The organism is Mycobacterium sp. PO1, assembly GCF_017312405.1.
Taxonomy (GTDB): Bacteria; Actinomycetota; Actinomycetes; order Mycobacteriales; family Mycobacteriaceae; genus Mycobacterium.
The window spans coordinates 1-57,671 of the sequence record NZ_BLTG01000023.1; the positions used below are offsets into that span (position 1 = coordinate 1).

Genomic DNA, 57,671 nt, shown 5'->3' on the forward strand with positions numbered 1-57,671 from the left:
ATCACCTTCAACGCCGCATAGCCTCGTGCTGAGCGCGGTGGTCAGCCCACCGTGGCGTCGAGCCAGTCCAACGTGACCGCGTTCGACAGGGTCAGATTCCCGAGTTGGCAGTGTGTATCGGCGCCTTCGGCGCCGGTGAACATCCGCCTCGTCACCGGACCGGATGCCTGGTCGGCGAATACCTCGTACTGCCGCAGAGGCTCGCCTCCCTCCCCCGATCCCACCAACGCCAAAGCGGGACACGCGATCAAGGCGGGGTCGACGGTGAACTGTCGCAGATACTCGAAGGTGCCGAGGAATGTCGTCTGGCCGAATCGCCGGATCAGCGACCGCGACATCTCCTTGATGGTCGGGGGCATCTCCTCATCGGGGATCTCGTCGATGTCGTCGAGACTGAAATCCTCCTCGGGGGTGAACACCTCAGCGGGGTCCCCACCCATCCCGGCGACAAACGACACCATGTAGGCACGCAGATCGATCACCGGCGAATTGGCCACCAGCGCACGCACCCGGGTGTCGTGCGCGGCAGCTCTCGTCGCGAAGTAACCACCGAAACTGATGCCCAGCAGGGCCAATCGGTCCGGGTCGACGCCGGGACGTTCGATGATCTGGTCGAGCCACGCCGAGACCCAGGACTCGGTGTCGGGCACGAAATGCGTCGCGGGCTCGGTGCGGGCAGTGTCCATCTGGCCGGGGCCACAGATCTGCAGCACCCGCCAGCCGCGCTGCAGTGCCGACAACCCGATCTGAAAGTAGGTTTCCTCGAGGGTGCCGTCGAACCCGCTCGTGGCGACCAGCGTCGGTCCCGCTGGTGCGGCACCCGGCGGGACGAACCAGTACCCCGGCAGGCGTTGGCCACGCCAGGACAGCCACATCTCCTCCACCCCCACCGGCCCCAGTGCGGCCAGGAATGCGGCCCGGCTCGCGAGACCCAGCTCGACATGGCGATCGGCGCCGAAGGGCGAAAAGTACTCGGCTGCACGGAAACTGTTCGAGGCGTGCAGATAACGTTCCCGGGCGCTGAGGTGATGGCCGGCTGACGCCCGCTGATCGGCATCAGCGCGTTGCCGCTCGGCGAGCGCCGCGAACTCCTCGGACCACGCCTGCGGTCCGGCTTCTCGAATACGTGCCGCCACCGCCAGCGTTTCGCCGATCGAGGCGCCGCCATAGCAGGCGGACCCCAGCTGGCGCAGGAGTTGGAAATCGAGCTCAGGATCGTCGAAGCCGGTGACACGCGTACTGCTGCGAACGGTGGTATCGGTCACGCGATCTCCTCCCGCGGAAACTATTCGCCGGTGCCCCGCACCGCCTGGGCGGCCGCCCGAATCTGAGGTGTCACCAGCATCACCTGGCCCAGCACGCCGTTGATGAAGCCGGGTGACTCATCGGTCGAGAGTTGTTTTGCCAGTTCGACCGCCTCGTCGACCGCGACGGGCTCGGGCACATCCACGCCGTGGAGCAGCTCCCACACCGCCACGCGCAGAATGGCGCGGTCGACGGCGGGCAGCCGGTCCAGCGTCCACCCCTGCAGGTGCGTCGCGATGAGGTCGTCGATGTGGGCGGCATGCTCGGTCACGCCCCGGGCGACGGTCACCGTGTAGGGATTCAACAGCGCCACGTCGGCCTGATGGTGGGACAGCGCATTACGGGCGTCGGCCACTTCGGCCGCGGTGATGCCGCGGGCTTCGGCCTCGAACAGCAGATCGACGGCCCGCTTACGGGCCTGGTGCCGCCCGCGATCACCCCTGCGGTCAGCCATCCCGTCGCTCCGCTACGCTCCGCTCGCCCAGGTCAGCCATCCCGTCGCTTCGCTTCGCTCCGCTCGCCCAGGTGTCAGGCATTGACCCTTCCCAGGTAGCTGCCGTCGCGCGAATCCACCTTCAGCTTGTCACCGGTGTTGATGAACAACGGAACCTGGATCTCGGCACCGGTCTCGACGGTCGCCGGCTTGGTTCCCGCGCTGGACCGGTCACCCTGCAGCCCCGGCTCGGTGTGGGTGACCTCCAGCTCGACCGTCACCGGCAGTTCCAGGTACAGCGGCGCACCGTCGTGGAACGCGATCTGCACCGGCATGCTCTCCAGCAGGAAGTCGGCCAGACGGCCGACGAGTGAATCCGGCAACGGATGCTGCTCGAAATCCTCGGAATCCATGAACACGAAGTCCGAGCCGTCCCGGTAGAGGAAGGTGGCATCGCGGCGGTCCACGGTTGCGGTCTCGACCTTCACCCCCGCGTTGTAGGTCTTGTCGACGACCTTGCCGGACAGCACGTTCTTCAGCTTGGTCCGCACGAAGGCCGGGCCCTTGCCGGGCTTGACGTGCTGGAACTCGACGATCTGCCACAGTTGGCCGTCGATCTGCAGGACGAGCCCGTTCTTGAAGTCGGCGGTCGTTGCCACGGTGGGTTGTACTCCTAGCTTCTAGAGGACGACCAGGTCCTTGGAAAACCTGGTGAGTAGTTCGGGGCTGTCTCCGGTGACCGCCAGCGTGTCCTCGATGCGGACTCCACCACGGTCGGGCAGGTAGACACCGGGCTCGACGGTCACCGCGGAGCCAGCAAGCAGTGTACCGGCGGCCGCCCCGTTGATTCCCGGCGCTTCGTGGATCTGCAGACCCACGCCGTGACCGAGGCCGTGGCCGAAGTTCTCGGCGTATCCCGCCTCGGCGATGACCTGGCGCGATGCGGCGTCGACATCCTTGAGCGCCACCCCCGGGGCCAGAGCTTCCCGGCCGGCGCGCTGAGCGGTGGCCACCAACTCGTAGATGTCGCGCTGCCAGTCGGCGATCGGTGACAACACGAACGTGCGGGTCATGTCCGAGTGGTAGCCGGCAACCAGAGCACCGAAGTCGATCTTGACGAAGTCACCGGCAGCCAGCACAGAATCGGTGGGCCGGTGATGGGGAACGGCGGAATTCGCTCCCGACGCGACGATCGTCTCGAACGACGCGCCGTCGGCACCGTGCACCAGCATCAGCGCCTCGAGGTCGTTGCGGACCTCCTTCTCGCTGCGGCCCGGACGCAACCCGCCTTTTTGCACCAGGTCCGTCAGCGCGGCATCGGCGGCCTCACAGGCCAGCCGCAGCAACGCCAGCTCGCCGGAATCCTTCACCTCGCGCAGCCCTTCGACGGTGCCGGCCGCCCGGACCAGTTCGCAGCGCTCCCCTGCCTCGCGCGTGAACGTGGCGAACGCGTCGACGGTCACCACGTGGCTTTCGAAGCCGAGTCGGCGCACTCCCATGGCAGCGGCCCGCCCGACCAGATGCGGGTTGCAGGCACGCTCGATCACCACCTCGGCGTCAGGTGCCTGATGCGCGGCCTGGGTGCGGTAGCGGCCGTCGGTGGCCAGCACCGGCGTTTCGTGTTCGGCGAGCACCAGCAGGGCCGCGTTGGAGCCGGTGAATCCGGACAGATAACGCACGTTGATCAGGTCCGATACCAGCATGGCATCAAGTTCGGCGTCCACCAGACGTTGCCGTAACCGGTCACGGCGCTGGGAAATCGTCACAGCGCACGACGCTACTCGCTAAGGTGAGGCCCCATGAGCAAGTGGCTGCTGCGCGGACTGATGTTCGCCGCCCTGATGGTGATCGTCCGGTTACTCCAGGGAGCGATGATCAACGTGTGGGAGACCCGGGCGACGATGATCAGCGCGATCCTGGTCGCCGCGTACGCGGTTGTCGCCCTGCTGTGGGGTTACGTCGACGGCCGCTCGGACGCCAAGAAGAACCCCGACCCGGAACGCCGGGCCGACCTGGCGATGACGTGGCTGTTGGCCGGTCTGTTCGCCGGTGTGGTCAGCGGAGCGGTGGCCTGGTTCATCGGGCTGTTCTACAACAACCTCTACGTCGAGGGCCTGCTCAACGAGCTGACCACCTTCGCGGCGTTCACCGCGCTGCTGGTCTTCCTCAGCGCGATCGTCGGGGTGGGCCTGGGTCACTGGCTCGTCGACCGCAAGGCGCCGCCGATGGAACGTCGCCGCGAGGACGACGACCGGGCCGACACCGATGTGTTCGCCGCGGTGCGCGATGACCGCGACGACAACCACACCACCGCGCAGAGTGGCGCGGAGGCCGAGCCGCACACCTCCCCGATCGCGGTGGCCGAGGACGATCAGACCAGGCGCGACAACTGAGCTGACCAGCTACCCGCGAGCCACCTCGGCATACGCCGCCGCCAGCAGCGACGGGTCCGGCCCCTCCAGCCGGCCGGGTTTGGCCAACCCGTCGAGCACCACGAAGCGCAGCACCCCGGCCCGGGTCTTCTTGTCCCCGAGCATCGCCTCGAGCAGCTGCGGCAGCGCGTCGGCGTCGTAGGTCACCGGAAGCCCCAACGCCTCCAGGATCGAACGGTGCCGCTGGGCGGTCTCGTCGTCGAGTCTGCCGGCCAGTCTGCCCAGTTCGGCAGCGAACACCAGCCCTACCGCCACGGCGGCGCCATGGCGCCACTGGTAGCGCTCACGACGCTCGATGGCGTGTGCCAGCGTGTGCCCGTAGTTGAGGATCTCCCGGAGCTGCGACTCCTTCTCGTCCGCGGCGACCACGTCGGCCTTCACCGCGACGGCACGCCGGATCAGCTCCGGCAGCACCGCGCCGGTCGGGTCGAGGGCCGCATCGGGATCGGCCTCGATCATGTCCAGGATCACCGGGTCGGCGATGAAACCGGCCTTCACGACCTCGGCCATGCCGGCGATGATCTCGTTGTGCGGCAGCGTCTCCAGCGTGGCCAGGTCGATCAGCACGGCAGCCGGCTGATGGAATGCCCCCACGAGGTTCTTGCCCGCGTCGGTGTTGATACCGGTCTTGCCGCCCACCGCGGCGTCGACCATGCCCAGCAGCGTGGTCGGGATGTGCACGATGTCGACTCCGCGCAGCCACGTCGCAGCGGCGAACCCGGCCACGTCGGTCGCGGCTCCGCCGCCGAGGCTGACCACGGCGTCCTTGCGGCCCAGTCCGATGCGGCCGAGTACCTCCCAGATGAAACCGACCACGGGCAGCTCCTTGCCCGCTTCGGCGTCGGGGATCTCGATGCGGTGCGCGTCGATGCCCCTCTCGGCGAGGTGGGCACGGATCGCCTCGGCGGTCTGCGCGAGGACGGGCTGGTGCAGGATCGCCACTTTGTGCCGGCCCTCCAGGATGCGGGCCAGGTCGCCGAGCAGACCGGTACCGATGATCACCGGGTAAGGCGGGTCGGTGCGGACGTCCACCGTCACCGGTTCCGTCACGGGCTGTCCTTTCGTGAGCAGGAGGAGGAGGAGCCGCGGCCCTTCTTGGCGGCCACCGCGGCCGGACTGGGCGGCGCTTCGGTGGACGGGGCGGCGGTCAGCGACCACGGAGCGCGGCGCCACGCCGGGCGCCGACGGCGCCGGTCCGTCCGCGACGCGGAATTCTCCAGGCGGTTCACGATGTGACGCACGACGGCACCGGGATTGCGGTGGTTGGTGTTCACCCGCATCGTGGCCACCTGCCGATACAACGGAACCCGTTGGCTCATCAGTGCTTTGAACTTCTCCCCGCGGTCGCCGCCGGCCAGCAAGGGGCGCACCGTCGAGCCACCGGTGCGGCGCACCCCCTCCGCCGCGTTGATCTCGAGGTAGACCACCGTGTGACCGGCCAGCGCTTCGCGGACCCCCGGGGTGGTGACGGCCCCGCCGCCGAGCGACAGGATCCCGTCGTGGTTGGCCAGCGCATCGCGGATCACGCATTCCTCGATGCGGCGAAACTCCGCCTCACCGTCGGTGCCGAAGATGTCGGCGATCGTGCGGCCGGTGGCTTTCTCGATGGCGGCGTCGGTGTCGAGCATCTCCAGACCGAGCGTCTTGGCCAAGCGCCGCCCGATCGTGGACTTGCCCGAACCGGGCAGGCCGACCAGCACGGCTTTCGGAGCCATCAGCCCGAGGCCCGCGCCGCATCGGCGCCGGCAGGCTCACGGGCGGCCACGGAGCGCAGGTAGCTGTCGATGTTGGCCCGGGTCTCGCTGAGCGAGTCACCACCGAACTTCTCCAGCGCGGCGCGTGCCAGCACCAGGGCAACCATCGTCTCGACGACGACGCCGGCGGCGGGCACCGCACAGACGTCGGAACGTTGATGGATCGCGACGGCCTCCTCGCCGGTGGACATGTCCACCGTCGCCAAGGCGCGTGGCACCGTCGAGATGGGCTTCATCGCGGCGCGCACCCGCACCGGTTGGCCGTTGGTCATGCCGCCCTCGAGACCGCCGGCGCGGTTGGTCGAGCGGGTGACGCCGTCGGAGCCGGGATAGATCTCGTCGTGGGCGACGCTGCCTCGCCGGCGTGCCGTCTCGAATCCGTCGCCGATCTCGACACCTTTGATGGCCTGGATGCCCATGACCGCTCCGGCCAGCTGACTGTCGAGGCGGTTGTCGCCACTGGTGAAAGAACCCAGTCCGACCGGGAGTCCGTGCGCGACGACCTCGACCACACCGCCGAGCGTGTCGCCGTCCCGCTTGGCGGCTTCGATCTCGGCGATCATTCGTTCCTCGGCGGCCTTGTCGAAGGCCCGCACCGGGCTGGCGTCAACCGCCGCGAGATCCGCGGCCCGCGGCGGTGGGCCGTCATAGGGGTCGGACGCGCCGATGGAGATGACGTGCGACACCACCTCGACCCCCAGCGCCTCACGCAGGAACGCCCGGGCAACGGTGCCGGCAGCCACCCGGGCGGCCGTCTCGCGGGCGCTGGCGCGCTCGAGAACCGGGCGGGCGTCGTCGAAGCCGTACTTCAGCATGCCCGCATAGTCGGCATGACCGGGGCGGGGGCGGGTCAGCGGCGCATTACGGGCCGCGCTGTCGGCCAGCAGCGTCGGATCCACCGGGTCCGGCGCCATCACCGACTCCCACTTCGGCCACTCGGTGTTGCCGATCTCGATCGCGATCGGGCCACCGAGGGTCACGCCGTGCCGGACACCGGCGAGCATCGTGACCTGGTCCTGTTCGAATTTCATCCGGGCACCACGGCCGTAGCCGAGTCGACGGCGGGCCAGCTGGTCCGCGATCTCGTCGGAGGTCACATGAACGCCGGCGACCATGCCTTCGACCATGGCCACCAACGCACGGCCGTGGGATTCGCCTGCAGTCGTCCATCGCAACACGTGTCCCATTTTCGCACGACGACCACACCGGACCCACGCGCGGATCAGAGCACGCGATACACCCGGTAGTCGACGCGATCCGGAAGAAGGGCGTTGTAGGCAACGGCGGTGACCCCGGTGAGCCATTCGTAGCGCTCGTCGGACGTCTCGAAGCGGGGGGTCGTCCGTACATAGGTCTGCGCGAACGGCAACGCCTCGCCGTCGGCGAGCCGTGCCAGGCCGTCGGACGGCACTGCGATGACGCCGCGCGCCTCGAGATGGATCAACACCCCGTCGTGGGTCGCGATGGTCGCGCGTACGTCGGCGCGGCCGATACCGTCCGCACCGAGGGTCACCCAGTCACCGCCCCCGGGCCGCAGCACACCGCGCAGCCGGGGACCATCGACCGCCCCGCCGGTGGTGACGAAAGTCATCCTGGTTCCGACTGGGGTGGGGATGAACTGAACGGGTTCCAGGTCGACCCGCATGTCGAACAGATGCTCGACCGGCAGGGCCGAGAGGAGTGGCAGCCCGTCGGCCACGATCTGAGTATAGTCAGACATACTTAGATGATGCGCTCGGCCACCGGGAGTGGCAAGTACCTCAGGGCAACACGAGCCAGAGCACCGCGGCCGCGCTGATACACATCGAAACACCGTGGGGCACTGTCGCGTCCGAACGTGTCGCGAGCAGCACCGCCGCCCAGCCCATGGTCAGTGCCGCAGCCAAGAGCGCGGCGAGCGCCCACGCGTCGGGACCGAGGGCTCCGGTCGACGCACCCACCCCGATGGCCAGCTTGACGTCTCCGGCGCCCATCGCAGCCGGCGCGATCAGATGCACGGCGGCGTACGCCGCGAACAGTGCGGCAGCCCCGAGCGTCGCACCCCTCCCGTAGCCGGCGATCGCCGCGCCGGCGAGGACGATCGCGGCACCGGGAAGGGTGAGCACGTTGGGCAGTCGCCGCTGCCGGATGTCGAACGCGCTCAACGTGATCAGCCACGCAGACAGGGCGAGGGCAACCAGCACTCCCCCGGTCGACCCCATCCGCTCAGGCTAAGTCACACGCCGGGCGGTGCGACGCACCTTTTCCCGGCCGGGCACCGGTCCAGCTCGGCGTCCCCCGCCGGCCGCCGGTCAGTCCGGCGTCCCCGCCGGCCACCGGTCAGTCCGGCGCGCGTAAGGCCGCCCGCATGGCATCGCGGGGGGCCACACACCCGGTGAACTGCTCGACCTGACTGAAGGCCTGGTTCAGCAGCATCTCCAGCCCGCTGACCACCCCACCTCCCCGCGCCGCCACTTCAGCCGCGAGCGGGGTGGGCCACGGGTCGTAGATCGCGTCGAGAAGCCACGGCGTCGCCGACAGGATCGGCGCGTAACGCGCCACCGCGTCCGCGGGCACCGTGTTCACCACGACATCGACGCCGGCCACCTCGTCGGCCAGACGTGCGCCGGTGACATCGCAGAACCGCGCCTCCACGCCGCATCGGCGCGCCAGGTCGACCAACGGCGCGGCCTTCTCCGCGTTGCGGGCGGTCACGGTGATCCGTCGGGCGCCGAGCTCGAGAAGGCCGACCACCACCGCCGGGGCCGTTCCGCCGGAGCCGACCACCATGCACCGCTCAGCGGTCCGCACTCCGGCCAGCGCGCCACGCACCCCGTCGACGTCGGTGTTGTCGGCACGCCACCCACCCGAGAAGCGGACCAGCGTGTTGGCCGATCCCACCAGCTGGGCCCGCTCGGTGGCCTCGCTGGCGAACCGCAACGCCGCGAACTTGCCCGGCATGGTCACCGACACCCCGACCCACTCCGGGCCGAACCCGCCCACCACGGCAGGCAGCTGCTCACCCGTGCACTCGATGCGGTCATATGTCCAGTCGTCGAGGCCCAGCGCCCGGTAGGCCGCCAGGTGCAACTGCGGGGACCGCGAGTGGGCGATCGGAGAACCGAGCACCGCGGCCCGCCGGGCGCCGCCGGGGCCGCTCATCGGTGCGGTCGGCTCGTCATCGACAACTGCTCGCGCGGCGGCGTGGTGGGGCGCAACGGCTCATCGCGCCGAATCGAGCACACCGTTTCGCCTCGCCAGCTCGATGTTGGCCAGGTGCTGCTCGTACTCGCGGGTGAACAGCGTGGTGCCCTGCATGTCGATCGTCACGAAGTACAGCCAGTCTCCCGGCGCGGGCGCCTCGGCGGCAGCCAGTGCCGGCAGGCCCGGCGAACAGATCGGGGTGGCCGGCAGGCCGGGGCGCAGGTAGGTGTTCCACGGCGTCTCCTGCGAGCGGTCCCCGTCGGTAGTGGCCACCTCGATGCGGTCCAGCGCGTAGTTCACCGTGGAATCGAACTCCAACGTGCGCTGCTCCGCCAGCCGGTTGTAGATCACCCTGGCCACCTTGGCGAAGTCCTCCGGGGTGGACTCGCGCTGAACCAGCGAGGCGACGGTCAGCACCTGGTAAGGGGTCATGTTGAGCGACGTCGCCGTGTTGAGCAGGCCGTTCTGCTCGTACACCTCGCTGCCGGCGGCGATCAGCGCGCCGAGCATGTCCCGGGGCTGAGCCGACGGGTCGACGTTCCACGTGCCCGGGGCGATGAGACCCTCCAGTCGCCGGTGGTCGGGGCCCATCGCCAGCACGGGTGCTACCGCCCACTGGGGCACCGCGAGCGCCTCGGGCGGCAGCGCGGCAGCGGCGTTGCGCAGGTCGTCGACCGACACGCAGCGACGTTCGCCATCGAGATCCACACACGACGCATCGGCGATCAGTGTCAGGATTCCGTCGGTCACGGCGTTCGTCTTGACGTCGCGCACGTCGTCGAGTTGGCGGCCTTCCGGGATCACCAGCCTGCCCACCCGGTTCGCGGGATCGGCGAGGCGCTCGACCGCATCGGCGGCCGGGATCTCGGTGCGGACCTTGTAGAAGCCGGGCTGGATTGCCGAGATGGCGGAGTTGCCGTCGGCGGCCGTGACGAACGCCGACACCGTCGCGACCACGTTGCTGTCGCGCAGAGTCTGGGCGATCACCGTCGTGGAGTCGCCTTCGTGAACCTGGATGACGACGTCGTTGACGCCGTCACCGGCGTAGTCGTCGGCCGAGCCGCCGAACAGAGAGTGCCAGAGCTGCGAACCCAGGAACACCGCACCGATGGCGACCACGATCAGCACGCCCACCGCGAGCACCGCGGCGGTCCGGCGCCTGCGCCGGTAGCGGGCGGCCCGGGCACGCTCTCGGCGGGTCATCCGGTTTCGCGGCGGTCCCACCGCCAGCGGTTCGGCGCGGTCGCTGGCCCAATCGTCAGTCATCGGTGACCTCTCCGTGCGCGGCTGCTGCCGCTCGCCTCTGGTCCAGCCAGTTCTGCAGAATCCCCACTGCCGCCGCCTGATCGATCACCGAGCGCTGACCGCGGGCGCGGACCCCAGCTTCACGCAATGATCGTTGCGCAGTCAACGTGGTGAACCGTTCGTCGGCCATCCACACCGGCACCGGCGCGATGCGGCCGGACAGCTCATCGGCCACCTCGATCGCGTCCCGGGCCGAGGAGCCCGCTCGATCGGCCAGCGTGCGGGGCAGCCCGACGATGACCTCGACGACCTGATATTCGTCGACTAGCGCGGCCAGCCGGCGCAGATGAGCCCCCGAACGCCGATCCCGCCGCACCGTCTCCACCGGGGTGGCCAGGACCGCGCCCGGATCGCTGACCGCGACACCGATGCGGACGGTGCCGACGTCGACGCCGAGGCGGCGCCCCGGTCCAGGGTCAGGGCAGTGCGGATCACCCGGCCGGTCAGGCACCCGGTCAGGGTCGTTCGTCGCGGCCACCCCTGCTAGCCCCGGCCGATCTCCGCGCGTACCGCCGCCAATGCTGCGTCGATACCCGCCGCCCCCTTACCGGATCCCTGTGCCAGATCTGCTTTCCCCCCACCGCGGCCGTTGACCGCGGCCCCGAGCTGTTTGACCAGATCGTCGGCCCGCAACCCGAGGTCCTGGGCGGCCGGATTCACCGCCACCACGTACGGCACCGCGTCGTTGTCGCCCTCGGCGATGAGCGCGACGACCGCCGGCCCGCTACCGAGCTTGCCGCGGATGTCGCCCACCAACGACCTCAGGTCACCGCCGGACATGCCACCGGCCATGCGCTGGGCCACGACACGGACCTCACCGATCTGCTCGGCACCCGCTGCCGCGTTGCCCGCCGCAGCGCGCGCGTTCGCCATCCGCAGCCGGTCGAGTTCCTTCTCGGCGGCGCGCAGCCGTTCGACGAGCGTGGCGACGCGGCCGGGCACCTCCTCGGAGGGCACCTTCAGCGACGAAGCCAATCCGGCCATCAGCGCGCGCTCCTTGGCCAGATGGCGGAAGGAATCCATCCCCACGTACGCCTCGACCCGGCGCACGCCCGAACCCACCGACGATTCGCCGAGGATGGTCACGGGCCCGATCTGCGCCGAGCTGCCCACGTGGGTACCGCCGCAGAGCTCCAGCGAGAAGGGTCCGCCGATCTCGACGACCCGCACCTCGTCGGGGTAGGCCTCGCCGAAGAGCGCCATCGCGCCCATCGCCTTGGCTCGCTCGAGTTCGGTGGTGAAGCTGTGCACCTCGTAATCGGCCTCGACCGCCTCGTTGGTGACCTGCTCGATGTCCGTGCGCTGGTCCTCGGTCAGCGCGCCCTGCCAGTTGAAGTCGAAGCGCAGATAACCTGGGCGGTTGAGCGAGCCGGCCTGAACTGCGTTGGGACCCAACACCTGACGCAGCGCGGCGTGCACCATGTGGGTGCCCGAGTGGCCTTGGGTGGCGCCGTGGCGCCAGCGCGGATCGACGGCGGCGACGATGGTGTCCCCCTCGACGAACTCGCCGGATTCCACCACGACGCGGTGCGCCCACAATGTCTTGGCGATCTTCTGCACGTCGGTCACCGCGGCCTTGGCGGTCCCGGAGGAACCGGTGCCTGAAATGGTCCCCTCGTCGGCGATCTGGCCGCCGGACTCGGCGTAGAACGGGCTGCGGTCGATCACCAGCTCCACCCGCTCGCCGGCGCCGTCGCGGCCCGTATGAGCCACCACCGGCACCCGCTTGCCATCCACGAAGATGCCGAGAATCGTTGCCTCGGTAGTCAATTCGTCGAACCCGGTGAACTCGGTGGGGGCGGTGTCGACGAGTTCGCGGTACGCCGACAGGTCGGTGTGGGCCTGTTTGCGGGCCGCGGCGTCGGCCTTGGCGCGGCGGCGCTGCTCAGCCATCAGGCTGCGGAAGCCCTCCTCGTCGACGCTCAGGTCGGCCTCGGCCGCCATCTCGAGGGTCAGTTCGATCGGGAAGCCGTAGGTGTCGTGCAACGTGAAGGCGTCACTGCCGGAAAGCTTGTCCGCCCCGGAGGCCTTCGTGCTGCGGGCCGCCTCGTCGAACAGTCGCGAACCGGAGGCCAGAGTGCGGTTGAACGCGGTTTCCTCCGCGACGGCGATGCGCTGGATCCGGTCGAAGTCGCTGACGAGTTCCGGATACGACGGGCCCATCGCGTCGCGCACGGTGACCATCAGGTCTGCCATGACGGGCTGATCGACACCGAGCAGTTTGGCCGCCCGGATGATGCGCCGCAGCAGGCGACGCAGCACGTATCCGCGGCCCTCGTTGCCGGGGCTGACGCCGTCGCCGATGATGATCGCCGCGGTACGGGTGTGGTCGGCGATGATCCGGTAGCGGACGTCGTCATCGTGATTTCCCTGGCCGTACCCGCGCGGGGCGATACCTGCCACCAGATCGATGACGGGGCGCAGCAGGTCGGTTTCGTAGACGTTGTCGACACCCTGCAGCAGGCAGGCCACCCGCTCGACCCCCATGCCGGTGTCGATGTTCTGCCGGGGCAGCGGGCCGAGGATCTCGAAGTCGGTCTTCGACGTGCCCTCCCCGCGCTCGTTCTGCATGAACACGAGGTTCCAGATCTCGATGTAGCGGTCCTCGTTGGCCTCCGGACCACCCTCGATGCCGTAGTCGGGGCCCCGGTCGTAATAGATCTCCGACGACGGACCGCACGGGCCGGGAATGCCCATCGACCAGTAGTTGTCGGCCATCCCGCGGCGCTGGATCCGTTCGGCGGGCAGACCGGCGATGTCGCGCCACAGCTGCGCGGCCTCATCGTCGTCGAGATACACGGTGGCCCACAACCGCTCGGGGTCGAATCCGTAGCCACCCTGCTCGACCGGGTTCGTCAGCAGCGTCCACGCCAGTTCGATCGCCCCGGCCTTGAAGTAGTCGCCGAACGAGAAGTTACCGGCCATCTGGAAGAACGTGTTGTGCCGCGTGGTGATGCCGACCTCGTCGATGTCCGGGGTCCGGATGCACTTCTGCACGCTGGTGGCCCGGGCCCACGGCGGGGTGCGCTGCCCGAGGAAGTACGGCACGAACTGGACCATGCCGGCGTTGACGAACAGCAGGTTGGGATCGTCGAGGATCACCGAAGCACTGGGCACCTCGGTGTGGCCCGCCTGCACGAAATGATCGAGGAAACGCTTCCTGATCTCGTGTGTCTGCACGTCCTGCCGTCCTCTAATCCTCAAGTCACCTGCGATTACTCGACCGCACCACAGTACCGGTCGCCCTCGTCAGCCCGGCAGGAAGCTCAACCGCACGTGGCGCTGGGCGTTGTCCCTGTTCAGATCGACCAACACGATGCTCTGCCAGGTTCCCAGCAACGGTTCCCCGTCGCTGACCGGAACCGTCACCGACGGGGACACCAGGCCGGGCAGGACATGATCCGCGCCGTGGCCGGGCGACCCGTGGGTGTGGCGGTAGCGATCGTCGCGTGGCAGCAGCCGCTCCAGCGTGTCGACCAGGTCGTCGTCGGAACCGGCACCGGTTTCGATGATGGCCACCCCCGCCGTGGCGTGCGGCACGAACACGTTGCAGAGTCCATCGGAACCATGTGAGGCGCAGAAGTCGCGCACCGGTGACGTCAGGTCGACGATCCGTCGACGCGAGGTGCCGACGTCGAGCATTTCGGTGTTCATCTTCTCGAGCCTACGAGCTCACCGCAGGTCGGCGGTGAGCCTGTTCAGCACGTTCTCATAGGTGATCCATCCGGACAGCCGCGCCGGTTCACCATCGACGACCGGCAGTCCTGCGGCGCCGTGACCGCTGAGCGCCTCGATGACGTCGGGAAGTTTCGCGTCGACGGCGAGGGTGGGCAGCCGCTGGATGAGCGAGTCGATGTGCTGCGGTGGGCTGCCGCCCTCGATGGCCGCCACTGCGTCCTCGGCGGTGACGCAGCCCAGGTACCGGCCGTCCGAGGCCAACACCGGCAGCAGCGGGACCGAGGCGCCGGTGATCAACTCCGCGGCCTCGTGCAGCCGCATGTGCTCGTGCAGAACGCGGTCCGGTGGCGCCGCCACGTCGGCCGCGGTCAGGTTGTCGCTGGCGTGTCGGTCGATGTCGACGCCGCGACGCCACAACTTCTGCGTGTAGATGGTCTGCCGCGAGAGCAGGTGACTGGTCCCCGCGGCCAGCGCGATCGCGATCATCAACGGCAGGATGATGGAGTACTGCCCGGTCAGCTCGAAGAGGATGACCACCGCGGTGATCGAGGCGCGCGTCGCCCCGGCCAGGGCGGCACCCATCCCGACCAGCCCGTAGGCGCCGGCCGCCTCGGTGGACTCGGGCCAGCCCAGGTGTGCCAGCGCACCGAAGGCACTACCGGCCATCGCACCGATGAACAGCGTGGGCGCAAACACTCCGCCGGACCCGCCGATACCGATGGTCAGGCTGGTCGCGAGCATCTTGGCGACCATCAGCAGCAGCAGGAAGCCGACCACGTATCGGCCTTCGATGGCGTTCTGCAAGACCGGGTAACCGACCCCGTACATCTCCGGCAGCGCCAGCAGCAGCAAGCCCAGAAGCAGTCCGCCCGCCGCGGGGCGGGCCCATTCCGGCCCGCGCCAGAGCCAGTCGCAGAAATCCTCGACCAGGTACAGCACCCGCGAGAACGCGACGCCCACCGCGCCGACCAGGACACCGAGCGCCGCATAGAGCAGGTACTCGGCGGGGCTGTGCACACTGAACGAGGGCAGCGTCAGAAACAGTTCGTTGCCCAGGATCGCCCGCGCGACGATGGACGCGGTCACGCTGGAGAGCACCACCGCACCGAACGACTGCGCGGCGAAGTCGCGCAGGATCAACTCCATCGCGAAGAACGGCCCGGCCAGCGGGGTGTTGAAGGTGGCCGAGATGCCGCCCGCGGCGCCGCAGGCCAACAGCAACCGCACCCGGGCGGTGTCCAGCCGCAGCCACTGGGCCACACCCGACCCGACCGCCGAGCCGATCTGCACGATCGGCCCCTCGCGGCCGACCGAGCCACCGCCGCCGATGCACAGCGCCGAGGCCAGCGATTTGACCAACGCGACCTTCGGGGCGATCCGACCGCCGCGCATCGACACCGCGTACATGACTTCGGGAACGCCGTGGCCGCGGGCCTCCGGGGCGAACCGGTGCACGAGCGGGCCGTAGATCAGTCCGGCCACCGCGGGCACCACCACCAGGAAGCCGACGCCGAGCCACGGGAGGTGTTCGCTGGCCACCCGGCCCAGTCCGGCGTAGTCCTGATGTCCGGTGAACAGCCAGGTGAATCCGTTGATCAGCGATCGAAACGCCACCGCCCCCAACCCGGTACACACACCCACCACGACGGCGAGGGGCACCAGCGACGAGGATCGCTCACGCAACCAATGGCCCAGCTCATTGCGCAGGGACATTGTTGCAGTATGCAACAGTTGCTGCCGGTGCGCTAATCGCGTGACGATCGCCACGTGACCGACAACGCCGGCGATTCCTCCGATGCCATCACCGACGCCTTGCTGAGCGCATCGCGACTCCTCGTGGCGATCTCGGCCCGCTCGATCGCCGATGTCGACGACACCCTCACCTTCCCCCAGTTCCGCACGCTGGTGATCCTGCGCACCCGCGGACCGGTGAACCTGGCGACCCTGGCGGGACTGCTCGACGTGACGCCGTCCACCGCGGGCCGGATGGTGGACCGCCTCGTCGAAGCGGGTCTCATCGACCGCAGACCGCATCCGGAGTCGCGCCGGGAACTGATCGCCGAGTTGTCAGCCCGCGGTCGCGACACGGTCGACGCTGTGACCGCCAAGCGGCGCGCGGAGATCGCCGCCATCGTCGCGACGATGCCGCGGGCCGAGCGCCACGGACTGGTACGGGCGTTGTCCGCCTTCACCGAGGCCGGCGGTGAGCTGCCGGTCGGCGCGGCCGAAGAAGACCATCTGCGCTAGGGCACCTGGTGGCGACTCATTCCGCACGTGCCGAATCGGCTTGGCCGCCAGCCGCTTCGCGATACTCAGCACGGTATCTGCGGCGCTGCGCCGACGATGTGCGGCTGCGCAGCAGGCCGCCCCGGCGCCGGAAGACCACCACCAGCAGTCCGATGCCGAGCGCCAGACCCAGCGCGCCGAAGCTTCCGGCCGTGACGGCACCCTCCGACATGCCCTCACCGGCCATGGTGAGGAAGATGCCGAGTCCGGCGCTGCCCGCCAGGAAGAGCACCAGCCCGACGAGCACCGCGGAATAGCTTTGGAGAAACGCACGATCATCCGTCATCGCGATCCGCTTACCCGCCACCGGGCACCCGAAACCGGTCCATGGGCCGGTTTCGCGGGGTACACCCCGACAGCGGTCGCGAGCAGGCGCCACGCGGTTGACGCGCGCGTTTATTGCCTTGTCACGCCGGGTATTTCTGACCGCAGCCCGCACCGCCAGCCCTGGAGAACACCATGACCGTCACCGGAATCATCAGCGCCATCTTCATCGGCATCGTCGTCGGCGCCCTCGGCCGGCTCCTGCTGCCCGGAAAGCAGAAAATCGGGATCCTGGTGACCATCCTCGTCGGAATCGTGTCGGCGTTGATCGGGACCGCCTTGGCCGGCGCCATCGGCATCCCGACCGCCACGTCGGGGGTGGATTGGCTCGAGCTGCTCGTCCAGGTCATCGTCGCGGCCCTCGGTGTCGGCCTGGTCGCGGCGCTGATGGGACGCGGGCGGTCGAAAGTCTCGCGCTAGCGACTGAGTGCCCCTGACGTGGTCCCGGCCGGAACCCCGACCGGCCGGGATCACCTTGGGCACAGATGTTTCAGCGGCGCCTACGGATGATGGCGCGCAGCTTGTCCACCCGGGTGGCGATCTCCCGCTCACCACCGTGGGTGGTGGGCCGGTAGTAGTCGACACCGACCAGCTCGTCCGGCGGATACTGTTGCGACACAACGCCGTCGGGATCGTCGTGCGCGTACTTGTAGCCGATCGCATTGCCGAGCTTCGAGGCGCCGGAGTAGTGCCCGTCGCGCAGATGGGCCGGCACGAGCCCTGCTTTGCCTGCACGGACGTCGGCCATCGCCGCGCCCAGCGCTGTGGTCACGGCGTTGGACTTGGGCGCGGTGGCCAGGTGGACGGTGGCATGAGCCAGCGTCAGCTGCGCTTCGGGCATGCCGATCAGTTGAACTGTCTGTGCTGCGGCCACGGCCGTCTGCAGTGCCGACGGGTCGGCCATCCCGATGTCCTCGCTGGCCAGAATCATCAACCTGCGAGCCAGAAAGCGCGGGTCCTCCCCCGCCACGAGCATGCGCGCCAGATAATGCAGGGCGGCGTCGACATCCGAGCCGCGAACCGACTTGATGAACGCACTGATCACGTCGTAGTGCTGATCGCCGTCGCGGTCGTATCGGACCGCGGCCCGGTCCAGCGACTGTTCGACGACCTCGACGCCGATCTCCTGACCGGACTCTGCCGCCACCTCCAGCGCGGTCAGGGCCCGGCGCGCGTCGCCGGCAGACAACTGCACCAGCAACTCCACGGCAGCATCGGTGACCGTCACCGTGCCGCCCAGACCTCGCTCGTCGTCGATCGCGCGTCGCAGCACCGTGGCGATGTCGGCCGCGGTCAGTGGCTGCAGCTGCAGGATCAGTGAGCGCGACAGCAGCGGGGCCACCACGGAGAACGACGGATTCTCGGTGGTAGCCGCCACCAGCAGGACCACGCGGTTCTCCACCGCGGCCAGCAGCGCGTCCTGCTGAGTCTTCGAGAAACGGTGCACCTCGTCGATGAACAGCACGGTCTGTTCACCGCGGATGGCGGCGCTTCTCGCGCTTTCGATGACCGCGCGGACCTCTTTGACGCCCGCCGACAGCGCCGACAACGCCTCGAAGCGGCGGCCGGTGGCCTGGGAGATCAGCGAAGCCAGCGTGGTCTTGCCGGTCCCCGGAGGTCCGTAGAGGATCACCGACGCCGCGCCCGAGCCCTCGACCAGTCGCCGCAGCGGCGAGTTGGGTTTGAGCAGGTGCGCCTGGCCGACCACCTCGTCGAGCGAGGCCGGCCGCATGCGCACGGCCAGCGGTGCCGACGCGGCAGCCGCGGCACCGGTCACCGGCTCAGCGGGGACGTCGAACAGGCTCTCGGACACGCTCCCTGCTTACCACTGCGTCATGACGCGGGTTGGGTCACGAAGTCGATCAGTTCCTCCACCCGCCCGATCAGCTCGGGTTCGAGGTCGGTCCAGTCACGGACCCGCCCGCGGATCCGCTGCCACGCGGCGGCGATGTCGGCTTGGTCACGGTGTGCCCACCCCAGAGCGGCGCAGATTCCGTGCTTCCAGTCCTGTGATCGCGGGATCGTCGGCCAGGTCTGCAGGCCGAGCCGTGCGGGCTTGACCGCCTGCCATATGTCGATGAACGGGTGGCCGACGATCAGGGTGTGCTCTCCGCCCGGGCCGTGGCGTACCGCCTGCATCACCTGATCGGCGATTCGGGCCTCTTTGGACCCGCCGACCAGATGGTCCACCAGCACGCCGAGTCGACGCCCCGGGCCGGGGCGGAAATCGTCGACGATCGCGGCGAGGTCATCGATGCCGCCGAGATACTCGACGACGACGCCCTCGATGCGCAGATCGTCACCCCAGACCTGTTCGACGAGCTCGGCGTCGTGCCGACCTTCCACATAGATTCGGCTGGCCAGCGCCACTTTGGCCCGGGCGCCGGCGACAGCGACCGACCCCGAGGCGGTGCGCGTCGGCGCCGCCGGGCCCGCCTTGCGCGGCGCGGTCAGGATCACCGGCTTGCCGTCGATCAGATACCCGGGCCCGATCGGAAATGGTTTGGTACGCCCGTTCCGGTCTTCCAGACGCATCCGGCCGTACTCGACGTGCACGACGGCGCCGACGAACCCGCTCTGCGCGTCCTCGACGACCATGCCGATCTCGATCGGCACCTCGGTGGAGCGGGGTTTGCGGTGCGGATTGTGGGCGAGAATGTCGGCACCATAGCGATCAGCCACCGAGTGATCGTAGGGACGGCGTCCAGCGGGCGCGAGTACGCCCGCTCCGGCGTGTCGCCCGTCGATGGGCGCACACGCCGGACGACCGGGTCAGTCGACTTGTTGCGACTGGCCGTCGACGGGGGCGCCGACTTCGGCCAGCTTGGCGGGGTCGGAGGTGATCTCGTCGATGACGGTGTGGATGAACCGCATCTTCTCGAGAACCTTGGGCGGCAACACGAACGGATACAGGTCGTCCTTGCCCATCGACCGGTTCACCATGTTCAGCGACCACGCCAACGGCAGCCACATCTCGATGATCGTGTCGAAGCCGCTGGGCCCCAGCACCCGGCGATCGAAGGTGGCGGTGGCCGGGGCCAGGCCGAACGCCGCACCGGTGTCGAGGGTGTCCCGGATGTGCAGATAGTGGGCGAATGTCTCGGCCCAGTCCTCGGCGGGATGCATGGTGGCGTAGGACGAGACGTAGTCGTCCTCCCAGCCGGGGGGTGCGCCCTCGCTGTAGTGCCGGTCGAGTGCGTCCTGATAATCCAGGTTCGGGTCCCCGAAGAGCTCGTTGAACCGGGCGAGATAGTCCGGCGACGTGCCGATCAGCCGATAGAAGTAGTAGTGCCCGATCTCGTGGCGGAAATGACCGAGCAGGGTGCGGTACGGCTCGTCCATCGACACGCGCAACTGCTCGCGATGCACGTCGTCGCCTTCGGCGAGATCGAGGGTGATCTGACCGCTGTCGTGGCCGGTGAACACCTTCTCGAACTGGCTCGACAGCAGGTCGAATGCCAACCCGTAGTCGGGATCGACGTCGCGCCCGACGATCGGCAGCTTCAGCTCGTGCAGTTCGGCGATCAGGCGGCGTTTGGCCCGTTCGGCGCCCGCGAATGCGGCCAGCGCCACCGTGTCGGCGTCGTTGGGTCGCGTCCGGGTCAGGGCGCAGGACACACAGAGTTTGGCGATCGGCCCCTTCTCCACCAGCCAGTTGCATTCGGCCAGATGCAGATTCGCACACAGCTGGTAGTGGCTCTCGTCGACCGCGCCGGCGTGCTCGCTCTCCTCGGGTGGGGCGATGACCAACAGCGCCATGTCGTCCAGGGAGAAGCCCAACGAGCTGCCGCAGTTCAGGCACACCGAGTTCTCGAACGCCAACCGCTGACCGCAGTTGGGGCAGGTGAAATCACGCACGCAGCACCTCCCCCTGGTGCGGAGCCACGTCGACGGAGACGTCGATGACGCTGCTCTCGGAGTCGGTATAGATGATGCCGCGCAGCGGCGGGACGTCGGCGTAGTCACGACCGAATCCCACTGTGACGTAGCGCTCATCGACCATCTGGTCGTTGGTGGGATCCAGTCCCAGCCACGCGTTCTGAGGCGTCCACACGGCTGCCCATGCGTGCGTTGCGTCGATCCCGACCATGCGTTCCTTCCCGGGGGGCGGATCGGTGGCCAGATACCCCGAGACGTAGCTGGCCGCCAGACCGTTGGCGCGCAGGCAGGCGATCGCCAGCCTCGCGAAGTCCTGGCATACCCCTTCGCGGGCCGCCATAACCTCGCTCACTTGGGTCGACACCGTGGTGGACCCCGACCGGTAGGTGAAGTCTCGGTAGATACGTGACGTCAGGTCCTGCAGCACGTCGATCAGCGGCCGCCCCTCGGTGAAACTCGGTGCCGCATAGTCGCGTACTTCGTCGGTGATTTCCGGCGGCTGCAGGTCCAGCGTGAACTCGGTCGCCAACGCGCCGTCGGTGCCGACGGGTCGCGCGATCTCCCATGGCGCGCGCGCCGACGGCCCCTGGTAGAGGTCAGCCGGCGGGGGGTCGACCTCGACGACAGAGCGGCTGGTGATGCTCAGCCTGCGGTGCCGCTCGGTGACGTGGAAATACGAGCTGAGGTTGCCGTACGCGTCCCGGCTGGTCGAACTGTCGGCGGCTTCGGGATCGATGACGAGTTCGTGGACGAGGCAGCGTTGTCGCGCCGAGTCGCGCGGAGTGAGGAATCCGCGGCCATAAGAGCTGGTGACCACGTCGGAGTAGCGGTAGACGGTGCGGTGGGTGACCTGATAGCACCGGCTGGCCCCCGAGGCGGTCGGCCCGTCCGGGAACGCGGTCACGGCATCACCCGCCGCGCATCGGGGCCCCACAGCGGTTGCATGCCGCCCGGCAGCGACAGATGGGTGGCGGTGATCACGCCCGAGAGCTCGCGGAGGTCGGTGTTCATGCCGCGCAGCAACCCGGCGAGCTCCTCGCGTCGCCCGTCGCCGGTGACCTCCTCCAGCTCGGCAGGTTCGATGCGGCGCAAGCGGGTGGCCACCTCGTCGACCATGCGTTCGGGGCGCGACGATCCCGAGGCTCCCGGCAGAGCCCTCAGATCGGTGCGCAGCCGATCCAGCTGGTACACCAGCGAGCGCGGGTTCTCCGCATCGAACAACACCAGCTCGGCCACGCCCGCCACACTAACCTTGCCCGGGTTTCGCCGGCGGTAGGTCACCAGGGACTCGCACGCCACCAGCGTGGACTCGGTGATCGTCTGCTCGGCCTCGGGATTTCGCGCGGTGGCCAGGGTCGCCCGCAGCAGCGCCGTGAGCCACTGGCCGCGCTCGATGCGTTTGCCGATGTCCATCATGATCCAGCCGGTATCGCGCACCATGGACTCCGAGACGACGCCCGACAGTGCCAGCATCCCGGCCAGCGTGAGCGTGTTCGTCGACGACAGGAACGACTCGCCCTCCGCCTTGGAGTCCGGCGGCGTCTCCGGGGAGTGCAGCAGGGCGCGCTCGAGCGCCGAGAGCACCATCCAAGTGTCGTTGGACATCTGGTCGCGCACAGCGCGCGCCGCGAGGCTCAATCGTTCGACGGACTGTGCCAGCGATCCGGGACGACGTCGGTCGGCGGTCAACGCCCACAGCGTGGTGGGCGCGGTGGCCACCAACTCGTGGTAATCGCCGCCGGCGACGGTGTCGGTTCCGGTGATGGTGCCCAGCGCGGTGAGCAGGACGGGCACGCACTCGCTGCCGTCCATGGCCTGGCGGTAGCGGTACTCGTGATAGCGCTCGCGGGTCACGGTCAGCAACCGGGCGGTGTTCTCGGCCCGTTCGGCGTATCGCCCGATCCAGAACAGGTCGGAGAGCACACGCGGCGAGCTGATCTCCGGGGTGGGCCGGGAGGTCAGCATCGCCGGCAACCGGACGGCCTCGGCCGCGCTCGGTTCGGCGGGGAGGGCGGCGGGGATGATCTCAGCCGTCACCCGGGTCGGCGTGCGCACCCAGATGTCTTTGGCGGCAATGGTGTTGAGGCGGTAGGCCGCGGTGCCGGGGGCCAGCAGGTATCCCAGGCCGCCGATCATCGGGGCGTAGCCGCTGCGCTGGGAGACGGTGAACAGCCGCATTCCGACGCTCGAGGAGGACATGCCCGTCGGCAGGTAATCCGAGGGGGCGGAGGAGAACTGCGGGAGCTCCTGGCCCACCCACTGCCAGGGGGTCGCCTCGATGCGTGCGGCGAGCGACTCTCGCTGTGCCGCCGACAGGTCCGGTCCGACGATCGGCTCGCCACCGGTGACGGGCTTGATCAGCAGGCTCGACAGGTTCGCCAGCAGGTGCGAGCGCTCGAGGTCGGCACCGCCCCAGTACATCGGCGCGGTCGCCAGCAGCGGCGTCTCGCCGAGCAGCGTCTCGGCGAGCTCGGGCAGGAATCGCAGCACACCGGGGCTTTCCAGCACGCCGCTGCCCAGCGAGTTGACCACCGTCACCGCGCCGCGGCGCAGCACCTCCACCAGGCCCACGACACCGAGCCGGGAATCGGCGCGCAGATCCAACGGATCGGTGTAGCCGGCGTCGACGCGCCGCAGCACGACGTCGACGCGCTGCAGTGTGCCCATCGAGCGCATCCACAGCTTGCCGTCGCGGACCACCAGATCAGCGCTCTCCACCAGCGGCAGACCCAACAGGCTGGCGAGATAGGCCTGGTCGAAAGCGGTTTCGGAGTGGATGCCGGGGCTCAGCACCACGACGACGGGTTCTTCGGCCGTCTCCGGCGCCGCCTCGATCAGCGCCAGGCGCAGCGCTTGCGCCCACGGGGAGGCGGGCCGGGGGCCGATCTCCTCGTAGAGGTCGGGGATGGCGTGCGCGACCACCCGCCGGTCGGCCAGGGCGTAACCGGCGCCGGAGGGGGCCTGCGTCCAGTCAGCGTTGACCAGGAAGTCACCCGATGAACTGCGACTGACGTCGCAGCCGTGCAGGAACAGCTGGTGGCGTCCGGGCACCTCGATACCGCGCGCCGCGCGCAGATAGCCGGGGTGGGCGAACAGCAACTGCGGGGGAAGCACTCCGCTGGTCAGCGACCGGCGGTCTCCGTAGAGATCGGTCAGCACCGCGTCCAGCAGGCGGGAGCGCTGCACGAGCCCGGCTTCGAGAGTGTTCCAGTCGCTCTCCGAGATCACCAGCGGCAGCGCGTCGAGTTGCCAGGGTCCGGGCACGGCACCGCCGTCGCCGTTGGTGATCGCGTCGCCGAGGTGGTCGGTCTGGATGTAGGTGATGCCGTCGTTGTCGACCAGGCTGCGGACCGCGGCGCGCAACCGGTCCAGCCCGCCGCGGCCGCGGTCGCGGACGCAGTCGGCCACCTCCTGCCAGGCGGGGCGCACATCGCCGTTCTCGTCGGTGAACTCGTCGTAGCCCGCGTCGCCCGGCCCGGTGGCGGGCTGCAGGTCGAACAGCGCCGGCTGCGCCCGCACGGTGTCGTACGGCACCAGCGGGTTGTCGAAGTCTGTCCGCCCGACCCCGCTCGGAGATGTCGGACGGCCTACCGGGAGCGCCATTACTGCAGCACGGTACGCACTCGCCGCAGATCCAGGATCCCCGGCGCGCCCACATCGGTGGATTGGCGGGCCTGCTTCTCCCTGAGCTCGGCGAGGTCGACCTTGCCGGGGGTGAAACCGGTGGCCTCGAAGCGTCGCCCACGCCGTGATTCGGCCTCGACGGCGTTGACCGGCGGGCTGTCGTAGGCGCGTCCGCCCGGATGCGACACGTGGTAGGTGCACCCGCCCCGGGACACCCCGGTGGCGGCGTCGATCAGCTCGAATCGCAGGGGCCCGTCGACGGTGATGGTCGGATGCAGCGCGCTGGGCGGTTGCCAGGCCCGATAGCGCACACCGCCGACCTGGACGTCGGGGTTGTCGGTGGCCAGCAGCGGAATCGGGTGGCCGTTGACGGTGACGAGGTAGCGCTGCCGATCGGCGCCGATGAGCCGGACCTGCAGGCGTTCGACCGACGAGTCGACGTAGCGGGCGGTGCCGCCGGCGGTGGACTCCTCCCCCAGCACGTTCCAGGGCTCGATCGCTCCGCGCAGTTCGATCTCGACGCCACCGAACACGGCGGTGCCGATACGCGGGAACCGGAATTCGGTGAACGGGTCCAGCCAGCTGGTGTCGAAGTTGATCCCGTAGGCCCGCAGATCGGCGGCCACCTCGGCGATGTCCTGGATCAGGAAGTGCGGCAACAGGTACCGGCCGTGCAGGTTGGCGCCGTGGCGGATCAACGGGGCCCGCAGCGGCTGGTCCCAGAACCATGCCACCAGCGAGCGCACGAGCAGGGACTGGACCATCGCCATCTGGTAGTGCGGGGGCATCTCGAAGCCCCTCAGCTCCAGCAGGCCGAGCCGGCCGCGTGCGGAGTCCGGACTGTAGAGCTTGTCGATGCAGAACTCCGCGCGGTGGGTGTTGCCGGTGATGTCGGTGAGGAGGTGGCGGAGGGCCCTGTCCACGATCCACGGAGCGGAGCTTGCGGAGCGACCATGTTCGGCAGCGGAGCTTGCGGAGCGACCATGTTCCGCAGCGGAGCTTGCGGAGCGACCATGTTCCGGAGCGGAGCTTGCGGAGCGACCATGTTCCAGCGCCGACTGCTCGGCGTGCCCGCCGGAATGCGAGGTCAGCCGCGCGATCTCGGCGAAGGCGATCTCGAGTTCGTACAGCGAATCCGGGCGGCCCTCGTCGACGCGAGGGGCCTGCGACGTGGTTCCGATGAAGCGTCCGGCGAAGAGATAGGACAGCGACGGATGTCGCTGCCAGTAGGTGAGCAGCGAGACCAGCAGGTCGGGACGGCGCAGCAGCGGCGAGTCCGCGGGTGTGATTCCGCCGAGGGTGATGTGGTTTCCGCCGCCGGTTCCGCCGTGGGTGCCGTCGACCTCGAAGGACTCGGTCGACAACCTCGCCTGGCGGGCCTGCTCGTAGAGCGTCTTGAGCTGTTCACGCTGTTCGGCGAAGCTCGCGGTCGGCGCGACGTTGACCTCGATCACCCCCGGGTCGGGTGTGATCGTCATCGATGCCAGCCGCGGGTCGGTGGGCGGTCCGTATCCCTCGATGACGACGGGACAGCGGGTTGCGGCCGCCGCGGCTTCGATGCGGCCGATCAGGTCGACGAAGTGCTCGACGTCGTCGGTGGGCGGCAGGAAGACATACAGCAACCCGTCACGGACCTCGGCGACCAACGCGGTGGTCGGGGTCCACTCGGCGTCGTCGTCGATGTCCTCGACCACCGCGTCGGCGGTGGCCGCTCCCCCGCGGCCTGATCGCCACGTGGTTCGTGAGTGCATCGGGTCGGCGTCGAAGGAGGGCCGCGGCGGTTTCCAGCTGATCGAGTTCAACGGCAGCCGCAAGCCGGCCGGTGAGTCGCCTTCCAACAGCACGATGCGGCCGCGGCGCAGCGTCCAATCCGCACTGGCCCACCCGGTGTCGTCGTCGCGGCGGTGCAGGGGCAGGACATGGGCGGTGGGCTGGTCGACCGGGCTCTCGAGCCGGGCCAGCAGCCGGGCGCGGGCCGCGGCGCTGTCGGATTCGAGGTCATCGGCCGGGTCGACGGACAGCCCGGCCGGTTGCCGCACCGCCGCGGCGAGGCGGCTCAGCGGGTCCTCGAAGGCCGGGCGGACCTGGGCGGCGGGGAGCCCCAGCGTGCCGGCGACCGCAGTCAGCAGGGCGCGGGCCGCGTCGTCGGAGGCCGGTGTGGCGGCGACCGCCTCCTCGGGCCAGGGGTCGGCGAGCAGTGCGTCCTCTGTCCACAACGGCTCGCCGTCGGTGCGCCAGAGCAGACCGATCTGCCACCGCGGCAACGGCTCGCCCGGATACCACTTGCCCTGGCTGCGCTGGATCAGCCCGTTGGGCGCCCACACGTTCTTCAGGCGGGCGGCCAGCGCCGAGGCGCGCTGACGCTTGTGCGGGCCGTCGGCGTCGGTGGTCCATTCCGGATCCACCTGGTTGTCGATGGACACGAACGTCGGCTCCCCGCCCACGGTCAGCCGCACATCACCGGTTCGGAGCCGATTGTCGACGACCTCACCGAGCGCGTTGATCGCCGCCCAGGACTCCTCGGTGTAGGGCAGCGTCACCCGCGGGTCCTCGTGCACGCGGGTGACGAGATTGCTGAACTCGAGGGTGGTCTCGGCCTTGCCGGTGGCGCCGGTGATGGGGGCCGCCGACTCCGGGTGCGGGGTCGCGGCCAGCGGGATGTGTCCTTCGCCGGCGAACAGGCCCGACGTCGGATCCAGACCGATCCATCCGGCGCCGGGAATGTAGACCTCGGTCCAGGCGTGCAGATCGGTGAAGTCGGCGGTCGGCCCCGACGGGCCGTCGAGCGCCTCCACATCGGACGTCAGCTGCACCAGATAGCCGGATACGAAGCGGGCCGCCAGACCCATCTGACGCAGGATCGACACCAACAGCCAGGCCGAATCGCGGCACGAACCGATTCCGCTGCGCAGCGTGAAATCGGGCGTCTGCACGCCGGGTTCCATCCGCACGCTGTAGGCGACGTCGGCGTTGACCGCGCGGTTGAGCGCGACCAGGAAGTCGATGGTGCGGGTCCCCGGGGCGACCGAGAAATTCTTGACCCACGCCGCGGCGAGTTCACCCGGGCCGGATCCTTCGGCGACGTCGTCGACCGGCTTCAGGTACGGCTTGAGGTCGTTGGCCAGCGCTTTGGGATAGGTGAAGCCGATCTGCTCGGCATATTCCTCGATGAAGAAGTCGAACGGGTTGATCACCTTCAGATCTGCGATCAGGCCGACCGTGATGGTCAATGCGCGGGCCCGGGTCGGAAAGACCAGCCGGGCGAGGAAGTTCCCGAAGGCGTCCTGTTGCCAGTTCACGAAGTGGTCGGCGGGCTCCACCTGCATCGAGTAGGCCTCGATCGGAGTGCGCGAATGCGGCGCGGGCCGGAGCCGGACCACATGCGGATAGATCTCGACGAGGCGGTCGAACGCGTAGCTGGTGCGATGCTCCAGGGCCACCTTGATACCCATAACCGGCAATCCCACCACACCGGTCCCCCAACCGCAGATCGCGTCGGCGGCGCGTCGGTGTCGACGACCGCTCGTCCAGACGGGACCCCATCCCATCCGGCTGTGACCGTGACATGCACCGCAGGTGAACTGCGTTGGCGTCAAATATGGACAGCACCCCGAGGCTGTTATAGATTCACATTGACTTGCTGGTTTTTCCCGTTCAATTGCTGATAACTGGGAGCATTTGTGAAATTTGCACAGACTGCGGGCGATCTCCCGTGGATGTGAAAACCCGCAGGGAGCGCATCGAGCAGCAGGTCCGCACGGCGCGGGAGATCAACTACGCCGAGCTGGCCGCCGAGTTCGACGTCTCCGAGATGACGATCCGCCGCGACGTGGAAGCACTCGAATCGCTCGGCGTCGTCCGCCGCGTGGTCGGCGGCGCCATCGCCGTGCAGGGCAAGGACACCGAACCGTCGTTCGCCACCCGCATGGCCGATGCCGCCCAGGAGAAGAACCACATCGCCGACGTCGTCGCGGAACTGATCGGGCGCAAGGAGACGCTGATCCTCGACTCCGGCAGCACCGCACTGGCAGTGGCCAACTCGCTAAAGGGCCGCGGACTGGGGCTGACGGTCGTGACGCCCAGCGTCCTCGCAGCGCTCGCCCTGGTGGATGAGCCCGATACGACCGTGGTGCTCACCGGCGGCGAACTGCGGGCGGGCGAACTGAGCCTGATCGGCGCCGGGGCCGAAGACACGCTGGCCAACTACAACTGCGACACCTTCGTCATGGGCGTTGCCGGCATCGACGGCGACCGCGGCATCTCCGACTACCACCAGGCCGAGAGCCGGGTCAAGCGGGCCGCCAGCCGGCGTGCCGACCGGGTCATCGTGGCCGCGGACAAGAGCAAGCTCGGCCGGGTCACCTTCGTCAGCATCGCCACGCTGGCGCAGGTGGACACCATCGTCAGTGACGGCCCCGCCGACCACCCGGCGCTGGTAGCCGCCCGCGGGGCCGGGGTCGAGGTGATCTGCGTTGCCGCACAGCGTCATCGGACACCACCGCGCACGGGTTCGGAGGCGGACGCACGATGACGCGCTACACCGTCGGCATCGACATCGGGACCACCGGCACCAAGACCGTGCTGCTGGACACCCTCGGCGGCATCGTCGCGACCGCGACCAGAGCCACCGATCTGCACTCGACCGGTCCGGGGATCGCCGAGGCCGACACCGGTCAGTGGTACACGAACGCGATCGAATCCATCCGCGAAGTGCTCTCGGTCTCCGGAGTGGCTGCCGAGCAGGTGGGTGCGCTGGCCACTTCGGGAATGGTGCCCGCAGTCGTCCCGGTCGACGCGAACGCGAAGCCGCTGCGGCGAGCCATCCTGCAGAACGACGCCCGAGCCCACCGTGAGGTGGCCGACCTCGCTCGGTCGCTTGCCGAGGTGGACCTGGTCAACCTCACCGGCTCGGCGCTGACCCAGCAGTCGGTGGCCCCGACGACGGTGTGGCTGCGCGAGCACGAACCACAGGTCTACGCCCGCACCGCCCGCTGGGTCGGTTCGTACGACTGGATGCTCACGGCGCTGGGCGCGCCGTTGCACGTCGAACAGAACTGGGCGCTGGAGTCGGGGCTGTTCACCATCGACGGGGAAACCGCCGACGCGGTACTGGCCGCCGCGGGGCTCGACGCCGTGACGTTGGCCCCGGTGGTGCGGCCGGGCACGCAGATCGGCGAGTTGAGCCCCCGGGCAGCCGAAGCCACCGGCCTCCGGGCGGGCACCGCTCTGGTGGTCGGCGGCGCCGACCACGTCCTCTCGGCGTTCGCCGCCGGAGTCAACGATCCGGGCGACGCGCTGGTGAAACTCGGTGGGGCCGGTGACATCCTGGTCGCCACCGACACCAGCGTGGTCGACGAACGGCTCTACCTGGACGCGCATCCGGTGCCGGGCCACTGGCTACCCAACGGATGCATGGCCACCAGCGGGAGCCTGATCAGGTGGTTCCAGACCCTCATCGGCGGAACCGCCCTGCCCGCGCTGGACGAGGAGGCGGCGACCCGTCGTCCCGGCGAGGTGCTGTGCCTGCCGTACTTCCTGGGCGAGAAGAGCCCCATCCACGATCCGGACCTGCGGGGTGTCTTCGCCGGCCTGCACCTCGGACACACCCGCGCCGATCTGTATCGGGCTGTGCTGGAAGCGATCGCGTTCGGGTTCCGCCACCATGTCGACGTCTTCGGCGAGATCGGCATCCCGTTCACCCGGGTGATGATCACCAACGGCGGGTCGACCTCCACGTTGTGGAAGCAGATCCACGCCGACGTGCTCGGTCACGAGATGCTGCCGGTGCGCGGCCATCCCGGGGCGTCGCTGGGCGCGGCGGTGATCGCCGCCATCGGGGTGGGCAGTCTCGGCGACTGGTCCGACGCCGCACGCTTCGTCAGCCTCGAGATGCCGTTCCGTCCCGACCCCGACCGGCGCCGTGTCTACGACGAGGCGTACGCCACCTGGCGCGAACTCGGCGCCGCGGTGACTCCGGTCTCCCACGCCCTGGCACGACAGAACCGATGAGCACGTCACAACCGACAAGAACCCCGAAATGAAACGGAAGGGATGACACCGCAATGAGAATCACGCAATGGCCCACTTCGGGGCGGAGCGACAGGACCGGCGTCCGATATCCTCTCGTCTCCGCCGCAATCGCCCTGCTGGCCGTCCTCGCGCTGGCGCTGGCCGGGTGCGCCGGCAGCGGCGGTCCCGAGCAGGAGTCCGGTGACGCCGCGACCGCCTCCGGCGACGTTCCCACCGACATCTCCGGCACCGTCCGGATCCTGATGGAGAACGTGCCCGACACCGACATCGTGCAATCGATGGTCGCCGACTTCAACGCCGAGTACCCCGATGTCACGATCGACATCGAATCGCTGACCTACGACCAGATGCGCGACAAGCTGGTGTCGTCGTTCCAGTCCTCCGACGCCAACTACGACCTCATCGTGGTGGACAACCCGTGGATGGTCGATTTCGCCAACGCAGGCTTCCTGCAGCCGCTGGACTCGCGCATCGACAGCACCCCCGACTACGACGCCGCCGACTTCTTCGCCCCGCTGACCGACATCACCACCGTCGACGGCGTGCGTTACGCGGTGCCGTTCTACAACTACGCGCTGGGCTACCTGTACAACACCGCCGACCTCGCCGCGGCCGACCAGCAGGTGCCCACCAACCTCGACGAGCTCGTCGCCACCAGCAAGGCGCTGACCACTCCCGAACGTGCCGGCATCGCGATGCAGCCGCAGCGCGGCTACAAGATCTTCGAGGAGTGGGGCAACTGGTTGTTCGCCGCGGGCGGATCCATCTACGACTCCGAGGGCAACGTCACCCTCGACACCCCCGAGGCCAAGCGGGCACTCGAGGCCTACATCGACACCTACACCACCGCCGCCCCGGCCAACAGCCTGAACTGGAGCATGGACGAGGCGCAACGCTCGGTGTCGGCCAACCAGTCGGCCTCGATGATCAACTACAACTGGCAGCTGCCCGCGCTCAACGAACCCGGATCCGGCCCGGCGGCAGGCAACATCAAGCTCGCCCCCATCCCGGGCGGCAAGCAGGTCCTCGGCTCGTGGAGTTGGGCCATCCCCACCAACTCCGCGGCGCCGGATGCCGCGTGGGCGTTCGTGTCCTGGCTCACCGCCAAGCCCAACGACGTCGTGCGGACCGAGAAGGGCGGGGCGGCCATTCGGCAGAGCACGCTGCAGAATCCGGCAGTGCTCGAGGGCCGCTACGGCGCCGATTACTACCGCACCGTCGAGCAGCTGCTGGCCAATTCCGCACCGTTGAGCCAAGGACCCAGCGGTGAGGAGATGATCCAGGCCGTGGGCACGGAACTCAACGAAGCCGTGGCCGGCACGAAGAGTGTCGAGGACGCTCTGGCCGCTGCACAGGCCGAGGCCGAACGCATCCAGGGCTGACCTCGATCACCGCGAAACCGGAAACCGACCACCCCGCGAAAGGAGCGAAGACCACCGTGAACTCCCCCCTGAAATTTCAGCACGGCATGGTCGCGCCCCTCATCGCCCTCTTCGTCGGGGTGGTCGGTTTCCCTCTCGGTTACGCCGCATACCTCAGCGTCACCGACTACAAGCTGACCGACCGCGGCGCGCCGACCATCGTCGGCACGGACAACTTCGTGGCGACGTTCGGCGACGCCGGCTTCTGGAATGCGTTCGCCACGACCGCCATCTACGTCGTCGTGGCGGTGGGCCTGGAACTCGTCATCGGACTCACCCTGGCGCTCGCACTGCAAAAGCAGCGCTGGGCACGCGATCTGACCCGGTCGATGCTGCTGGCGCCCATGTTCATCACACCGATCGCCGTCGGGCTGACATTCCGGTTCCTGCTCAACGACCAGCTCGGCGCTATTCCGGCGATGCTGTCGAGCGTCGGCATCGAGTACGACTTCTTCGGCCCAGGTAAGGCGCTGCTCACCCTCGCCCTCATCGACGTGTGGCAGTGGACGCCGTTCATGGTGCTGCTGCTGCTCGCCGGGCTGGAATCGATCCCCAAGGAGCCGCTCGACGCCGCCCGCGTGGACGGTGCAGGCGGGTTGTATGTGCTACGGCGCGTGACCCTTCCCCTGTTGGCCCCCGTCTTGGTGGTCGCCATCCTGCTGCGCAGCCTGGACGCGATGAAGGTCTTCGAGTACGTCTTCGCGACCACGAGGGGCGGTCCGGGCACCGAGACCGAGACCTTGCAGTACTTCATCTACCAAACCGGAATCCAGTTCTTCCGAATGGGTTCGGCAGCCTCGATGGCGTTCGTGGTGCTGGTGGTGGTGCTGGGGGTCATCGTCGTGGCGTTCCGCCGGCTGGACCGGACCCGCACCGCTGAGGGACGCGCCCGATGAACCGGTCAGCCATGGTCACCGTGCTGCGGGTGGCACTGTTGTGGGCCGCCGGCATCACGGTCGCGTTCCCGCTGGTGTGGGTCGCCCTCGCGAGCGTGAAAACTCCTGCCCAGCTGAACGAACCGTTCCTGGTCGCCTTCGCCCCCTCGTTCGCCAGCTGGCACGAGGTGTTGGCGTCGGGCATCCTCGGTGCGGCCGGGCGCAGCGCGCTGGTCGCCCTGGTGACGGTCGGGATCAGCGTCGTGGTGGGCAGCATGGGCGCCTACGCCATCGCCCGGTACCGCGCCGGCGGTACGCTGACGCGCTTCGGCATGCTCGCGGCACAGGTGCTGCCGCCGGCGGTGCTGGTGTTCCCGTTCCTGACGATGGCCTACGCGCTACGGCTGACCGACACGCTGCTGCCGGTGATCTTCTCTCATCTGAGTTTCGTTCTGCCCGTGGTGACCTGGTTTCTGATCGGCTTCTTCGAGGCGGTGCCCCGCTCGCTGGAGGAGCAGGCGCAGGTCGACGGGTTCGGCCGGTTCGCCGCGTTCCGCCTCGTGGTGCTCCCCCAGGTTCTCCCCGGCATCGGCGCCGCGGCGATCTTCGGTTTCACGCTGTCGTGGAACGACCTGTTCTACGGTCTCATCCTGGCGCCGGGCAAAGCGGCCATCCTGCCGGTGGCCATCGCGGGTTTCAACACGTTCCGCGGGGTGCAGATCGGCTCCATGAGCGCGGCGATCCTCATCGCGGTCGTGCCCGTGGTCGTGGCGAGCTTCTTCATCCAACGCAAGCTGGTGCAGGGCATCAGCGGCGGCGCCGTCAAGTTCTAGAAAAGGCTTTGGTGACTGATCCTCATGGCAACCGTCCGATTCTCCGGCGTCACGAAGACCTACGGAACCCTCCCCGTGGTCACCGATCTGGACCTCGAGCTGCCAGATGGCTCCTTCACGGTGCTGGTCGGCCCCTCGGGATGCGGCAAATCGACGACGCTGCGCATGCTGGCGGGTCTGGAGTCGGTCAGCTCGGGCACCATCGACATCGGCGGACGTGACGTCACCGCCCTGCAACCGCGCGACCGCGACATCGCGATGGTGTTCCAGAACTACGCGCTCTACCCGCATCTGTCGGTGGCCGAGAACATCGCCTTCCCGCTGCGGGCGACCCGCACCCCGCGCCGCGAGGCGCTCGCGCGCGCCGCGGAGATCGGTGAGTCGCTGGGGCTCTCGGCCCTGCTGGGCCGCAAACCGAAGGACCTCAGCGGCGGTCAGCAGCAGCGCGTGGCGATCGGTCGGGCCATCATCCGCGAACCGTCGGTGTTCCTGTTCGACGAGCCGCTGAGCAACCTCGACGCCAAGTTGCGGGTCGAGACCCGCACCGAGCTGCTGCAGATCCAGCGCCGCTTGGGCATCACGTCGGTCTACGTCACCCACGACCAGGAGGAGGCGATGACCCTGTCGGATCGCATGGTCGTGATGCGCGACGGCCGCATCGCCCAACTGGGCACGCCGCAGGAGGTCTACGCCCGGCCGGCAGACACCTTCGTCGCGACCTTCGTCGGCAGTCCGAAGATGAACCTGCTCGAGGGCACGCTCTCCGGCGGTGTGTTCACCACCGGCGCCGGCGTGGCACTGGCGACCGACTGTGCGGCGAACCATTCGTCGGTGACCCTCGGTGTGCGCCCGGACGATCTGCTGCTCACCCCGCGGGCGAGCGGCGGCGCCGCGCGGGTCGTGCTGATCGAGCACCTCGGCCCCCGCGCCATCGTCACGTTGGAGGCCCGCGGTACCGCGCTGACCAGCGTCGTGGAGACCGCACGCCTGGCCGGAATCAGCGAGGGCGCCGGCGTCGACCTCACCGTCCGTGCCGGCGGCACACATCTTTTCGACACCCACAACGGCCGGCGTCTCGTCGGCACCGACAACGGATAGGAACACCTGCACAGATGACCAGAACAGTCGTGGTGACCGGAGCGGGTTCGGGCATCGGCGCGGCGATCGCGGCCACCCTGGCGCAACGGGATTGGCGTGTCGTCGTCACCGACCTCGACCTCGAGGCGGCGCGTCGGGTCGCCGCCGGGCTGCCGAACACCGCCGTCCGCCACGAAGCCGTCGCGCTGGACGTCACATCGGCAGAGGCCGCGGCCGAGGTGGCCGCCGACGTGTCCACCCGGCTGGGCCTGTCGGCCTGGGTCAGCAACGCCGGAATCTCGTTCATGCACCGATTCCTCGACGCGCCCGTCGAGCGCTTCGACCAGACCGTCGACGTCAACCTCAAGGGTGTGTTCGTCTGCGGTCAGGCCGCCGCTCGGGAGATGGTGCGCACCGGGGTGTCCGGAGCGATCGTCAACACGGCGTCGATGGCGGGCAAGCAGGGTCGCGTGCCGTACCTGGCCGATTACGTCGCCTCGAAATTCGGAGTCGTCGGCCTGACCCAGGCGATGGCCTACGAGCTCGGCCCGCACCGCATCACCGTCAACTGCGTCTGCCCGGGATTCGTCGAAACACCCATGCAGTCAAGGGAATTGCAGTGGGAGGCGCAGCTGCGCGGCACCACGCCGGAGGCCGTGCGAGACATGATGCTCGCCGACACCCCGCTGGGCCGGCTCGAGCAGCCCGATGATGTGGCCCAGGCGGTCGCGTTCCTGCTCTCCCCCGATGCGCGCTTCATCACCGGCGAGGCGCTGGCTGTCAACGGCGGCGCCTACATGGACTGACGCCTGCCCGAAACGTTCCCACCCATCTGAAGAGAAAGGCACCCCGTGACCACCACCTGGCTCGACGAGGTTTTCGACGTCGCCAAACCCGTCATCGCCATGTTGCATCTGTCCGCCCTGCCCGGCGACCCCGGCTTCGACTCCGCGGGCGGTATCGCCGCCGTCGTCGAGCGGGCCCGCACCGAACTCGACGCGCTGCAGAGCGGCGGGGTCGACGGCGTGATGATCAGCAACGAGTTCAGCCTGCCGTACCTGACGAAGACCGAACCCATCACCGCGATCTCGATGGCCAGGATCATCGGCGAACTGCTTCCCGATCTCTCGGTGCCGTTCGGGGTGAACGTGCTGTGGGACGGGCGGGCGTCGATCGATCTGGCGGTGGCCACCGGAGCGAAGTTCGTCCGCGAGATCTTCACCGGCGTGTACGCCAGTGACTTCGGGCTGTGGGACACCAATGTCGGCGAGGTGGCCCGCCACCGGGCCCGTGTGGGCGGATCCGGGGTGAAGTTGCTGTTCAACATCGTGCCGGAGTCGGCCCAGTACCTGGCCGAGCGGGATCTGGCCTCGATCACCCGCACCACGGTGTTCGCCACCCTGCCCGACGCGATCTGCGTGTCCGGCGCGACCGCCGGCTCGCCCACCGACATCGAGGCACTGCGGGTGGTGAAGGACGCGGCCGGCACCGTCCCGGTGTTCGTCAACACCGGTGTGCGCGCGGAGAACGTGGCCACCCAGCTGGCGGTGGCCGACGGTGCGGTGGTCGGCACCTACTTCAAGAAGGACGGCGTCTTCGCCAACGCCGTGGACAAGTCGCGGGTTCAGGAGCTCATGGGTGCGGCGCGTGAGTTCCGCGCCCAGCTGGTCTGACCCGATTCACGAGCTGGGGGCGGGCTTGCGCAGGCCCACTCCCAGCTCGTCGGGCGGCACCGGATGCCCTTGCGCGCACACCACTTCCACGGTGGCAGGGGCGCCGCAGCCGAGATGGGTCAGCCGCAGCGGGGTGTCGCCCAGGTGCTTGCGGCCCCATTCGAACATCGCCCACACCACCGGCATCAGTTCGGTGCCTGCGTCGGTGAGCACGTACTCGTCGCGGGCACGCTGGCCCGGTTCGCGATAGGGACGCTTCACCAGCAGACCGGCTTCGACGAGTTCGCCCAGCCGTGCCGAGGTCGCGGCCTTGGTGATCCCGACGCGCCGCGCGAAGTCGTCGAAGCGGGTGGTGCCGTAGTACGCCTCCCGCATGATCAGCATGGCCGACCGGGTGCCCAACAGGGCCATCGTCTTCTCGATCGGACAGCGGCCCGCCGGTGACCAGGTGTCACGGTCGACGAGCGGCCCCTGCAGAACTGTCATGCACATCACTCCAAGCCTGGGTAGTCATCACTAAACCTAGGGTGTTCCATCTAAGTATAGAAAACCCTACCCAGCAGTGAGGCTCAGGAGGACAGATGACCCAGTATTCCGATCGCGACGCCGTGATCGTCGGAGCGGTCCGCACCCCGGTGGGCAAAGGCAAACCCGGCGGGGCACTGCACGACGTCCTGCCCGCCGACCTGCTGGCGCACAGCCTGCGCGAGCTGACCACGCGCACGGGCGTCGACCCCGCCGCGGTCGACGACGTCATCGCCGGCGCCGTCACCCAGGTCGGTGACCAGGCCGCCAACATCGCCCGCAATGCCTTACTGGGCGCCGGATTCCCGGAGAGCGTGCCCGGCACGACGGTGGACCGTCAGTGCGGTAGCAGCCAACAGGCCGTCAGTTTCGCGGCCCAGGGTGTGCTCGCCGGCGCCTACGACGTCGTCATCGCCGCCGGTGTGGAGTCGATGAGCCGGGTGCCGATGGGGTCCTCGGTGCTACCGGGCAGCAACCCCTTCGGTGCCGGCACGGCCGCCCGCTACCCCGAGGGGCTGGTCGCACAGGGCATCAGCGCCGAGTTGATCACCGCGACATGGAATCTGTCGCGCACCCAGCTGGACGAGTTCTCCGCCGGAAGCCACCAGAAGGCGGCGCGGGCGACCAAGGACGGGCTGTTCGACGCCGAACTGGCCCCGATCGCGGGGCTGGCCACCGACGAGATCATCCGCCCGGAGACCACGGTGCAGACGCTGGCAGGGCTGCGACCGGCGTTCCACAGCGACGCGATCGCCGCCCGCTTTCCCGACATCACCTGGGCGATCACCGCCGGCAACAGCTCGCCGCTGTCGGACGGCAGTGCCGCGGTGATGATCACCAGCGGGGCCGCGGCGCGGCGCCTCGGACTGCGACCACTCGCGCGCATCCACACGACGGTCGCCGTCGGGTCGGATCCGCTGTACATGCTGACCGGCGTCATCCCGGCCACCGAGAAAGTCCTGACGCGGGCTGGGCTGTCGTTGTCCGACATCGACCTGTTCGAGGTCAACGAGGCGTTCGCACCGGTGGTGCTGGCGTGGGCACGCGAGACCGGGGCCGATCTGGCCCGCACCAACGTCAACGGCGGGGCCATCGCGATCGGGCATCCGCTGGGAGCCAGCGGCGCGCGCATCATGACGACCTTGGTCAACGCGCTCGAGCAGCGCGGCGCGCGCTACGGTCTGCAGACCATGTGCGAGGCGGGCGGCATGGCGAACGCGACGATCATCGAGCGCCTCTGAACGTGCGGATCCGGCGCGTTGGGCGACACCCACGGTGCCCCGCCGCGCCGGATTCGGCCGTCAGTCGCGCGTGAGCTCGAACAGCGGTATCGCGCGGGAGGTCTTGGCTTGGTACTCGCCGAACTGCGGCGCCTTCTCGACCACCCGCGGATACAGCGCGTCCCGCTCGCCGGGCGGCAGCTCGTGGGCTTCGGCATCGAACGACTCGGTCCCGATTTCGGCTCGCACCTTCGGTTGCGCACGCAGATTGTGAACCCACGCAGGAGCTTTCGGCGAACCTCCGAAGGAACCAGCGATCAGGATCCGGCCGTCGACCTCGAAGTACACCAGCGGAGACACCCGCGGCTGCCCGGATTTGGCGCCCACGGTGGTCAACAGAATCAGGTCGGAGCCGGCGAAGGGGCCGCCCACCCTTCCGCCGTTGGCCCGAAATTCTTCGACCACTTGGCGGTTCATCTGGTCGAGAGCATTGCGGTCGGCAATGAGGTCATCTGAGTTGAATTCGGTGTTCTCACTCACAACGAGACCAGACCACGACAGGCGCGCTTCTATTCCCGGGTGAGCTCGAACAGCGGGATGACCCGCGTCGTCTTGGCCTGGTACTCGGCGAACGCCGGGGCCATCTCGGTCACCTTCGGGTAGGTCGCGTCCCGCTCGCCGGCCGGTAGCTCGCGCACGGCGACGTCATAGGTGTCGGTCCCGACCTCGATGCGCGCGCGGGGGTGGGCCCGCAGATTGTGCACCCAGGCCGGATCCTTGGGCGCGCCGGCGTAGGAGCCGATGATGATCATCTTGCCGTCGACGGTCAGATACGCCAGCGGGGAGACACGGGGCTGACCGGATTTGGCACCGGTGGTGTGCAACAGCAGCAGGGTGGCGCCCTCGAACGGGCCGCCCACCACGCCGCCGTTCGCGCGGAACTCGTCGATGATCGCCTGGTTGAAATCGGCCAACGCGGAGCCGTCAGGTGTGGTCACGGCTTTTCCGACGCCTCGGGCTTGGCATCTATTCCGGATTCCTTGCGCTGCTGGGCGGTGATGGGCGCCGGCGCATCGGTCAACGGGTCGACGCCGCCGCCCGACTTCGGGAACGCGATGACTTCGCGGATCGAGTCCATCCCGGCCAGCAGCGCGACGATGCGGTCCCATCCGAACGCCAACCCGCCGTGCGGCGGCGCGCCGAAGGTGAATGCGTCGAGCAGGAAGCCGAACTTGTCCTGGGCCTCGGACTGGTCGATGCCCATCATCGCGAAGACGCGCTCCTGGACGTCTCGGCGTTGGATACGGATCGAACCGCCGCCGATCTCGTTGCCGTTGCACACGACGTCGTACGCGTCGGCCAGGGCGGACCCCGGGTCGGTGTCGAAGGTGGCCACCGACTCCGGCTTGGGCGCGGTGAACGCGTGGTGCACCGCGGTCCACGCCCCCGAGCCGACGGTCACATCCCCGGCGGCGGTGGCCTCGTCGGCCGCTTCGAACAGGGGCCAGTCCACCACCCAGGTGAACGCCCACGCCTCGGGGTCGATCAGGTCGAGACGCTTGGCGATCTCGATGCGGGTGGCGCCCAGCAGCGCGCGGGCCGACTTCGCCGGCCCGGCAGCGAAGAACACGCAGTCCCCCGGTGCGGCGCCGACGTGGGCGGCCAGACCGGCCCGCTCGGCCTCGGACAGGTTCTTGGCGACCGGGCCGCCGAGCTCGCCGTCGTCACCGACCAGCACATAGGCCAGACCCTTGTGCCCGCGCTGCTTGGCGAACTCCTGCCAGCCGTCGAGCGTGCGCCGCGGCTGGGACGCACCGCCCGGCATCACCACGGCACCGACGTAGGGCGCCTGGAACACCCGGAACGGGGTGTCGGAGAAGAACTCGGTGCATTCCACCAGTTCGACACCGAAACGAAGATCCGGCTTGTCGGTGCCGAACCGGCGCATGGCCTCGCCGTAGCTGATCCGTGGCAACGGCAGCGGCAGGTCGTAGCCGATCAGCGCCCACAGCGCGCGCAGGATCTGTTCGGAGACCGCGATGACGTCGTCGGCCTCGACGAAACTCATCTCGAGGTCGAGCTGGGTGAACTCCGGTTGACGGTCGGCGCGGAAGTCCTCGTCGCGGTAGCACCGCGCGATCTGGTAGTAGCGCTCCATGCCGGCGACCATCAACAACTGCTTGAACAGCTGGGGGCTCTGCGGCAACGCGTAGAAGCTGCCTGGCTGCAGGCGGGCGGGCACCAGGAAGTCGCGGGCGCCTTCCGGGGTGGAGCGCGTCAGCGTCGGCGTCTCGATCTCGACGAAGTCGTGGTCGGCGAGCACCGCCCGCGCGGCGGCGTTGACCTTGGAGCGCAAGCGGATCGCCTGCCCGGGGCCGTCGCGTCGCAGGTCCAGGTAGCGGTACTTCAGCCGGGCCTCTTCGCCCGCGGTTTCGTCGAGCTGGAACGGCAACGGCGCGCTCTCCCCCAGCACCGTCAACGACGTCGCGTTGACCTCCACGTCGCCGGTGGTGATCTCGGGGTTGGCGTTGCCCTCCGGACGGATCTCCACGACCCCGGTCACCGCGATGCAGAACTCCGAGCGCAGGCGGTGCGCCGACGTCAGCACGTCACCGTCGCGGAACACCACCTGCGCGACGCCGGACGCGTCCCGCAGATCGATGAAGATGACGCCGCCGTGGTCACGTCGGCGGGCCACCCAGCCGGCCAGCGTGACCGTCTGTCCGGCGTCGGCGGACCGCAGCGAGCCGGCGGTGCGGGTGCGCAGCACGAGGAACTCCTCGAAGTAGGGGTTGCAAACGACTGCTCAGTCTAAGGGGCGGCGACAACCCGCCTGACGCGACAGCTATGGTGACCTGTCAACCGGGAGTGGAAGGGTTGACAGCATGGCCAAGCGGCATCCCTGCACGAGGGTCGGCCTGGACTTCGTCGACTCCGCGCCCTACCGGTTCGTCAGTACCGTCGATCTCGCGATCACCCCGGAACAGCTGTTCGAGGTGCTCGCCGACGAGACGTCCTGGCCGCACTGGGCCAGCGTCATCACGAAGGTGACCTGGACCAGCCCTGAGCCGCGTGGCGTCGGCACCACCCGCACGGTCGAGATGCGTGGCGGAATCACCGGCTACGAGGAATACCTGGTCTGGCAGCCGTTCACCCGCATGGCGTTCCGCTTCAACGAGTCCACCACCGGCGCCATCGCGGCGTTCGCCGAGGACTACCGGGTCACCGAGACCGCGGCGGGCTGCCGGCTGACCTGGATCATGGCGCTGGAGCCCAACGGTCCGGTGGGTCGGTTCGGTCTGTTCACCGGACGCCCGGTGATGGGCTGGCTGTTCCAGCGTTTCCTGCACAATCTGCGTGCCTACACCGACGAGCGCTACGCCACCGCGCAGGCCTAGAAGGCCGGGCAGACCCAGCACACGGGCAGGCGCCCGGAGCACCGCGCCGGACTAGTACACCGAGGCCCACGCCGCGCGGCGCGGTCCGTCCGGGTCGGGAGCCATCACGTCACGGGCCGAGTCGATCAGCCGGGTCAACCGCTGCGGGGTCCGGTACACCGGCCAGTGAGCATCGTCGACGCTCGGGGTATCACAGGCGAAATCCAGCCAGGCACGCTGCATGCGGCGGCCCACGGCGGGCTGGAAGCGCCGGCCCAGCGGGTGCAGTTTGCGGCCGATGAACGAGGCGTAGCTGTGCTGGATGTGCACGATCTCGCTGCCGTGGGTGGCGCCGAGACCGAGCATGCGCAGGCTCACCCCGACGTGGTCGAAGCGGTACATCCGGGTCGGCGCGTATGCGCTGTACGCATCGGCGAACGCCCACGCGGGACCGCCGAACATCACATCGGAGCCGATGGCCAACAACGCGCTGCGCCGGGGGTAGCGCGGATAGGCCTGCAGCACGGACTCTTTGACCTCTGGCCCGGTCCGGTCGAAGTACGCCTCGACGGACGCCTCGGTAGTGGGCAGCATCGGCGGTTTGGTCCAGGCGAACATCGAGGCCTCGTGACTGTTGGTGCCGATGATCAGGGGCACCTGCGTCACCTGCCCGTCGCGCGCCGCGTCGATGGGGTGACGGGGTAGCAGTTCGGTGCCGTGGGTCAGCCCGTAGGCCAGCGTGGGCGTGGTGGCGGCGCTCTCGAGCTGGACCAAGCCCGCGGCGCGGCGCAGCCGGCGTTGAGGCAGCTCCTTGACGCGGTCGACGGGCACGCCGAGACGAGCCAGGAAGGCGTGGGCGCGCTGCGCGCGGAGCTCACGGTCGGCGATCAACGGCAACGCCGGGCTCTGCGCGATCGCGCGGTGCATCAGTCCCCGGGCAGCGGGGCTGGCCAGCAACGCCAGCACCGAGGTGCCGCCGGCGGACTCGCCGAACACCGTCACGCGCTGAGGGTCGCCACCGAACGCGGCGATGTTGTCGCGCACCCACCGCAGCGCCGCGATCTGGTCACGCAACGCCAGGTTGTCGTCGAATTCCTCACCGAGATCACCGAGCTCGAATCCGCCGAACACCCCGATCCGGTAGGTGAGGTTGACCACGACCACGTTGCCGTTGGCCGCCAGCCGCGACCCGTTGTACAGCTGGAACTGCCCGGCGCCGTAGACGAACGCACCACCGGGGATCCACACCATCACCGGCAGCGACGCCGTGGTGTCGGGCGACCACACCGTCAGCGTCAGACATGCCTCGTCGCGCACCTTGGGGTCATCGCGCCCACCGCCGACGAACGACTTCGTCTGCGGCGGCAGCGGGCCGTGTTCGCGGGCGTCCCGGATGCCCGACCACGGCTTCAACGGCCCCGGCGCCTGGAACCGACGCGGCCCGACGGGCTGCTCGGCGTACGGCACGCCCCGCCACACCCCCACGCCGCCTTCGGTGTCACCCCTCAGATCACCCGATGGGGTGCGCACGACGGTGGGATGTCCGGCGACGACAGGCACGCAACGAATCGTAGTGTGCAAAGCTGAACTGGCCTGGCTGCCAGGCCGGTGAAATGGGGTGATGCGATGACCTTCAACGAGGGCATGCGGATCGATACCAGCACCACGTCCACCAGCGGAGGTGGGCGTGGGCCGGGACGCGGGATCGCGATCGGCGGCGGGCTGGGCGGGCTCGTCATCGTCGTGGTGGCGCTGCTGCTCGGCGTCGACCCCAGCTCGGTGATGTCGCAGCAGCCTCAGCTCGACACCCAGGGGGTGGACGCGCAGGGCTTCGATCTGTCCCAGTGCCAGACCGGCGAGGACGCCAACGAGATCGTGCAGTGCCGCGTGGTGGCGACGGGCAACTCGGTCGACGGCGTGTGGGCGCAGTTGATGCCCGGATACACCCGCCCGGCCATCAGGCTGTTCAGTGGGTCGGTGAACACCGGCTGCGGCCCGGCCAGCAGCGAGGTGGGCCCGTTCTACTGTCCCGTCGACCAGACCGCCTACTTCGACACCGATTTCTTCGACGTGTTGGTCGACCAGTTCGGCTCCAGCGGCGGGCCCCTGGCGCAGGAGTACGTGGTGGCCCACGAGTTCGGCCACCACGTGCAGAATCTCGAGGGGGTGCTGGGCCGCGCCCAACGGGATCCGAAGGGCGCAACCGGTGCGGGGGTCCGCACCGAACTGCAGGCCGATTGCTATGCGGGCGTGTGGGCCCACCACGCCGCGATCACGAGACAGGAGAGCACCGGGGTGCCGTTCTTGGAACCGTTGAGCGACAGAGACATCGCCGATGCGCTGTCCGCGGCGTCCGCGGTCGGGGACGACCGCATCCAGCAGTCCGCCACGGGCCGGGTCAGCCCCGAGTCATGGACGCACGGCTCCTCCGAACAGCGACAGAAGTGGTTCACCATCGGCTACCAGACCGGCGACCCGGCCAGGTGTGACACCTTCGCCACCAACAACCTTGGGTAGGACGCCCACGGCGGTCGACGCTGTCGCAGACCGCTACCTCGAGACCTCTGCCGCCCTGGATCCCTGCGAGGCAACCGAATCGGGCATCGCCGGCTACGACGACCAGATCACCGACTACTCCCCCGACGGGGTGGTCGCCCGCGCGGAGGCCGCGCGCACGGCTCTGCGCGAGCTGGACGCGACCGCTCCGGCGGACGCCGCCGACACCGTCACCGTCGCCGCGATGCGCGAACGCCTCGGCGTGCTGCTCGATCTGCACGAGGCCGGCCTGGATCTGGGCGAGCTGAACGTCATCGCCTCGCCATTGCAGACGATGCGCGATGTGTTCGACCTGATGCCCACCGACACCGAGGAGGACTGGGCGACGATCAGCCGCCGGCTGGCCCAGATTCCCCAGCGTGCGGCGGGATATGCCGACGGCCTGCGCGCCGCGGTGTCCGCGGGCCGGGCGCCGGCCGCCCGCCAGGTCAGACGCGGCATCGAACAGTCGGGGCAGATCCAGGAGTTGTTCGTCCGGATGGTCGCCGAGGCAGCGCCGGGCACCGCCGCGCTGCGCGACGAACTGCACCGCCACGCCCAGGAGGCCGCGAATGCCTACGCGGGATTGGCGCGCGTGCTGCGCGAGGACGTCGGGCCGCACGCCCGCGACACCGACGGCTGCGGACGCGAGGCCTACCAGGTGTTGTCCCGCAGCTTCCTCGGCGCCGCGGTCGACCTCGACGAGTCCTACGAGTGGGGATTGGAGCTGCTGCGCGGCATCGTCGCCGAGCAGGACGCCATCGCCGATCGACTGTATCCCGGCGCCACCGCGGCCGAGGCGCTGCGACGCCTCGACGGCGAGCGCCGCTACCTGATCCACGGCACCGAGGCGCTGACACGGTGGATGCAGGATCTGTCCGACCGCGCAGTGGAATCGTTGGCCGACACGCACTTCGACATCGCCGAACCACTGCGTCAGCTGGAGTGCCGCATCGCACCGACCCATACCGGCGGCATCTACTACACCGGGCCCTCGGAGGACCTGTCCCGGCCGGGCCGGATGTGGTGGTCGGTGCCGCTGGGGGTGGACACCTTCCACACCTGGCAGGAGACCACCACGGTGTTCCACGAGGGGGTGCCGGGGCATCACCTGCAGATCGGTCGCGCGGTGGTGTTGGGTGATCAGCTCAACCGCTGGCGCCGCATGGGGTGCTGGGTGTCCGGACACGGTGAAGGGTGGGCGCTCTACGCCGAACGCCTGATGGCCGAACTCGGTTGGCTCGACGACGCAGGCAACCGGATGGGCATGCTGGACGCGCAGCGGTTCCGAGCCGCCCGGGTGGTCATCGACATCGGCGTGCACTGCGGGCTGACCGCGCCCGACGGCGGAACCTGGGACGCCGAGCGGGCCTGGGCGTTTCTGCAATCGCACAGTGCGATGGCCGAGGAGAATCTGCGGTTCGAACTCGACCGCTATCTCGGCTGGCCCGGCCAGGCACCCTCCTACGCCATCGGTCAACGCATCTGGCAGCAGCTGCGCGCGGATATGCTGGCACGCGGGTTGTCGCTCAAGGACTTTCACAGCCGGGCACTGGATCTGGGGGGTCTGCCACTGGAGGTGCTGCGTTCAGCGTTGCTGACGCAGCTCTAGAGTCGTGAGTGCTCCTTGATCGCGGCGTCGGTGGTGCGCAGCGGACGGATCAGGGCCTCCTGGGTGAAAGAGGCGATCAGATCGCCGGCTTCGGTGTGGACCGCTCCTCGGACATAGGACATTCCGGCGCCGACCTGGGTGCTCTCGTGGCCGTAGAGAAGCCAGCCGTCCCAGCGCACGGGCTCGTGGAAGCTGACCGACACCGTCATCGGCGCCGTCGAGACCGTGAGATGTGCCTGACTTGTCCCGATCCCCTCGTGTGCCCGCATCGTGGTCGAGATGCCCAGGTGGCCGGTGAAGTACGCGATCAACGCCTTGGCCAGATCATCTCGGGTGGGGATGGGGTCGTAGTGCAGCCAGGCGAACAGCTCGGGTGGCCCCACCTCGTCGGGACTGTTGACGTCCTGCACGTCGACGAGCCGAAGTTGCCTGCCCACCATCGGCATCGGTGATTCGTGGGCCTGCGCGGGCTCGGCGACCTGCGGCCTGGGCAGCTGGTGGCGGATCACGTCGGCGGTCGGCACGTCGGCCAGGATCGTCGCGGTGATGACGCGTTTACCGTTCTGGGTGGCGGTGACGACCGCGGTGGCCGTCGAGCGGCCCTCGCTGATCACGTCGATGCCCAGCTCGACCGGTCCGGCGTCGACCAGCACGGCCCTCGCGAACACCGCGGAGGCCGAGCGGATCGACTTTTCCGGAAAGCGTTTGGCCGCAGCGACGATCGAGGCCGCCAGGATCTGGGTTCCTTCGACGACCTGGCGCTCGTCGGCGCCGGCCAGCCCGGTCTCGACGGTGTAGGTGTCCGGGCCGGTGGGCTGGGCGTCGAACAGGTCGAGCAATCCCTGCACCGTCCACTGGGTGTCTGCCGCATCGGTTGTCATGTGCTCTCGCCTCCACTCGGTGTGCGTCGAGACGGAACCCTAACTGAGCTCGGCCGAGGGCGGTAACGTCATTACCAATCGATTCTCGGACGGCGAGGGGTGACCGGTCTATGGCCGCACGTAGCGCGAAGGCGCAGGCGGGCCGGTCTGCGGGCACCGACGCCGAGTCCCGCGCGAACCGCTTCATGCGTTCGGCCCTGGGGATTCTCGGCGAAACCGGTCGAACCGACTTCACGGTGCTGGAGGTCGTTGAGCGTTCCAAGACCTCGTTGCGGGCGTTCTATCAGCACTTCGCCACCAAAGACGAGCTTCTGCTGGCGCTCGTCGAACGCATCATGGCCGATGCCAGCGAGCGCTGGCGGGCCGAGACGGCTGCGCTGCCCAGCGCGGAGGCGCTGCACACCCTGATCCGGCGGATCAGCGCCCCCGCGGAGTCGAGCACCCAGGACAGCATCAATCGGGGGTTGACCTACTACAACGACCATCTTCTCGAGACGCGGCCCAAGGAGTTCGCGAAGGTTCTGTCGCCCCTGCACGGCCTGATCACCGACATCGTCCGCCGCGGCATCGCCGAGGGCGCGTTTCGAGCGGATCTCGACGTCGACACCGACGCCGCGATCCTGATGCAGACGGTGCTCGGCGCGCTGCGGCTGCGCGATCTGGGCAGCGAGCTCAACGGTGTGCCCATCGACGGCGACCACGTCTACGCGTTCTGCCTGCGCAGCCTGCAGGCCGACCCCCAGAACAGCCCCTGAACAGCCCAAATCCACACTGAAGCACTTCTGGCGGCGTTACACCGCAGCGTGGTAATGTCGTTACCACTAAAGCGGTAATGGCATTACCAGTATGCGAAAACCAGGAGCGACATCATGCCCTCACGCGATCTCGACTATCCGGTCTTCGACGCCGACAACCACTTCTACGAGCCCAAAGAGGCGCTCACACAGTTCCTGCCGGACAACCGCAAGGGCGTCATCGACTACATCGACGTCAAGGGCCGCACCAAGATCGTGGTGCGCAACCACATCAGCGACTACATCCCCAACCCGACCTTCGAGGTCGTCGCCCGTCCCGGCGCGCAGGAGGAGTACTTCCGGCACGGCAGCGGCGGCAAGAGCTACCGCGAGGTGATGGGCAAGCCGATGAAGGCCATCCCCGCGTTCCGCAACCCCGAGGCCCGCATCGAGGTTCTCGACGGGCTCGGCCTGGACTACACGATCATGTTCCCGACGCTGGCCAGCCTCGTCGAGGAACGGCTCAAGGACGATCCGGAGTTGATCCTCGACATCGTCCACGCGCTGAACCAGTGGATGTACGAGACCTGGCAGTTCGACTACGAGGGCCGGATCTTCTCCACCCCGGTGATCAACCTCAGCATCGTCGACCGAGCCCTCGAGGAACTGCAGTGGTGCCTGGAGCGCGGCGCCAAGACGGTCCTGGTGCGACCCGCGCCGGTGGCCGGTTTCCGCGGAACCCGCTCGATGGGGCTACCCGAGTTCGATCCGTTCTGGGACGCATGCGTCAAGGCCGGCATCCCCGTGTGCATGCACGCCTCCGACAGCGGCTATGCCCAGTACCTCAACGACTGGGAGCCCGCCGACGAATTCCTGCCGTTCAAACCGACGGCATTCCGCCTGGTGGCGATGGGCAAACGCCCGATCGAGGACACCATGGCCGCGCTGGTCTGCCACGGGGCGTTGACCCGCAACCCCGACCTGCGCATCCTGTCGATCGAGAACGGCGCGTCGTGGGTGCCGTACCTGTTCTACCAGTTCAAAGACGTCTACTCGAAGATGCCGCAGGAGTTCCCCGAAGATCCGATCGAGGCCTTCAGACGAGGAGTCTACGTCGCGCCGTTCTGGGAGGACGACTTCAAGAAGATGGCCGAACTGTGTGGCATCGAGCGCATCATCTTCGGCTCCGACTGGCCCCACCCCGAAGGGCTCGCCGACCCGATCAATCTGGTCGGCGACCTGGAGGCCCAGGGCCTCGACGCCGAGGGTATCCGAAAGGTCATGGGTGCCAACCTCGTCGAGCTGTTCAAGGTTCCCAACAAGAAGGTTCACAAGCCCGACGTGCCCGCCCTCGTCATCGCCTGACCCGTGAGAGGCTGATCAGCACCCATGACCGACACCGCCCACCCGGAACAGATGCTGTTCGCCTCCACGACACGAGGGTTCCTCGAGAAACAGGCCTCGCTGTCCCATGTCCGGGAACTGCACACCTCGGGCGCTTCCTTCGAGCCGCAATGGTGGCAACGCGCCGCCGAACTCGGCTGGGCCAGCCTGCTGGTGCCCGAAGAGCTCGGCGGGGGCAGCGTCTCCGGCGACGGCCTGGCCGACCTGGCACTGGTCGCTCAGCAGGCGGGGCGCTCGGTGGCACCGGGTCCACTGCACCCCGTCAGCACCGTCCTCGCCGGGCTCGTCGACGCCCCTGCAGGGCATGAGGATTCGATCGAGGCCCTGGTCTCTGGCGCTTTGGTGGCCTCGTGGGCCGTCTATGAACCCGGACGCCCGTTCACCCCCGCACACCACGGCATCGCGACCATCGCGACCAGAACCGAGTCGGGTTACCGGATCGACGGAGTCAAGGACCGCGTCGAGGCCGGCACGCAATGCGGTGCCGTGCTGGTGGTCGCGGCGTGCGACGGCACGCTCCGGCAGTTCCTGGTGCCGACCGACACCGCCGGCGTGACAGTCACCGGCCAGGAATCGGTGGATCTGGTCAAACGCCATGCGCGCGTGGAGTTCGACGCCGTCGAGGTATCCGAGAGCGCCGCCGTCGGCTCCGCCGAGCAGACACCCGCCCTCATCGAACGTCAGCGCCAGATCGCGCTGGTGCTGCAATGCGCCGAACTGGTCGGCATCCTCGACGCCGTTCTCGAGATGACCACGCAGTGGCTCTTCGACCGGCACAGCTTCGGCCGTCCGCTGGCGTCCTACCAGGTGCTCAAGCACCGGGCCGCGGACATGAAGATGTGGTTCGAGGCGTGTCGCGCCACCACCGCGGCTGCCGTGACCGCGGTGTCGCAGCGCAGGCCCGACGCGACGACGTTGGTCAGTGTCGCCAAAGCCTATGTGGCCGAGCGCGCCCCGGTGATCATCCAGGACTGCGTTCAGCTGCACGGCGGCATCGGGGTCACCTGGGAACACGACCTGCACCTGTTCCTCCGCCGGGCCGCCCTCAATCGCGCGATGTTCGGGTCGCCGGAAGACCACCACCGCGCCGTGTACGCACTGAGCAGAAAGACGCAGGCATGACCGAGACCGTTACCGCCGGCGAGAAAACCGAAACCGTCGACGAATTCGCGGCGCGGGCACGGACCTGGCTGGCCGACAACATGCCCTCCATCGACCCGGACGATCCGCCCTTCTCGGTGCGCGCCGAAGCCGCCTCCTGGGAGCGCGCCAAGGAACTCCAGAAGCGGCTGTATGAAGGCGGTTTCGCCGGAATCTGTTTTCCCCGCGAGTACGGTGGGCTGGGCCTGGACTTCGCGTACCAGCGAGCCTTCAACGCCGAGTGCCGCGCCTACGAGATGCCGCTGATCCTCAACACTCCCTCGTTCACGATCTGTTCGGCCACGCTTCTGGACATGGGCAGCGAGGAGCAGAAACGTGCGCGCATCTCGGCGGCGATCCGAGGTGAGGAAATCCTCGTCCAGCTACTCAGCGAGCCGAACGGCGGATCCGATCTGGCGGGGGTGATCACCCGCGCCGACCGCCATGGCGACAGGTGGATCATCAACGGCGCCAAGACCTGGAGCACCAGCGCATTCGCCGGTGACTACGGCCTGATGCTGGCCCGCACCGACTGGACCGTACCCAAGCACCAGGGTTTGACGATGTTCCTCGTGCCGCTCGATGCGCCGGGCATCACGATGCGCCGGATCAAGGAGGTCAACGGCAACGAAGAGTTCTGCGAAGAGTTCTTCGACGGCCTGGAGTTGGGCGACGACGCGGTGGTCGGTGAGGTCAACGACGGGTGGACCGTCGCCTCGCGGCAGCTGTTCCACGAACGACGGGCGGTCGGTGGCGGCTCGGAGTTCGCCAGCGGCACAGGTGCCGAGAATGCCAGCGAGATGCCGCCCAATCACGTCGCACTGGCCGAAGCCACCGGACAGGGCGACGATCCCCGGATTCAGGACCTCGCCGGCCGTGCGTTGGTACGCAGGCTGGTCAAGGAGCACCTGATCGAGCACGTCTTCCGCGGGGTCTCCGACGGGTCCCTTCCACCGACCTCAGGCACCCTGATCAGGTTGTTCCACGCTGAGACCACGGAGTTGGAGATCGACACCGCTCTGACGATCGCCGGCACCGCCGGCGTCGTCGACGACGGCAGCGGGCTGCTCGACGTCGGGGTGCGGTATCTGTCACGCCAGACCGGATCGCTGGGTGGCGGCACATCGGAGATGGCGCGCAACGTGATCGGTGAACGCATCCTGGGGTTCCCCCGCGAGTTCGCCGCCGACCGCGGTGTCCCCTTCAACCAGGTCAAGCGCAACAAGAGCTGACCCCGGTTCAGAACAACACCTCCTGATACGCCGGCGCAGGCGTCGTCTGCACCGGCGCCTCGCGGAACGCGCGGCCGTCACCAGTCAAACCGTGGCGGGCCACCAGCGGTGCCGCCCTGCGCTGCAGCATCATTCGATACTCTGCCGGCAGATACGCTCCGCGGCGGTACAGCGCGCGGTACTGCGCCACCAGGTCCGGATGAGTTCTACCCAGCCAGTCCATGAACCAGCCCCGGGTGCTGCCGCGCAGGTGCAGACCGAACACCGTGACGCTGGTCGCACCCGCTGCGGCGACCGCTCCCAACAGCCCGTCGAGGTGTTCTTCGGAGTCGCTCAGATACGGCAGCACCGGCGCCACCATGACGTGACAGTCCAATCCCGCATCCCGGATCGCCGCGATGAGCGCGAGCCGCGCCTGCGGCGTCGGGGTGCCGGGCTCCACCTCCGCGTGCAGGGCCGGATCCCCCACGGCCAGCGACACGGCCACGCCCACCCGAACCCGCTCGGCGGCGCCGACGAGCAGCGGCAGATCCCGCCGCAGCAGCGTGCCCTTGGTGAGGATGGAAAACGGTGTGCCACTGTCACGCAGGGCGGCGATGACGCCCGGCATCAGCGCGTATCGGCCCTCGGCCCGTTGGTAGGGGTCGGTGTTGGTACCGAGCGCAACCGTCTCCCGCGCCCAGGACGGCCTGCGCAGCTCACGGCGCAACACCTCGGCCACGTTGGTCTTGACCACCACCTGGCTGTCGAAGTCGCTGCCGCAGTCGAACTCGAGGTACTCGTGGGTGGGCCGGGCGAAGCAGTACCGGCAGGCGTGCGAGCAACCGCGGTAGGCGTTGACGGTGTAGTTGAAGGGCAGCCCGGTCGACGACTTGGGAATCTTGTTCAGTGCGGACTTGCACATCACCTCGTGGAAGGTGATGCCCTCGAACTGCGGTGTCCGCACACTGCGTATCAGGCCGATACGCTGGAGTCCGGGGAGAGCGCCGTCGTCGACGTCGATACTCTGACCCGCCCAGCGCATACTTCATGCGAACATACGTTCGACCACCTGTCAAGAATCCGCGACACGGATACGTCTAAGGGGCCCATGTCGACTACCGACCACGCCGCCGGCCAAGCTGCCGACCACGCTGACGAACTGCGCGCCGAACGTGCCTACGTGGCGCAGCTCTACGAACGTCTCGATACCGAACGCGCCCGGCTGCAGAGCCGCTACGCCGCAGCCCTGCGCGGCAACGGTGGATCGCTGGTGGACCGCGACGTCGAGGTGCGGGCGCTGGCCAAACAGGTGCACCGCTGGAATGTGGCCGACCACGGACTGTGCTTCGGCCGCTTGGACAGCGTTTCCGGCGAGCGCACCTACATCGGTCGTATCGGCCTTTTCGACGCGGACGACGACCACGAGCCGATGTTGATCGACTGGCGCGCGCCGGCGGCGCGGCCGTTCTACGTGGCGACCGGGGCGCACCCCGAGAACGTGCGCAGACGACGCCAGTTCCACAACCTGGGGCGGCGGGTCGTCGACTTCACCGACGAGTTTCTCGGCGCCCCGGGCGATGACGGCGACGGATCCAGTGACGCAGCCCTGCTGGCAGCGGTGAACGCGCCACGCGGTGAGGGCATGCGTGACATCGTCGCCACCATCCAGGCAGAGCAGGACGAGATCATCCGCTGTGACCACTCGGGGGTCTTGGTCATCGAAGGCGGCCCCGGCACCGGCAAGACGGTCGTCGCGCTGCACCGCGTCGCCTATCTGCTCTACACCAGGCGCGCCCGCCTGGAGAGCCACGGTGTCCTCGTCGTCGGCCCGAACGCCGACTTCCTCGACCACATCGGGCGGGTGCTGCCCTCGCTGGGTGAGACCAATGTGGTGTTCACCACGACCGGTGATCTGGTACCCCACCTGACGGTCACCACCGAGGACGGCCCCGCGGCCGCCGCGGTGAAGGGGTCGCTGAGGATGCTCGACGTCCTGGCAGCAGCGGTCGCCGACCGCCAGCGGGTGCCCGACGATCCGCTGCCGATCAACCTCTCCGACGTCGGGGTGCGTATCGACGCCGAGACCGCCGAGTGGGCCATCCAGGAGGCGCGGGCCAGCGGTGCGCCGCACAACGAGGCCAGGGCGGTGTTCGTCGATGTCGTCACCTGGGTGTTGACCGAGCGCGCGATCGCCAGGATCGGGCGCGGATGGTTGACCCGTGACGACCGTGCCGCCTGGGAGCACCTGCGCGCCGACCTGGTCGACGAATTGGAAGACCATGCCGGCTTCGCCGCGGCCTTGAACGAGTTGTGGCCGGTGCTGACACCGGAAACCCTTCTCTCCGAGCTCTACTCGTCGCATGACCGGCTTCGGGCCGCAGGCGCCGATGCGGCGCTGTGGCGTGCGGACGGGGCCGCGTGGACGGTGTCCGATGTGCCGCTGCTCGACGAACTGGTCGACCTGCTGGGTCATGACCGCTCCGGCGAGGAGGCCGCCGAACGGGAACGCCGCGAGGAGGCGGCCTACGCGGCCGGGGTGCTCGACCTGATGATCGGCCGCGAAGACCTGATGGACGACGAGGACCAACTGTTGGCGGGCGACGTCATCGGTGCCGAAGACCTCGCCGAGCGCTTCCTCGAGCGCGACACCCGCGACCTCGCCGACCGCGCCGCAGCCGACCGCAACTGGACCTACGGGCACGTGGTCGTCGACGAGGCGCAGGAACTCTCCGAGATGGACTGGCGCGTCCTGATGCGGCGGTGCCCGAGCCGCTCGTTCACCATCGTCGGCGACCTCGCCCAGCGCCGCTCGGCCGCCGGCGTGGGATCCTGGGAAGCCGCACTGGCGCCGTACGTCCCTGGGCGCTGGCTGTACCGCGGCCTGTCGGTCAACTATCGCACCCCGGCCGAGATCATGGCGGTCGCCGCCGCGCTGCTCGCCGACGCCGCCCCCGAGATCACCCCGCCGGAATCGGTGCGCTCGACCGGGGTACCACCGTGGTCGGCGCAGCTCGACGAGCACCAACTACTCACTGCGATAGAAGATTTCACCGATGCAGAGGCCGAGCGGCCCGGCACCAGTGTGGTGATCGGGCCGCCGGGACTGCCCGGCGTCATGACGCCCGCAGCCGCCAAGGGCCTCGAGTTCGACGCCGTGCTCGTCGTGGAGCCGGCGCAGATACTCGCCGACGGACCGCACGGAGCGGCCGACCTCTACGTCGCGCTGACCCGGGCCACCCAGCGGCTGGGTATCGTGCACAGCGCGCCGCTGCCCCCGGCGTTGGCCGGGCTGACCACGCGATCAGAGCGCGTGGGTCACCACTGACCGAGCTGGCACCGCACGTTGTAGGGGTCGTCGTGTTGCACGACGACCTGACCGTCGACGGCGATGTCGCAGTGCGCGTTGGGCGCGGCCTGTCCGCCGCGAGTGGTGGAACTGACCTGCATGATCGCCCACTGCGGGTCGGCCATCGTGGTTTCGAAGACCCACGGGGCGTCCGGCGCGACAGTCACCTTCTCGCGCTTGGCGAACGTGTATGCGTCGGCGTTGAAGGCCTCCATACTGGGCGGCTGGCTCGTCAGATAGAAGATGTCGAACTCGTAGGCGCCCGCCGAGGCCAGCGTGTAGCGGACCTGATGCGCCTCCTGGGCATGGGCCGACACCGGGCCGAGGGCCACCGTCGCCGCCGCGGCGACCAGGGACGCCCCTACGACCGCTCCTACTTTCGCTGTAGCTGTTCGCATGTTGGTCACATCGCCGGACCGTACCGGATCGTTACCGGCCGAGTCGTTTTCGACGGCCAACGACGTTAACGGCAAACGACCGTTTGGGTCGTGTTCACGTTAATGTAAATGTCACACACAGACACTTCGCAGAAACACAGGCGCTCTAACGTCCCGAGACGACACCGCGCGCCACGGCCGCCGCGGCGTCCCCCGGAAGCGTTCTGTAGATCCCTCTCACAACGCCTCATCTGCGGATGAGCGCTGCCGACGCGCAGAAAGGCTGTTCATGCAACACTCTCGACGGTACTCCTTGACCCGGTCGGCCCTGGCCGCCGGCAGCGTCCTCGCCGCCACCAGCCTGGTGCTGGCCGGCTGCGGCAGCCGCGCCGGTGATGAAGGTGCAGCAAACGCCGAGTCCTGTGTCGACACCTCCGGTGACACGATCAAGGTCGGCGCGCTGAACTCGTTGTCGGGCACCATGGCGATCTCCGAGGTGACCGTGCGCAACGCCATCGATCTGGCCGTCGAGCAGATCAACGCCGACGGCGGCGTGATGGGCAAGCAGATCCAGCTGGTCGCCGAGGACGGCGCGTCCGAGCCTGCGGTGTTCGCCGAGAAGGCCCAGAAGCTGATCAGCAGTGACTGTGTGGCGGCGGTGTTCGGCGGGTGGACCTCGTCGAGCCGCAAGGCCATGCTTCCGGTGTTCGAGGACAACAACGCGCTGCTGTACTACCCGGTGCAGTACGAGGGCCTGGAAGCCTCTCCCAACATCTTCTACACCGGTGCCACCACCAACCAGCAGATCGTGCCCGCGCTGGACTACCTCAAGGAGCAGGGCGTCACGTCGCTGTACCTGGTAGGCAGCGACTACGTCTTCCCGCAGACCGCCAACCGCATCATCAAGGCGTACGCCGCGGCCAACGGCATGGAGATCCTCGGCGAGGACTACACGCCGCTGGGGTCGACGGACTTCTCCACGATCGTCAACAAGGTGCGCGCCTCGGGTGCCGACGCGGTGTTCAACACCCTCAACGGCGACTCGAACGTCGCGTTCTTCCGCGAGTACAAGAACGTGGGCCTGACACCGCAGGAGATGCCGGTGGTGTCGGTGTCCATCGCCGAGGAAGAGGTCGGCGGCATCGGCGTGCAGAACATCGAAGGCCAGCTGACCGCCTGGGACTACTACCAGACCATCGACAGTCCGGTGAACAACGCCTTCGTCGCGGCCTACAAGGACAAGTTCGGCGCCGACAAGCCCACCTCCGACCCCATGGAAGCCGCCTATGTGTCGGTGTATCTGTGGAAGAACACCGTCGAGAAGGCGGAATCGTTTGCAGTTCCCGATGTTCAGGAGGCGGCCGGCGGCGTCGAGTTCGATGCGCCCGAAGGCCTGGTGCAGATCGACGGCGACAACAACCACATCACCAAGACCGCCCGCATCGGTGAGATCCGCAACGACGGCCTGATCTACACGATCTGGGAGTCGCCCGGCCCGATCGAGCCGGATCCGTTCCTCGAAGGCTATCCGTGGGCCGAGGGCCTGTCGGGCTGACGCGCACATGGATGTCCTGATCGGGCAACTGGCAACAGGATTGAGCCTCGGCTCGATCCTGTTGCTCGCCGCCCTGGGCTTGTCCCTGACGTTCGGCCAGATGGGCGTCATCAACATGGCCCACGGCGAATTCATCATGGCCGGCTGCTACACCGCCTACGTGGTGCAGCAGGTCGTCTCCAGCGCCGGTGTGTCCCTGCTCATCTCACTGGTGGTGGGGTTCGTCGTCGGCGGTGCGATGGGTGCACTGCTGGAGGTCACGCTGATCAACCGCATGTACCACCGGCCGCTGGACACCCTGCTGGTCACCTTCGGTGTCGGACTGGTGTTGCAGCAGTTGGCCCGTGACCTCTTCGGCGCCCCCGCCAAGAACGTGTTCGCTCCCCCGTGGCTGTCGGGCGGAGTCGAGATCTTCGGCGCCGTGGTTCCGAAAACCCGGCTGTTCATCCTGGTGCTGGCGATCGCCTGCGTCACCGCGCTGGCCGTCGCGCTCAAGGCCAGCCCGATGGGCCGGAGGATCCGGGCGGTGGTGCAGAACCGCGATCTTGCCGAGACCAGCGGTATCTCGTCGCGCAGAACCGACATCACGACGTTCTTCATCGGTTCCGGGCTGGCCGGCGTCGCCGGAGTGGCGTTGACGTTGATCGGTTCGACGAGTCCGACGATCGGGCAGAGTTACCTCATCGACGCCTTCCTCGTGGTGGTGGTCGGAGGCCTGGGCCAGATCAAGGGCACCGTCATCGCCGCGTTCGCACTGGGCTTCTTGAACTCGTTCATCGAGTACAACACCACCGCGTCGCTGGCCAAGGTGATCGTGTTCGTGGTGATCGTGATCTTCCTGCAGGTCCGGCCGCAGGGCCTGTTCACCGTTCGGACAAGGAGTCTGGTGTGATGCCGACGAGCGCTCGCGCGAGGAGCAGACGAGCACCGACGAGCGCTCGCACGAGGAGCAGACGAGCACCGACGAGCGCTCGCGCGAGGAGCAGACGAGCACCGACCAGCGCTAGCGCGAGGAGCCGGTGTGCGTAGTCTGGTGGGCCGCTGGCAGACCTGGGCCGGTTTCGGCGTCGCCGCGGTGGCGCTGTTCGCGATCGCCCCGGCCCTGCTGTCGAGCTTCCGGCTCAGCCTGTTGGCCCAGTTCCTCTGCTATGCGATCGTCGCCGTCGGCATCGGGCTGGCCTGGGGCCGCGGGGGCATGCTGGTGCTGGGGCAGGGGGTGTTCTTCGGTCTCGGCGGCTACATGATGGGCATGCACCTCAAGATCGCCGACGCCGAGATCGCCGGCAACGACGTACCCGACTTCATGCAGATCGCCGGCGTGCGTGAGCTTCCCGCGCTGTGGGTGCCGTTCGCGTCGCCGTTCGTCACACTGGTGGCCATCGTGGTGATCCCGGCCGGCATCGCGGCGCTGCTGGGCCTGGGCGTGTTCAAACGCAAGGTCAAGGGCGCCTACTTCGCGATCCTGTCCCAGGCGTTGGCGGCCGCGATGGCGATCCTGCTGATCGGCCAGGCCGAGCTGCTGGGCGGTTCCAACGGGCTCAACGGCTTCCGGACGTTCTTCGGCTTCCGACTGGCCGACCCGGTCAACCAGCAGATGCTGTACTTCATCGCCGCGGCCACGCTGCTGGCCGTCGTCGCG

52 protein-coding genes and 1 pseudogene (1 of these 53 running past the window's edge) are annotated in these 57,671 nt (G+C 68.6%); 23 read left to right on the top strand and 30 right to left on the bottom strand.

Annotated elements, in window-relative coordinates; translation table 11 throughout:
• Nucleotides 1-41: 41 nt before the first annotated feature.
• The 4 genes from J3476_RS10530 to J3476_RS10545 all read right to left on the bottom strand — a co-directional run bounded on the left by J3476_RS10530 (nt 42) and on the right by J3476_RS10545 (nt 3,504).
• Nucleotides 42-1,265 (bottom strand): S9 family peptidase, encoded by a 1,224-nt coding sequence (locus tag J3476_RS10530; protein ID WP_207066441.1) that lies wholly within the window; start codon nt 1,263-1,265, stop codon nt 42-44.
• A 20-nt stretch (nt 1,266-1,285) separates the two neighbouring features.
• A complete protein-coding gene (gene nusB / locus J3476_RS10535; protein WP_152516996.1) occupies nt 1,286-1,759 on the bottom strand; it encodes a transcription antitermination factor NusB in 474 nt (157 codons plus the stop codon).
• Between the two features lie 74 nt (nt 1,760-1,833).
• Nucleotides 1,834-2,397: an elongation factor P gene (efp, locus tag J3476_RS10540; RefSeq protein WP_152516995.1), complete on the bottom strand. Its 564-nt coding sequence runs from the start codon at nt 2,395-2,397 to the stop codon at nt 1,834-1,836.
• A 21-nt stretch (nt 2,398-2,418) separates the two neighbouring features.
• Complete coding sequence (locus J3476_RS10545; protein ID WP_207066442.1) at nt 2,419-3,504, bottom strand: Xaa-Pro peptidase family protein; 1,086 nt, start codon at nt 3,502-3,504, stop codon at nt 2,419-2,421.
• A 33-nt stretch (nt 3,505-3,537) separates the two neighbouring features.
• Between J3476_RS10545 and J3476_RS10550 the strand changes: the two genes are divergently transcribed.
• A complete protein-coding gene (locus J3476_RS10550; RefSeq protein WP_207066443.1) occupies nt 3,538-4,131 on the top strand; it encodes a B-4DMT family transporter in 594 nt (197 codons plus the stop codon).
• 9 nt (nt 4,132-4,140) lie between these two features.
• On the opposite strand, the gene aroB is transcribed toward J3476_RS10550, so the two are convergent.
• The 11 genes and pseudogenes from aroB to J3476_RS10605 form a co-directional block, all read right to left on the bottom strand.
• On the bottom strand, nt 4,141-5,220 hold the full coding sequence (aroB, locus tag J3476_RS10555; protein ID WP_207066444.1) for a 3-dehydroquinate synthase: 1,080 nt from the start codon (nt 5,218-5,220) through the stop codon (nt 4,141-4,143).
• A 164-nt stretch (nt 5,221-5,384) separates the two neighbouring features.
• A pseudogene (locus tag J3476_RS10560) lies at nt 5,385-5,885 on the bottom strand (shikimate kinase); the annotation flags it as partial.
• Complete coding sequence (gene aroC / locus J3476_RS10565; RefSeq protein ID WP_207066446.1) at nt 5,885-7,102, bottom strand: chorismate synthase; 1,218 nt, start codon at nt 7,100-7,102, stop codon at nt 5,885-5,887. The pseudogene J3476_RS10560 and the gene aroC, both read right to left, overlap by 1 nt.
• Nucleotides 7,103-7,146: 44 nt before the next feature.
• The gene (locus J3476_RS10570; RefSeq protein WP_207066447.1) at nt 7,147-7,644 is read right to left on the bottom strand and encodes a DUF3237 domain-containing protein; all 498 of its coding nucleotides are present in this window, start codon (nt 7,642-7,644) and stop codon (nt 7,147-7,149) included.
• 40 nt (nt 7,645-7,684) lie between these two features.
• Nucleotides 7,685-8,125, bottom strand: coding sequence for an A24 family peptidase (locus J3476_RS10575; RefSeq protein WP_207066448.1), 441 nt, complete (start codon nt 8,123-8,125; stop codon nt 7,685-7,687).
• A gap of 118 nt (nt 8,126-8,243) precedes the next feature.
• The gene (locus J3476_RS10580) at nt 8,244-9,065 is read right to left on the bottom strand and encodes a shikimate dehydrogenase (RefSeq protein ID WP_207066449.1); all 822 of its coding nucleotides are present in this window, start codon (nt 9,063-9,065) and stop codon (nt 8,244-8,246) included.
• A gap of 60 nt (nt 9,066-9,125) precedes the next feature.
• Complete coding sequence (mltG, locus tag J3476_RS10585) at nt 9,126-10,373, bottom strand: endolytic transglycosylase MltG (protein ID WP_207066450.1); 1,248 nt, start codon at nt 10,371-10,373, stop codon at nt 9,126-9,128.
• Nucleotides 10,366-10,863, bottom strand: coding sequence for a Holliday junction resolvase RuvX (ruvX, locus tag J3476_RS10590; protein ID WP_373889048.1), 498 nt, complete (start codon nt 10,861-10,863; stop codon nt 10,366-10,368). The genes mltG and ruvX overlap by 8 nt, the downstream gene beginning before the upstream one ends.
• A 32-nt stretch (nt 10,864-10,895) precedes the next feature.
• On the bottom strand, nt 10,896-13,592 hold the full coding sequence (gene alaS, locus J3476_RS10595) for an alanine--tRNA ligase (RefSeq protein WP_207066452.1): 2,697 nt from the start codon (nt 13,590-13,592) through the stop codon (nt 10,896-10,898).
• Between the two features lie 69 nt (nt 13,593-13,661).
• Entirely contained in the window at nt 13,662-14,054 is a 393-nt protein-coding gene (locus tag J3476_RS10600; RefSeq protein WP_207066500.1) for a secondary thiamine-phosphate synthase enzyme YjbQ, read from the bottom strand.
• Nucleotides 14,055-14,084: 30 nt separating this feature from the next.
• On the bottom strand, nt 14,085-15,803 hold the full coding sequence (locus J3476_RS10605; protein WP_207066453.1) for a chloride channel protein: 1,719 nt from the start codon (nt 15,801-15,803) through the stop codon (nt 14,085-14,087).
• Nucleotides 15,804-15,857: 54 nt separating this feature from the next.
• On the opposite strand from J3476_RS10605, the gene J3476_RS10610 reads away from it, so the two are divergent.
• Nucleotides 15,858-16,337: a MarR family winged helix-turn-helix transcriptional regulator gene (locus J3476_RS10610; protein ID WP_207066454.1), complete on the top strand. Its 480-nt coding sequence runs from the start codon at nt 15,858-15,860 to the stop codon at nt 16,335-16,337.
• Nucleotides 16,338-16,353: 16 nt separating this feature from the next.
• Here the strand turns inward: J3476_RS10610 and J3476_RS10615 are convergent, their stop codons facing one another.
• Complete coding sequence (locus tag J3476_RS10615; RefSeq protein ID WP_207066455.1) at nt 16,354-16,683, bottom strand: hypothetical protein; 330 nt, start codon at nt 16,681-16,683, stop codon at nt 16,354-16,356.
• Nucleotides 16,684-16,835: 152 nt separating this feature from the next.
• On the opposite strand from J3476_RS10615, the gene J3476_RS10620 reads away from it, so the two are divergent.
• Nucleotides 16,836-17,120, top strand: a complete 285-nt coding sequence (locus tag J3476_RS10620; protein ID WP_207066456.1) for a GlsB/YeaQ/YmgE family stress response membrane protein — start codon at nt 16,836-16,838, stop codon at nt 17,118-17,120.
• 70 nt (nt 17,121-17,190) lie between these two features.
• Here the strand turns inward: J3476_RS10620 and J3476_RS10625 are convergent, their stop codons facing one another.
• The 6 genes from J3476_RS10625 to J3476_RS10650 form a co-directional block, all read right to left on the bottom strand.
• Nucleotides 17,191-18,513: a replication-associated recombination protein A gene (locus J3476_RS10625; RefSeq protein WP_207066457.1), complete on the bottom strand. Its 1,323-nt coding sequence runs from the start codon at nt 18,511-18,513 to the stop codon at nt 17,191-17,193.
• 20 nt (nt 18,514-18,533) lie between these two features.
• Entirely contained in the window at nt 18,534-19,382 is an 849-nt protein-coding gene (locus J3476_RS10630; protein ID WP_207066458.1) for a DUF3097 domain-containing protein, read from the bottom strand.
• Between the two features lie 90 nt (nt 19,383-19,472).
• Nucleotides 19,473-20,558 carry a putative zinc-binding metallopeptidase gene (locus J3476_RS10635; RefSeq protein WP_207066459.1) on the bottom strand — a complete coding sequence of 362 codons (1,086 nt, stop codon included), beginning with the start codon at nt 20,556-20,558 and terminating at the stop codon, nt 19,473-19,475.
• Nucleotides 20,551-21,483 (bottom strand): transglutaminase family protein, encoded by a 933-nt coding sequence (locus J3476_RS10640; RefSeq protein ID WP_207066460.1) that lies wholly within the window; start codon nt 21,481-21,483, stop codon nt 20,551-20,553. Before J3476_RS10640 ends, J3476_RS10635 begins: the two co-directional genes overlap by 8 nt.
• On the bottom strand, nt 21,480-24,182 hold the full coding sequence (locus J3476_RS10645) for a circularly permuted type 2 ATP-grasp protein (RefSeq protein ID WP_207066461.1): 2,703 nt from the start codon (nt 24,180-24,182) through the stop codon (nt 21,480-21,482). The genes J3476_RS10640 and J3476_RS10645 overlap by 4 nt, the downstream gene beginning before the upstream one ends.
• Nucleotides 24,182-27,655, bottom strand: coding sequence for a DUF2126 domain-containing protein (locus J3476_RS10650; protein ID WP_207066501.1), 3,474 nt, complete (start codon nt 27,653-27,655; stop codon nt 24,182-24,184). The genes J3476_RS10645 and J3476_RS10650 overlap by 1 nt, the downstream gene beginning before the upstream one ends.
• 266 nt (nt 27,656-27,921) lie before the next feature.
• Here J3476_RS10650 and J3476_RS10655 point away from each other — a divergent pair, with 266 nt between their 5' ends.
• From J3476_RS10655 to J3476_RS10690, 8 genes are all read left to right on the top strand, one after another.
• A complete protein-coding gene (locus tag J3476_RS10655; RefSeq protein ID WP_207066502.1) occupies nt 27,922-28,734 on the top strand; it encodes a DeoR/GlpR family DNA-binding transcription regulator in 813 nt (270 codons plus the stop codon).
• The gene (locus J3476_RS10660) at nt 28,731-30,212 is read left to right on the top strand and encodes an FGGY-family carbohydrate kinase (RefSeq protein WP_207066462.1); all 1,482 of its coding nucleotides are present in this window, start codon (nt 28,731-28,733) and stop codon (nt 30,210-30,212) included. The genes J3476_RS10655 and J3476_RS10660 overlap by 4 nt, the downstream gene beginning before the upstream one ends.
• Before the next feature lie 53 nt (nt 30,213-30,265).
• Nucleotides 30,266-31,615, top strand: a complete 1,350-nt coding sequence (locus tag J3476_RS10665) for an ABC transporter substrate-binding protein (RefSeq protein WP_207066463.1) — start codon at nt 30,266-30,268, stop codon at nt 31,613-31,615.
• Nucleotides 31,616-31,683: 68 nt separating this feature from the next.
• Nucleotides 31,684-32,550: a carbohydrate ABC transporter permease gene (locus tag J3476_RS10670; RefSeq protein WP_207066503.1), complete on the top strand. Its 867-nt coding sequence runs from the start codon at nt 31,684-31,686 to the stop codon at nt 32,548-32,550.
• Complete coding sequence (locus J3476_RS10675) at nt 32,547-33,362, top strand: carbohydrate ABC transporter permease (protein ID WP_152516973.1); 816 nt, start codon at nt 32,547-32,549, stop codon at nt 33,360-33,362. Before J3476_RS10670 ends, J3476_RS10675 begins: the two co-directional genes overlap by 4 nt.
• Nucleotides 33,363-33,386: 24 nt before the next feature.
• Nucleotides 33,387-34,460 carry an ABC transporter ATP-binding protein gene (locus tag J3476_RS10680; RefSeq protein WP_207066464.1) on the top strand — a complete coding sequence of 358 codons (1,074 nt, stop codon included), beginning with the start codon at nt 33,387-33,389 and terminating at the stop codon, nt 34,458-34,460.
• Nucleotides 34,461-34,474: 14 nt separating this feature from the next.
• The gene (locus J3476_RS10685; protein WP_207066465.1) at nt 34,475-35,245 is read left to right on the top strand and encodes an SDR family NAD(P)-dependent oxidoreductase; all 771 of its coding nucleotides are present in this window, start codon (nt 34,475-34,477) and stop codon (nt 35,243-35,245) included.
• 45 nt (nt 35,246-35,290) lie between these two features.
• Entirely contained in the window at nt 35,291-36,112 is an 822-nt protein-coding gene (locus J3476_RS10690) for a BtpA/SgcQ family protein (protein WP_207066466.1), read from the top strand.
• Between the two features lie 6 nt (nt 36,113-36,118).
• Here the strand turns inward: J3476_RS10690 and J3476_RS10695 are convergent, their stop codons facing one another.
• The gene (locus tag J3476_RS10695; protein ID WP_207066467.1) at nt 36,119-36,598 is read right to left on the bottom strand and encodes a helix-turn-helix domain-containing protein; all 480 of its coding nucleotides are present in this window, start codon (nt 36,596-36,598) and stop codon (nt 36,119-36,121) included.
• Between the two features lie 95 nt (nt 36,599-36,693).
• Between J3476_RS10695 and J3476_RS10700 the strand changes: the two genes are divergently transcribed.
• Complete coding sequence (locus tag J3476_RS10700; protein ID WP_207066468.1) at nt 36,694-37,878, top strand: acetyl-CoA C-acyltransferase; 1,185 nt, start codon at nt 36,694-36,696, stop codon at nt 37,876-37,878.
• A 60-nt stretch (nt 37,879-37,938) separates the two neighbouring features.
• Here J3476_RS10700 and J3476_RS10705 read toward each other — a convergent pair whose 3' ends face one another.
• The 3 genes from J3476_RS10705 to aspS form a co-directional block, all read right to left on the bottom strand.
• Nucleotides 37,939-38,334 (bottom strand): nitroreductase family deazaflavin-dependent oxidoreductase, encoded by a 396-nt coding sequence (locus J3476_RS10705; RefSeq protein WP_207066504.1) that lies wholly within the window; start codon nt 38,332-38,334, stop codon nt 37,939-37,941.
• Nucleotides 38,335-38,426: 92 nt separating this feature from the next.
• Nucleotides 38,427-38,855: a nitroreductase family deazaflavin-dependent oxidoreductase gene (locus tag J3476_RS10710; RefSeq protein WP_207066469.1), complete on the bottom strand. Its 429-nt coding sequence runs from the start codon at nt 38,853-38,855 to the stop codon at nt 38,427-38,429.
• Nucleotides 38,852-40,627: an aspartate--tRNA ligase gene (gene aspS / locus J3476_RS10715; RefSeq protein WP_207066470.1), complete on the bottom strand. Its 1,776-nt coding sequence runs from the start codon at nt 40,625-40,627 to the stop codon at nt 38,852-38,854. The genes J3476_RS10710 and aspS overlap by 4 nt, the downstream gene beginning before the upstream one ends.
• 115 nt (nt 40,628-40,742) lie before the next feature.
• Between aspS and J3476_RS10720 the strand changes: the two genes are divergently transcribed.
• Entirely contained in the window at nt 40,743-41,255 is a 513-nt protein-coding gene (locus J3476_RS10720; protein ID WP_152516964.1) for an SRPBCC family protein, read from the top strand.
• Between the two features lie 51 nt (nt 41,256-41,306).
• Here the strand turns inward: J3476_RS10720 and J3476_RS10725 are convergent, their stop codons facing one another.
• The gene (locus tag J3476_RS10725) at nt 41,307-42,794 is read right to left on the bottom strand and encodes a carboxylesterase/lipase family protein (protein WP_207066471.1); all 1,488 of its coding nucleotides are present in this window, start codon (nt 42,792-42,794) and stop codon (nt 41,307-41,309) included.
• Nucleotides 42,795-42,860: 66 nt separating this feature from the next.
• Here J3476_RS10725 and J3476_RS10730 point away from each other — a divergent pair, with 66 nt between their 5' ends.
• The gene (locus tag J3476_RS10730; protein WP_207066472.1) at nt 42,861-43,751 is read left to right on the top strand and encodes a neutral zinc metallopeptidase; all 891 of its coding nucleotides are present in this window, start codon (nt 42,861-42,863) and stop codon (nt 43,749-43,751) included.
• Nucleotides 43,744-45,381 carry a DUF885 domain-containing protein gene (locus J3476_RS10735; protein WP_207066473.1) on the top strand — a complete coding sequence of 546 codons (1,638 nt, stop codon included), beginning with the start codon at nt 43,744-43,746 and terminating at the stop codon, nt 45,379-45,381. The genes J3476_RS10730 and J3476_RS10735 overlap by 8 nt, the downstream gene beginning before the upstream one ends.
• Here the strand turns inward: J3476_RS10735 and J3476_RS10740 are convergent.
• A complete protein-coding gene (locus tag J3476_RS10740) occupies nt 45,378-46,262 on the bottom strand; it encodes an acyl-CoA thioesterase II (RefSeq protein WP_207066474.1) in 885 nt (294 codons plus the stop codon). The two genes, J3476_RS10735 and J3476_RS10740, sit on opposite strands and share 4 nt — an antisense overlap.
• A gap of 110 nt (nt 46,263-46,372) precedes the next feature.
• On the opposite strand from J3476_RS10740, the gene J3476_RS10745 reads away from it, so the two are divergent.
• From J3476_RS10745 to J3476_RS10760, 4 genes are all read left to right on the top strand, one after another.
• Entirely contained in the window at nt 46,373-47,017 is a 645-nt protein-coding gene (locus tag J3476_RS10745; protein WP_207066475.1) for a TetR/AcrR family transcriptional regulator, read from the top strand.
• Nucleotides 47,018-47,131: 114 nt separating this feature from the next.
• Nucleotides 47,132-48,361, top strand: a complete 1,230-nt coding sequence (locus tag J3476_RS10750; protein ID WP_207066476.1) for an amidohydrolase family protein — start codon at nt 47,132-47,134, stop codon at nt 48,359-48,361.
• 24 nt (nt 48,362-48,385) lie between these two features.
• Nucleotides 48,386-49,522: an acyl-CoA dehydrogenase family protein gene (locus J3476_RS10755; RefSeq protein ID WP_207066477.1), complete on the top strand. Its 1,137-nt coding sequence runs from the start codon at nt 48,386-48,388 to the stop codon at nt 49,520-49,522.
• Complete coding sequence (locus J3476_RS10760) at nt 49,519-50,772, top strand: acyl-CoA dehydrogenase family protein (RefSeq protein ID WP_207066478.1); 1,254 nt, start codon at nt 49,519-49,521, stop codon at nt 50,770-50,772. The genes J3476_RS10755 and J3476_RS10760 overlap by 4 nt, the downstream gene beginning before the upstream one ends.
• Before the next feature lie 7 nt (nt 50,773-50,779).
• Here J3476_RS10760 and J3476_RS10765 read toward each other — a convergent pair whose 3' ends face one another.
• The gene (locus J3476_RS10765) at nt 50,780-51,796 is read right to left on the bottom strand and encodes an Rv2578c family radical SAM protein (RefSeq protein ID WP_207066479.1); all 1,017 of its coding nucleotides are present in this window, start codon (nt 51,794-51,796) and stop codon (nt 50,780-50,782) included.
• A gap of 66 nt (nt 51,797-51,862) precedes the next feature.
• Between J3476_RS10765 and helR the strand changes: the two genes are divergently transcribed.
• Nucleotides 51,863-54,079 (top strand): RNA polymerase recycling motor ATPase HelR, encoded by a 2,217-nt coding sequence (gene helR / locus J3476_RS10770; protein ID WP_207066480.1) that lies wholly within the window; start codon nt 51,863-51,865, stop codon nt 54,077-54,079.
• On the opposite strand, the gene J3476_RS10775 is transcribed toward helR, so the two are convergent.
• Nucleotides 54,070-54,498 carry a hypothetical protein gene (locus J3476_RS10775; RefSeq protein WP_152516953.1) on the bottom strand — a complete coding sequence of 143 codons (429 nt, stop codon included), beginning with the start codon at nt 54,496-54,498 and terminating at the stop codon, nt 54,070-54,072. The two genes, helR and J3476_RS10775, sit on opposite strands and share 10 nt — an antisense overlap.
• 268 nt (nt 54,499-54,766) lie before the next feature.
• Here J3476_RS10775 and urtA point away from each other — a divergent pair, with 268 nt between their 5' ends.
• The 3 genes from urtA to urtC form a co-directional block, all read left to right on the top strand.
• Nucleotides 54,767-56,032 (top strand): urea ABC transporter substrate-binding protein, encoded by a 1,266-nt coding sequence (gene urtA / locus J3476_RS10780; protein ID WP_207066481.1) that lies wholly within the window; start codon nt 54,767-54,769, stop codon nt 56,030-56,032.
• Nucleotides 56,033-56,039: 7 nt separating this feature from the next.
• Nucleotides 56,040-56,924, top strand: a complete 885-nt coding sequence (gene urtB, locus J3476_RS10785) for an urea ABC transporter permease subunit UrtB (protein ID WP_207066482.1) — start codon at nt 56,040-56,042, stop codon at nt 56,922-56,924.
• A 129-nt stretch (nt 56,925-57,053) separates the two neighbouring features.
• A protein-coding gene (gene urtC / locus J3476_RS10790) for an urea ABC transporter permease subunit UrtC (protein WP_207066483.1) crosses the window boundary here: on the top strand, nt 57,054-57,671 show its 5' portion. The gene runs 495 nt beyond the window's last position; the window shows 618 of its 1,113 coding nt (coding positions 1-618); the start codon lies at nt 57,054-57,056; the stop codon falls past the right edge of the window.

Coding starts and splice junctions, on each gene's coding strand:
- J3476_RS10620 (WP_207066456.1), top strand. CDS start 16,836: ATGACCGTCACCGGAATCATCAGCGCCATCTTCATCGGCATCGTCGTC.
- J3476_RS10600 (WP_207066500.1), bottom strand. CDS start 14,054: ATGCTCGACGTCGGCACCTCGCGTCGACGGATCGTCGACCTGACGTCA.
- J3476_RS10570 (WP_207066447.1), bottom strand. CDS start 7,644: ATGTCTGACTATACTCAGATCGTGGCCGACGGGCTGCCACTCCTCTCG.
- helR (WP_207066480.1), top strand. CDS start 51,863: ATGTCGACTACCGACCACGCCGCCGGCCAAGCTGCCGACCACGCTGAC.
- J3476_RS10750 (WP_207066476.1), top strand. CDS start 47,132: ATGCCCTCACGCGATCTCGACTATCCGGTCTTCGACGCCGACAACCAC.
- nusB (WP_152516996.1), bottom strand. CDS start 1,759: ATGGCTGACCGCAGGGGTGATCGCGGGCGGCACCAGGCCCGTAAGCGG.
- mltG (WP_207066450.1), bottom strand. CDS start 10,373: ATGACTGACGATTGGGCCAGCGACCGCGCCGAACCGCTGGCGGTGGGA.
- J3476_RS10720 (WP_152516964.1), top strand. CDS start 40,743: ATGGCCAAGCGGCATCCCTGCACGAGGGTCGGCCTGGACTTCGTCGAC.
- J3476_RS10695 (WP_207066467.1), bottom strand. CDS start 36,598: ATGACAGTTCTGCAGGGGCCGCTCGTCGACCGTGACACCTGGTCACCG.
- J3476_RS10775 (WP_152516953.1), bottom strand. CDS start 54,498: ATGCGAACAGCTACAGCGAAAGTAGGAGCGGTCGTAGGGGCGTCCCTG.
- urtB (WP_207066482.1), top strand. CDS start 56,040: ATGGATGTCCTGATCGGGCAACTGGCAACAGGATTGAGCCTCGGCTCG.
- J3476_RS10760 (WP_207066478.1), top strand. CDS start 49,519: ATGACCGAGACCGTTACCGCCGGCGAGAAAACCGAAACCGTCGACGAA.
- J3476_RS10650 (WP_207066501.1), bottom strand. CDS start 27,655: ATGGGTATCAAGGTGGCCCTGGAGCATCGCACCAGCTACGCGTTCGAC.
- J3476_RS10685 (WP_207066465.1), top strand. CDS start 34,475: ATGACCAGAACAGTCGTGGTGACCGGAGCGGGTTCGGGCATCGGCGCG.
- J3476_RS10675 (WP_152516973.1), top strand. CDS start 32,547: ATGAACCGGTCAGCCATGGTCACCGTGCTGCGGGTGGCACTGTTGTGG.
- urtA (WP_207066481.1), top strand. CDS start 54,767: ATGCAACACTCTCGACGGTACTCCTTGACCCGGTCGGCCCTGGCCGCC.
- J3476_RS10580 (WP_207066449.1), bottom strand. CDS start 9,065: ATGAGCGGCCCCGGCGGCGCCCGGCGGGCCGCGGTGCTCGGTTCTCCG.
- J3476_RS10765 (WP_207066479.1), bottom strand. CDS start 51,796: ATGCGCTGGGCGGGTCAGAGTATCGACGTCGACGACGGCGCTCTCCCC.
- J3476_RS10605 (WP_207066453.1), bottom strand. CDS start 15,803: ATGTCCCTGCGCAATGAGCTGGGCCATTGGTTGCGTGAGCGATCCTCG.
- J3476_RS10680 (WP_207066464.1), top strand. CDS start 33,387: ATGGCAACCGTCCGATTCTCCGGCGTCACGAAGACCTACGGAACCCTC.
- J3476_RS10550 (WP_207066443.1), top strand. CDS start 3,538: ATGAGCAAGTGGCTGCTGCGCGGACTGATGTTCGCCGCCCTGATGGTG.
- J3476_RS10645 (WP_207066461.1), bottom strand. CDS start 24,182: ATGGCGCTCCCGGTAGGCCGTCCGACATCTCCGAGCGGGGTCGGGCGG.
- J3476_RS10705 (WP_207066504.1), bottom strand. CDS start 38,334: ATGAACCGCCAAGTGGTCGAAGAATTTCGGGCCAACGGCGGAAGGGTG.
- J3476_RS10665 (WP_207066463.1), top strand. CDS start 30,266: ATGAGAATCACGCAATGGCCCACTTCGGGGCGGAGCGACAGGACCGGC.
- J3476_RS10745 (WP_207066475.1), top strand. CDS start 46,373: ATGGCCGCACGTAGCGCGAAGGCGCAGGCGGGCCGGTCTGCGGGCACC.
- J3476_RS10700 (WP_207066468.1), top strand. CDS start 36,694: ATGACCCAGTATTCCGATCGCGACGCCGTGATCGTCGGAGCGGTCCGC.
- J3476_RS10740 (WP_207066474.1), bottom strand. CDS start 46,262: ATGACAACCGATGCGGCAGACACCCAGTGGACGGTGCAGGGATTGCTC.
- J3476_RS10730 (WP_207066472.1), top strand. CDS start 42,861: ATGACCTTCAACGAGGGCATGCGGATCGATACCAGCACCACGTCCACC.
- J3476_RS10575 (WP_207066448.1), bottom strand. CDS start 8,125: ATGGGGTCGACCGGGGGAGTGCTGGTTGCCCTCGCCCTGTCTGCGTGG.
- J3476_RS10660 (WP_207066462.1), top strand. CDS start 28,731: ATGACGCGCTACACCGTCGGCATCGACATCGGGACCACCGGCACCAAG.
- J3476_RS10755 (WP_207066477.1), top strand. CDS start 48,386: ATGACCGACACCGCCCACCCGGAACAGATGCTGTTCGCCTCCACGACA.